The organism is Shinella sp. 1A1, assembly GCF_055379515.1.
The window spans coordinates 2,159,711-2,215,524 of record NZ_AP039671.1 but is presented as its reverse complement, the minus strand read 5'-3'; the positions used below and the strand labels follow the sequence as shown (position 1 = coordinate 2,215,524).

Here is a 55,814-nt window from a genome sequence, read left to right as displayed (position 1 = left end):
TCGATCTGCCTCTATCAGGGGGAAGAACTGGGCCTCACGGAAGCCGAGCTCGCCTTCGAGGACCTGCGCGATCCCTATGGCATCCGCTTCTGGCCGGCCTTCAAGGGCCGCGACGGATGCCGCACCCCGATGCCCTGGCAGCGCGGCGAGGCCCATGCCGGCTTCAGCACAGCCAAGCCCTGGCTGCCGGTGCCGGAGGACCATGCCCGCCTTGCCGTCGATACGCAGGAGAAGATCGCCGGCTCCGTGCTCAACCACTACCGCGCGACGCTCGCCTTCCGCAAGGAGCACGAGACGTTGCACGACGGCGACATGTCCTTCCTCCATTCCAACCACGACATCCTCGCCTTCACCCGCGAGAAGGCCGGCGAGAAGCTGCTTTTCGTCTTCAACCTGACGCGCGAGAAGGCGGAATTCGTGCCGGCGAAATCGCTGAAGCTCGGCGAGCCGCTGCCGGTCCCCGGCTTCGGCGCGAAGCTGAAGGACGGGACGATCGAGCTGGACGCGCTGGATATGGCCTGCGTGCGGCTGTGAGCTTGCAGGCGGCCGGCGCCGATAGTATCATAAAGTGATACTTCGGAGTTTCGCCATGGCCTCCAGCTATACGCTCGGCAATCACTACGAGACGTTCGTCCGCGAGCTTCTGGCCAGCGGCCGTTATGCCAGCGCCAGCGAGGTGCTGCGGGACGGCCTGCGCCTTCTGGAGGACCGCGAACGGCAACGGGAGGCGAAGATCGCCGCGTTGCGGGACGCCGTCCGCGAAGGGTTGGAAAGCGGCCCGGCTGCCCCGCTCGACATCGATGCCATCAAGGCGCGGGCGCGAGCTGGCCGTGCTTGAGATCATGCATCTTCCGCAAGCGGAAGAGGACCTGATCGCGATCTGGCGCTATATCGCAGACGACAACGAAGCGGCGGCCGACCGTCTCCTCGACCGCATCGCAGCGGTCGCGCGAAAGCTCTCGTCGCATCCCGAGGCCGGCCGTTCGCGGCCGGAGCTCGCGGCAGGTCTGCGCAGCTTCGTGATTGGAAACTACGTTCTTTTCTATAAGGCCGATCCTACCCATCTCGTGCTCGTGCGTGTGCTCAGCCGTTACCTGGATATCGACGAGGACGAGTTTCCCGCCTGATAGCCTCACCCGATCAGCGCGAACCGATCCACATCCACCATCCCCCTGTCCGAGATCTTCAGATGCGGGATGACCGGCAGCGGCAGGAAGGCGAGCTGGAGGAAGGGTTCTTCCAGCGTGGCGCCAAGGGCGAAGGCGGCCTGGCGCAGGTGGTGCAGGGTGTCGCGCACGGCCTCGTAGGGTTCGAGGCTCATCAGGCCGGCGACAGGAAGGGCGATCTCGCCGGTGACCTTGCCGTTCTCCACCACGACGAAGCCGCCCTTGATCTCGCCGAGGCGGTTCGCCGCGAGCGCCATGTCGTCCTCGTCGACGCCGACGACGCAGATATTGTGGCTGTCGTGGCCGACCGTCGAGGCGATGGCGCCCTTCTTCAGGCCGAAGCCCTGCACGAAGCCGTTGGCGTGGTTGCCGTTCTTGCCGTGGCGCTCGATGACGGCGACCTTGATGATGTCCTGCGCGAGATCGACGGCGGTCTGGTTGCCTTTTGCCGGCAGGCGGTAGCGGCGGTGCTCGGTGATGATCTTGCCGGGCAGCACGCCGATGACCGGGGTCTCGCCCTCCGTGACGGGAACGGTGAAATGGGCGGCGCTGACCGGGCGGGCCTTGACGCTGTCGAGGCCGACGGGCTCCACCGCCTTGCGGGTCGCGAAGAGCGCGTCGTCCACCTTGCGGCCGGCGCAGAAGACCATTCCGGCCTTGCAGTTCTCCAGCGTATCGACGACGACGAGGTCGGCTCGCCAGCCGGGGGCGACGAGGCCGCGGTCGCGCAGGCCGAAGGCCTTCGCCGCGGAGATGGAGGCGGCGCGGTAGACGGCGAGCGGGGCGCGGCCGTGGGCGATGGCCGTGCGGATCATGTAGTCGAGATGGCCCTGTTCGGCGATGTCGAGCGGATTGCGGTCGTCGGTGCAGAGCGCGAGGAAGGGCGAGAGCCGTTCGGTGAGGATCGACATCAGGGCGAGGAGATCCTTGGAGACGGAGCCCTCGCGGATGAGGATGTGCATGCCCTTGCGAATCTTCTCCAGCGCCTCTTCGGCCGTCGTGCATTCGTGCTCGGTGCGGATGCCGGCGGAAAGGTAGCCGTTGAGGTCATTGCCGCGAAGGAGCGGCGCGTGGCCGTCGATATGGCCGCCCTGGAAGGCTTCCAGCTTGGCGAGGCAGACGAGGTCCTTGTGGATGACGCCCGGGAAATTCATGAATTCCGCAAGGCCGATGACCTTGGGATGGTCGCGGAACGGCAGCAGGCGCTCGACCGGCAGGTCGGCGCCGGAGGTTTCCAGATGCGTCGCCGGCACGCAGCTCGAAAGCTGCACGCGGATATCCATGATCGTTTCCATCGCACTGTCGAGGAAGAACTGGATGCCCTCGGTGCCGAGCACGTTGGCGATCTCGTGCGGATCGCAGATGACGGTGGTGACGCCGTAGGGCAGCACGCAGCGGTCGAATTCGTGCGGCGTTACCAGCGAGGATTCGATGTGGAGATGCGTATCGATGAAGCCGGGCACGACGATGCGGCCGGTGATGTCGATTTCCCTGCGGCCCTTGTATTCGCCGCAGGTGCCGACGATACGCTCGCCGCAGATGGCGATGTCGGAGGCGACGAGCTCGCCCGTCACGAGGTCGAAGAACTGCCCGCCCTTCAGCACGATGTCGGCTGGCTCGCGGCCGGTTCCCTGGTCGATGAAGCGTTCCAAGTCGGTCATGGCTGGTCTCCGAATCCCTTTTCGCAGACTCTAGAGCATTTCCGCTTTTCTCCGAATCGCGAAAACGCTCCAACTCTTTGTTTGCCGCATTTCCCTACGCAAAACCGCTTCGCACTTTTGCTGGAAATGCTCTGGTCCCGCCGCGGCAGGAAGAAAGGGCCAGACGGCGAATCTTCAGTGTGGGAAAGTCACCGTGAAGGCGAAGCGTGTGTGCCCGCCTGCGGCAAGCAGGGTGGTGAAGGGCCGGCCCTTCAGTTCGCGCGCGCCGCTATATTCGGCGGCCGTGCCGTGCCACGGCTCGATGCAGAGGAAGGGTGCGCCGGGCTTGGTCCAGAGCGCGAGGTTCGGCAGGTTTTCGAAACGGAAGTTGAGGGCCGGGCCATCCTCGGCGGTGTAGGTGAGGCCGGTGCCGGCTCCCTGCGGGAAGACGAGGGCGTCGTTGTCAAAGAGCGCATGGGCGAGCGTCAGCCGGCCGCCGCTGAAAGGCGAGGGGAGCCGGTGGGGTGAGAGGAGGCCCTTTTCCAGCGGCTGGCGCTCGGGTTCTCCTCCATTGTCGAGCGTGACGGTGTGCGGCCGGCCGGTGGCGCCCGGCAGGGGCCAGACGAAGGCGGGATGGAAGCCGCAGCCGAAGGGCATGGGGACGGTGCCACGGTTCTCCACTTCGGCGGAGACGGTCAGCGACGGGCCATCCAGTCGGTGTTCGACGGTAAGCCGGAAATCGAAAGGATAGGCAGCGCGGGTTTCCTCCGATGCTTCCAGCACGTAACGGCAGGCGCTCTCCTCGGCCGCTTCGAGGGAGAATTCCCGCCGGCGGGCAAAGCCGTGCTGCGCCATCGGATAGGGCTTGCCGTCGATCAGCAGCGTATCGTCCGGCGCCTTGCCGACGATGGGGAACAGGACCGGCGAGCGGCCGGTCCAGAAGGCGGCGTCGCCGTTCCACAGCCAGTTCGCCCCGTCGCGCGTCGTCGCCGATTGCATCTCGGCGCCGAGGGCGGAGACCTCGATGGAGAGGAATTCGTTCGCTATGCGGGTCATGGTCGGCATCGGCTGGCCCTCGTCGTGGTGGCCGCACAATTGCGCCGAACGGGGCGGACTTGCAAGAGCGGTGGTCGATAGCGGCATGTGCCGCCTGCCCCTCATCCGGCCTGCCGGCCACCTTCTCCTTGGCTGCGGGGAGAGCGTTAGGGTGAGGGGCAAAAGCCATCTTGCGGCGGGAATCAAAAAATGGCGGCCGGAGCCGCCATTTCCGTCTGCCCGGCATGCCGGATCAGATATTGTTCTGCAGGACCTCGCGCAGCTTGCCGAACAGTTCGTCGATCTGCGGCTTCTCGATGATGAGCGGCGGGGAGAGGGCGATGATGTCGCCGGTCGTGCGGATAAGCAGGCCCTTCTCATAGGCCTTGAGGAAGGCGTTGAAGGCGCGCTTGGTCGGCTCGCCGGGGATGGAGGCGAGTTCGACGGCGCCGATCAGGCCGACATTACGGATGTCGATGACGTTCGGGCAATCCTTCAGCGAGTGCAGGCCCTCTTCCCAATAGGAGGCGAGCTCGCTGGCGCGGGTCAGAAGGCCCTCTTCCTTGTAGGTGTCGAGCGTGCCGAGGGCGGCGGCGCAGGCGATCGGGTTGCCGGAATAGGTATAGCCGTGGAAGAACTCGATCATGTGTTCCGGGCCGTTCATGAAGGCGTCGTGGATTTCCGACGTCACGAAGACCGCGCCCATCGGGATCACGCCGTTGGTGAGGCCCTTGGCGGTGGTGATGATATCCGGCTTCACGTCGAAATACTGCGCGGCGAAGGGCGCGCCGAGGCGGCCGAAGCCGGTGATGACCTCGTCGAAGATCAGAAGGATGCCGTGCTGCGTGCAGATCTCGCGCAGCTTCTGGAGGTAGCCCTTCGGCGGGATGAGCACGCCCGTCGAGCCGGCGACCGGTTCGACGATGACGGCTGCGATGGTCGAGGCGTCATGCAGGGTGATGATGCGCTGGAGTTCGCTGGCGATGTCGCCGCCATGCTCCGGCTCGCCGCGCGAGAAGGCGTTCTTGTCCGGGAAGTGGGTGTGCGGCATGTGGTCGACGCCGGTCAGCAGCGTGCCGAACATCTTGCGGTTGGAGACGATGCCGCCGACGGAGATGCCGCCGAAATTGACGCCGTGATAGCCGCGCTCGCGGCCGACCAGGCGGAAGCGCGAGCCGTCGCCCTTGGCGCGGTGATAGGCGAGCGCCACCTTCAGCGCGGTCTCGACCGATTCGGAGCCGGAATTGGTGTAGAGGACGTGGTCCATGCCTTCCGGGGCGATGTCGACGAGGCGGTTGGCGAGCTCGAAGGCCTTGGGATGGCCGAGCTGGAAGGCGGGGGCGTAGTCGAGCTCGCCGGCCTGCTCGCGGATCGCCTCGGTGATCTTCGGCCGGCAGTGGCCGGCATTTACGCACCACAGGCCTGCCGTACCGTCGAGTACCTGACGGCCGTCATGGGTGGTGTAGTACATGTCCTTGGCGCCGACGAAAAGGCGCGGCTCCTTCTTGAACTGCCGGTTCGCCGTGAAGGGCATCCAGAAGGCGCGCAGATCGTTGGGGGTGTTGAGGCGGTTGGACATGCGATCTCTCCCACGGCCATTGAATGCGGGGGCCGTCCCGGCTGGTATTTTTACCCGATGGTCAAATTAGCAAGGCAGTGGGGGGCGTCAAGCAGCCCTTTGACGGCAAAACGCCCCGAATGGGCATTCGGGGCGTCGCGAATCACCGGCCGGGAAGAGATCAGGCGATGCGGAGCTTCTTTTCCGCGGCGGCGCCGGCCTTCTTGTAGATGCGGTCCAGCGAGTCGAGGATGGTCATCACCGCATCCGACTTGCTGGAATAATAGATGGTCTGGGCGTCGCGACGCGTGGTCACGAGATTCTGCGCGCGCAGCTTCGACAGGTGCTGCGAAAGGGCGGACTGGCTGAGTCCGACCTGGTTTGCCAGTGCACCGACGGCGATCTCGCCTTCCACCAGAACCTTGAGGATGAGCAGGCGCTTGGGATTCGCCATGGCGGAAAGGAAATCGGATGCGACCTCGGCCTGTGCGTGCTCTGCGTCTGAAATCTTGTCCATTTGAAACTCCTTTGGGCGTTTCCGCTTCAAAACTTGTGCTTTTATGTGAATCCGCTTGTTAGCATATAAGCAAAACCCTTCCCATCAAGTGGCAAGAAATCAGGGGTCGGGGTGCACGCAATGCTATAAGTTTCTTCTCCAAAAACGATAGACGCGAACAGTGGATTCATGCGCTCTGCGGATCAGCCCGTTGCTCTTGCCTCGCGGAGCAAACGTGCCAACTCGCTGCGAAGTTCCTTCGCGTCTTCAAGTTCATGTGCATATTCGAAACGTCTTAACTTGTCACTGCTCGCGAGATCGATTCCCGCTGCATCGAGGCCGACGATGATCCATTCGCCGTCGCTGGCGCCGCAATAGTGGCGCGCATAAACATTCGCGGCTTCCGCATGGTCGCTGTTCATGTGCTCGACGGCGCCGGTTTCCATCGCCGCGAGGGCCGCGCGGGCGGGGGAGCGAATCAGGAGGTCTTCGGCCGTCAGCAGGAAGGCCTTGCCGAAACCGCCATTGAGGAAGGCGCGCTGCGGCACGAGGCGGAAGAAGGTGAAGTCGGGGAAATCGACATAGAGCTTCGCCTTGGGATGACGGCGGATGAAACGTTCGCGCAGCGCCGCGCGCGCCTCGCTTTCGCGCGGGATTTCCTCGGCCTCGCAGATGACGGTGAGGCGCGGATGGGCGAGGGGATCACCCTTGCCGGGCTCGCCGGCCAGCAGCGAGGCCCGCCTGTCGGCCCTCAGCGCCTGGGTGTGAACCGAAAGGGCGGAGACGAGGATGACGGGCGTTCCGTCGGTGTCGGTCCCCGTCAGGGTGCGGCTTGCGAAGGGCGTTCCGGTTTCCGGCTCCAGCACGGCGAGCGCGCAGCTTCGCGCCGAGCGCAGCAGGGTGCGGGCGAGGCGGCGGGCGTCGTCGTCCGTTTCGCGCAGAACGCTGGGCTTGTCCTTCTCGGTCATGGTCTTCGGCTCCCGCTTGCGGTAATGAAAAAGGCAGCGCCCGTCAAGGGGCGCCGCCCTGTCTAGCCTTATCGGCGGCCGCTGTCAGCCGCGCCGGCGGTGCCGCGTCAATCCGTTCACGATATCCTGTGCATTGATCGTGCCGATCACCGTGCCGTTGTCGACGACGCCGACATGGCCGGGCGTGCGGGCCATGGCGTCGAGCACGTCGACGAGCGGGGTCTGCGGCGTGGCGGTCGCCGTCACGCCGCCATTGTCGCCGGAGGCGCCGGGCTGCATCACGTCGCCGGCCGTCAGCATGTTGATCGGGTTCATGTTCTGCACGAAGTCCGCGACATACTGGTTGGCCGGGCTCCTGACGATCTCCTGCGGCGTGCCGCACTGGATGATCCGCCCGCCTTCCATGATGGCGATGCGGTTGCCGATGCGGAAGGCCTCGTCGAGGTCGTGGCTGACGAAGATGATGGTCTTCTTCAGCCGGCGCTGGAATTCCAGCAGCTCGTCCTGCAGGCGCGTGCGGATCAGCGGGTCGAGCGCGGAGAACGGCTCGTCCATGAGCAGGATCGGCGCGCCGGTGGCAAAGGCGCGGGCAAGGCCGACGCGCTGCTGCATGCCGCCCGACAGCTCGTTCACCTTGCGGTCCGCCCATTTGGCGAGGTTGACCAGCTCGAGCTGCTCGGCGACGCGCGCCTTGCGCTCGCTGTCCGGCACGCCGGCAAGTTCCAGGCCGAAGCCGACATTGTCCGCGACGGTGCGCCAGGGCAGCAGCGCGAACTGCTGGAACACCATGGAGACGGTGTGCATTCGGAAGTCGCGCAGCGCCTTCTGCGTCGCCCCGTAGGGATCGACGCTGCTGCTGCCGGCCTTGACCTCCACCTCGCCGCGCACCACCGGGGCGAGCCCGTTGACGGCGCGCAGCAGCGTCGACTTGCCGGAGCCGGAAAGGCCCATCAGCACGAGGATCTCGCCCTCGGTGATCGACAGCGTCGCGTCGGCGACGCCGAGCACCAGCCCGGTTTCCGCCCCGATCTCGTCGCGCGATTTGCCGGCGTCGGCCAGTGCAAGCGCTCTTTGCGGATTGTCGCCGAAGATGATGGAGACGTTCTTGAAGACGACGGCGTCGGTCATTTTGCGTCTCCTTCGTCGGAGGAGCGGAACAGGCGGTCGAGGATGATCGCGAGGATCACGATACAGAGGCCGGCCTCGAAGCCCATGGAGATGTTCACGGTGTTGAGCGCGCGCACCACCGGAACGCCGAGGCCTTTGGCGCCGACCAGCGCGGCGATGACCACCATCGACAGCGAGAGCATGATGGTCTGCGTCAGGCCCGCCATGATCTGCGGCATGGCGAAGGGCAGCTCCACCTTGCGCAGCACCTGGCCGGGCGTCGCGCCGAAGGCCTGGGCGGCCTCCACCAGCGAGGGCGGCGTCGAGATGATGCCGAGGCGGGTGAGGCGGATCGGCGCGGGGATGGCGAAGATCACGGTGGCGATCAGGCCCGGCACCATGCCGAGGCCGAAGAGGATGAGCGCCGGGATCAGGTAGACGAAGGTCGGGATCGTCTGCATGAGATCGAGGATCGGCCGCAGGATCGAGTAGAACCACGGCCGGCGCGCGGCGGCGATGCCGAGCGGCACGCCGACGACCATGCTGACGCCGGTCGCCGCCAGCACGAGCGCCAGCGTTTCCGTCGTCTCCTTCCAGTAGCCCTGGTTCACGATGAGCAGCAGGCCGAGGAAGGTGAAGACGGCGACGCCGAGCGAGCGGCGGAAATACCAGCTCACCCCCGTGACGAGGACGATGAGGAACAGCGCATAGGCGAGCTTGCCGCCGGGGCTGGTGATGAACGGTCCCTGCAGGAGGACGAGCAGGGCGTCGATGCCGGCCTGCAGGAAGACCTTCAGGAAATCGAACAGGCCCTTGCCGTTCGTCGTCAGCCAGCTGACGACGTCCTTGGCGATCGGGCCGATCGGAATTTTTGAGACGGTGAGCCAATCCACGGCAGCAAGCCCCTGGCTGAAAGTTGACGATACGCAGCGGGTTCCGAAAAATCCGGATTCAAGTCTCTTCGAAACGTCTGCGGGAAGGGCAGTATCCGGAGAGAAGAAGGGCGGGAAAGTTTCCTCCCCGCCCTATTCTTGCCTATTAGAGACCCAGCGCGGCCTTCGCGGCGGGCAGGGCCTCGCCGCTGCCGTCCTTGGTCGTCACGCCGGCGAGCCACGGCTCGATGGCTGCCGGATTGGCCTTCAGCCATTCCGTCGCTGCGGCTTCCGGATCCTGGCCGTCGTTCAGGATCTTGCCCATGATCTGGTTTTCCATTTCCAGCGAGAACTTGAGGTTCTGCAGGAACTTTCCGACGTTCGGGCATTCGGTGGTGTAGCCCTGGCGCACGTTGGTGTAGATCGTCGCGCCGCCGAAGTTCGGCCCGAAGATGTCGTCGCCGCCGGTAAGGTAGGTCAGCTTGAAGTTGGCGTTCATCGGGTGGGGTTCCCAGCCGAGGAAGACGATCGGCGCGCCTTCCTGCTCGGCGCGGGCGACTTCCGCCAGCATGCCCTGCTCGGAGGATTCGACGACCTCGAAGCCCGAGAGGTCGAACTTGCCGGCCGAGACCATGTCGATGATCAGGCGGTTGCCGTCATTGCCGGGCTCGATGCCGTAGATCTTGGAGCCGAGCGCGTCCTTCTGCTTGGCGATGTCGCCGAAGTCCTTGATGCCGAGCTCGGCGCCCTTGGCATTGGTCGCGAGCGTGTACTTCGCGCCCTCGAGGTTCTCGCGCACGGTCTCGACCGTGCCGTTGTCGCGGAACGGCTTGATGTCGGCTTCCATGGTCGGCATCCAGTTGCCGAGGAAGACGTCGATGTCCTTGTTGCCGAGCGAGGTATAGGTGACCGGAACCGAAAGCACGGTGACTTCCGTCTCGTAGCCGAGGCTCTTGAGGATGGTGGTCGCGGTCGCGGTGGTGGCGGTGATGTCGGTCCAGCCCACGTCCGAGAACCGGACCTTGCCACAGCTTTCCGCTTCGGCGGCCGAAACGTTGGCGACGCCGAGGGCGAGGACGGATGCGGCAGCGGCAAGGAGTATCTTCAATGGTGATGCAGTCTTCATGTTTTTGCTCCCCTTATGACTATGTTTTAGCCAATCATCAAAACGACATGCTTTCAAGCGCCTTGGCGTAGCCCGAAGCCTCTGAAAGGTCCAATAAATTTCGGCCCTGTTCGCAATTTTGCACATGGATGTCGCAACGGATGGGCCCCTTTGTTTTCTGTGGTTTTCAGGCCTTTGCGGCTGGAAAAACGCGTCCTGCCGGGCCATGACGCGGGAACGGAGAAAATCATGGCCAAGCTCTATTTCAGTTACGCGACGATGAACGCGGGCAAGTCGACGCTGCTCCTGCAGGCGTCCTACAACTATCGCGAACGCGGCATGCGCACGGCGATCTTCATCGCCTCCTTCGACGACCGCGCCGGGCAGGGCCGCATCTCCTCGCGCATCGGCCTGTCCTCGGACGCCATCGCCTTCGACCGCAGCGACGACCTCTATCGCCATATCGAGACCCTCAACGGCGACGGCGGGGAGGAGATCGCCTGCATCTTCGTCGACGAGGCGCAGTTCCTTACCGAGGCGCAGGTCTGGCAGCTCGCCCGCGTCGCCGACCGGCTGCATATCCCCGTCATGGCCTATGGCCTGCGCACGGATTTCCAGGGCAAGCTCTTTCCGGGCTCGCAGGCCCTGCTCGCCCTTGCCGACGAACTGCGCGAGGTGCGCACCATCTGCCATTGCGGCCGCAAGGCGACGATGGTCGTGCGCCTCGGCGCCGACGGCAAGGTGGTGAAGGAGGGTGCGCAGGTGGAGATCGGCGGCAACGACAAATACGTTTCCTATTGCCGCCGACACTGGGACGACATCATGCAGGCCGATTGAGGCGGGTACGGCCGTTCGGGCCGTGCGGCGAAAAAAATCCCCGGCCATCTTGCGGTGCGTCGGCCGTGTCCCACATGTTCTGCGGGAAAACCCTCGGGCGGGTTCCTGTCCGTCCGAAATCGTATAGTGTCGCCGCGATGGAATAAATCGGGCGGCGCGGACGTCTGCCGTTGAGAGTGCAAGGGGACAAGAATGGCCACACTTCAGAATTTCGATGCGGAGATCGACAAGACCCGCAGTGTCGTCAACGAGATGCGCGGCAAGCTTGAACAGTCCGGCATCGTGCTGGAACAGTTCGCCAAGGCGGACACCAAGCTCGGCGACGTCAATTTCGACATCGAGAATGCGCGCATCCAGGATGTCATCGCCCAGCAGAAGGTGATGGAGGGCAATATCGCCGACCTCATCATCGGGCTGGAGGATGCGACGAATATCTTCGGCACCGAATTCGAGAGCATGAAGAGCTATTCGGGCTACGAGAAGTTCATCGGCATCTTCTCCAAGCAGAAGATGCAGCGCATGCGCACCGACCGCGTGCGCAACATGTCGCTCGCCGGCAACCTGCAGGAGTTGCTCTCCAAGTCCGACACGATCGTCGGCATCCTCAAGGAGCAGAAGTCGATCCTCGACCAGCGCTACAAGACCTCCGAGACGAGCCTCGTGCAGGTGATCGAGCGCCGCAAGGGCACGATGTCGAACCTGGAGGCGACGCAGAAGCGCATCGAAGAGCTGAACCCGCTCCTCATGGACCTCGAGAACCGCATCGCCGCCTCGACGGACCAGAAGACCCGCACGGACCTGGAAGGCGAGCGTTCGGCGCTGGCGACCGAATACAACCAGATGCAGGCGAAGGAGCAGGAGCTTCTGGCCGAGAGCCAGACGCTGGAGCGCTACAGCTCGATGTTCCAGACTTTCGTCGATTCGCTCAACAACCAGATCGCCGCGCAGAACACGCTGATCAACAAGCTGACCATCGATACCGAGCAGCGCATCGTGCTCTACAAGGCGCTGGAGGATTCGCTGAAGACGGCGGCGCAGCAGGACGTCGCCCACAAGATCAACACGCTCGGCTCGCAGGTCGATACCGCCGCGGAAGAGACCATGGCCGGCATCGGCTCGGCCGCCCAGCGCCATATCGGCGACCTTCTGGAGATGCACGAGAAGAACATGCTGGCGACGCAGGATATCCAGCGCCGCAAGAAGCTCGCGGACGACGCCTTCGCCCGCCGCTTCCAGACCGTCATGGACAAGCACAATACCGCGAACTACGTGAAGTCGTGATGGTGCCTGTGACGAGTTTGCTGGCTGTGCGGCCGAGAGGAGGTTTTACCCCCCTCTGCCCTGCCGGGCATCTCCCCCACAAGGGGGGAGATCGAATCGTGGCACCGCCTTGCCCCCAGCCGATCTCCCCCCTTGTGGGGGAGATGCCCGGCAGGGCAGAGGGGGGTGTTTATGAGGCGCCTCATCGATGAGCATCCCCGCCGACAGCGCCGTCGCGCAATATTTCTCCACCATCCGTTCCGCCCTCGGCGGGCTCGAAATCTTCCTCGGCGACCGGAATTCCCCGCTCTACCGCAACAGCGTGGTGGGCGAGGTGGTCATGCCCTATCTCGCCCGGCTGCGGGCGTCATTCGCCTGCTGGGAGAACCGCATCGGCTTCGTCCAGCAGTTCCGCGTGTCGCGCGCCGAGAGCGGCTTTCCCGTCTTCCAGAACGTGATGGAGCTGGAGAACGACCGGCAGGGGGCGGAAAAGCGCCTTGCCGCCATGCCGAATGCCGACCAGCTTCGCTCCGAGATGGCCGATTTCATCCTGCGGCAGAAGGCGTTTCCGACGGATCTCCAGACGCGCATGGCCGAACGGCTCTATCTGGAGCAGATCGGCAAGGGCGACATCTTCTCGCCCTTCGTGCTGCCAGAGACGATCCGGGTCGCGGTCAACCCGAAGACCATGCGGCCTTATTACGTCGTCTGCTGGGGCGCCTTCGACGGCACCGCGACGCTGCCGATGGTCTATATGGCGACTATCGAGGATTCGAGCGAGAGTGTCGTCGACATGCTCGTCACCAAGGACGGCAAGCTCAATCAGGACGTCGATATCCCGCTGCCCGTCGGGGGCCTGCTCAATCCCGATCTTGCCAGCCGCTTCGACGATTTCGCGCTGAACAACAGCGCCTATTCGCTGACGCCGGTGACGATCGCCACCAATCTCGACAGGGATTTCCCGGCGCTGCATCCCAAGCAGCTCCGCCGCATCGTGCTCGGGCCGTTTTATTCGGCGGGCATCACCGAGAACAATGCGAAGGTCAACGAGATCCTCTCCAAGGTGCGCAAGCCGGAAAATGCCTGGCTCCTGACCTGGACGGTGCAGGAAGTGTTCTCCAAGGCCGAGCGCCCGGCGCAGAAGGGCTTCTGGAGCTCGACGCCCGCGCAGGAGGAGTTCCACATCGAGACCGACGATCTCGAAGCCGCCCGCATGGGCGTCAGCGCCTACGAGAAACATGCGCTCGTGCCGCACGATGCCTATCAGGCGCTCTATGCCGCAGGCGAGACGCAGGGCATCTTCGGCAGCTACAAGGTGCATGTGATTTCAGGAAACCAGGTAATCACCGAGGGATGAGATGAGCCTCAATGCCGGACTGACGACGATCCACGAGGACGACATCGCCAAGCACCAGGCGATGGCGCAGAGCCTGGTTTCGAAGCTCGTCATCCTCGAAAGCGACGACGGCAGGAACGGCACGGCGCTCGCCGGCACCGGTCGACGCTTCGTCTCCACCGTCTCGACCGCAGGCGCACGCCGCACGCGCGAGGTGGAGCTGGCAAGGACGATCCAGTCGGTGCGCGCCGCCGATCCGCTCCTTTCGCCGCAGCAGCATGCCGTGCTGTTCCGCGCCCGGCGCGGGCTTCAGGTGGCGCTGGCGGTGACGGACGCCTTTTCCCGCCAGACCGATCTGGAGGGGCTTCAGGCACGCAATCTCGCCGCGCCGCTGGCCGGCGCCGAGGCCGATCATTTCCGGGCGCTGCTGGCGGCCTCCGCCTATATCGCCGCCTTCACCTTCGCCGCCTATCTCGGCGCGACGCTGCCGGGCGAGGGCGAGCCGGTGGAGGACGGCGGCGAGCCGGATTATCTCTTCGACACGCCGCAGGATGCGCTGAAAAGCATGGTCGCCGGCCTCGACCGCACCCTTGCCGGCGCGCCGGACGACGGCGCGCTCGTCAGCCGGGCGCGCGCCTTCTCGCGCGTCGCCATCGAGGGGCTGATCGGCCGCCGCGCCCGCTTCACCGGCCTTGCCGGCTTCGAGAACGCGCATATCCGCATCGAGCAGGACGACTTCACGCTGTCCGGCTTCGACGTCGCGCCGGGCCAGAAGCGCAAGCCGCTGGTCATGACCTTCAAGAAGCCGAACGAGATCATCGGCAACCATATCGCCAAGTACCAGGCGATGAAGCTCGCCAAGATGCTGATGGCCTACGATTTCGAGCGGCAGATGAACCCGTTCGTCGAGCTCGGCGGCTTCCTCTTCACCTTCATCGGCGACGGCATGCCCGGCACGGGCAAGACCATCCTCATCCAGATGCTCGCCGGCCTCGTCAACGATTACTGCCAGATCGCCGGCTACGCCTTCCACTACGAGAATTTCGGCGTCGACCAGATCTCGTCCTACCAGGGCAAGTCCGGCCAGAACTGCAAGGAATTCGTCAACAACGTCATGAACCCGAAGGCGATCGGCTTCGGCACCATCGACGACGTCGACCAGGTCGCCGCCAAGCGCTCCGACGACCGCGCCTCTGCCGGCCAGCACGAGGTGACGGCGGTGCTGATGGAAAGCTTCGCCGGCGCCTCGACCGTGGTGCGGGGCAACTGCACCTTCGGCATGTTCTCCAACTATCCCGAGAATGTCGACGATGCCCTGCGCCAGCGCGCCGGCGCCCGCTGGCTGGTCGACGGGCCGCAGACCGAGGACGACTATATCGACATCTTCGCGCTGCTCGTCGGCCGGAACCATTCGATCCCGCTCGGCGGGCACACGCTGTTCGAAGGACAGGAGATCCAGCGCGCCGTCTCCAATTCCTACGGCCAGCATGCGCGTCCGCAGGAAGAGGGGCTTCTCGCCGTCTGGGAGCGCCACGAGAAGGAGCACGGCGCGATCCGCACGCTGGAGGATATCGGCGGCTACCTGCACGCCATCAAGGTCGCCGAGCCGCGCTTCACCGGCCGCGCCATCAAGAACATCACTGATGCGATCAAGATGCGCGCCATGGACGTGGAGCTGCCGGACGACTGGTTCGCCACGGCCGACGCCTTCATGCACAGGAGCTACGACGAGAAGAAGGCGATGATCGAGGAGCTGCGCGGGCCGATCACCATGGAAATGGTGCTCCAGGAGATCAACCGCTACGCCGATTCGGAATTCCGCTACACCGACAAATCCGACGACGCCGCCGTCTCCGACATCATCCGCCGCGAACGCCAGCGCGAGAAGGCGGTCCGCGAGATCGAGACGATGAAGGCGGAGGGGCGGTGGTAGGCGTGCCGGGTTCGCTCCTTATCGGTCTGCCGGATTTGCCCCTCATCCGGCCTGCCGGCCACCTTCTCCCCGCAAGCGGGGCGAAGGGGATATGCCGCGCCGGTTTCCTCAATCATCAATGTCGCGTGGGGCACGTTCCCTCTCCCCGCTTGCGGGGAGAGGGTTAGGGTGAGGGGCCAGTGCGTGGCGCGAACGGCAAGAGGACCGGAAGAGCAAGGCAATTGCGCCAGATCGATAACGACGCGGAGGCATCCCTCTGGTCGGAGCTGCGAGGCCGGCGGTTGAACGGCTTCAAGTTTGTCCGCCAGGTGGCAATCGGCCCCTACTTTGCCGACTTCGCCTGTCGAGAGAAAATGCTGGTCGTTGAGGTTGACGGCAGCCAGCACGCAGGTAGTGAATATGACCGGAAACGAAATGAATTCATGGCTATGAATGGGTGGTCCATCGCTCGCTTCTGGAATGTGGATATCCTGATGGAAAGCAGAGCCGTGCTCGAGACGATCGTGGCGATTTGCGAAGGTCGTCTGTCGGAGCGTGTATCCGGGACCGATTTTCTGTTTCTGCCCGCAGGGGAGCGCACATGAAACGCCTCCTCGAAGCCGAATTGATCTACGGGCGGCTGCTGCCGGTCGATGAGCCGCATCTGGTCGAGCGCTACAACAAGGCGCTGGATGGTTTCGGGATGCGGCGTACCGGGCTTCCGAGCTTCCGCATCGACATGACCGGCTTTTCGCCGGAAATTGCCGACGAGCTCGGCGACCGGGACTATCTCGATCCCAACCGGGTCAACCGACGCTTCGTCATCATGACGCCCGACCAGGTGAACCTGCCGGTGGTGCATACGAGCTTTTCCAACACGGCCGCGCTGATGCACGAGTTCTTCTCGGCCAATGCAAGGGCGATCAACGCGATCACCATCCGCGACGCGCTCTATGGCGAGATCGAGGATTCCGTCTCCGTCGTCAACGATATCGACGACCTGCTCTCGATCAACGAGGTGCGCTTCAGGGTGCTCTCGGCCGAGGACATGCTCGGCAAGGCGGCCGAGCTGCGCGGGCTCGTCGACCGGCTGAAGACCGTGCCGAACGCCTGGGCGGACGATGCGATGCTGAACCGCATGGTGGAGCTTGCCAGGCAGACCGGCGACATCCGCCAGAACGCGCTGGTGCCGGACCAGCTCGTCTTCCGCCACGAGGCCTATTGGGCGAACCATTTCGGCGGGGTCTTCGTCTTCCTCGACGACCGGACGACGACGGTGATCTGCGACCCCAGCGTGCCCGGCTTCCGCCGCTCGCGGCCGTGGCAGGTGAGCTACATCGCGCTCGACGATCACCGGCGCATCTTCGATTTCCTCGCCTCGACCAAGCGGCTGGAGCTGCCGCGGGCCTCGTGGGTGGAGCCGTCGGGCCTCTTCCAGCACAGGGCGGACATGACCGTCGCCGGCCTCGTCAACCGGAGCGACCCGACCGCCGACCTCGAAAAGGCCGACCGCATCTGGCTGCAGACCTGGATGCATCGCAACGCCGCGCTGGTGGCCGAGGAGGGCACCTATCCCTTCCTGCATGAGGCGATGCGGACGGTCGCGACGACCGGCGAGATCAAGATCGACGAGGTCGCGCCCGAAAGGCGCTTCCTCCTCGTGCGCGCCGCGCCCGACCACCCGGACCAATGGCTGGTCAACCGGCTGATTTCGCAGATGGTTCCCCATGACTTCGTGTCGCGCTTCGTCTTCGACAAGCAGGGCTTCTATTCCGCCTACGAGCACTACAGCGAAAAGTTCCGCGAATACGTTGTTGCGACGTTGACGCGAACCTATCTGCAAGACAAGGCTGCATTCCGCAGGAAACTCTTCGGCATCAGAGAGGACGACCCCAATGCTTGACCCGATCGTCGCCTTCTTCCAGCGCATCTTCGCGGCCATCGGTCGGGGCATCGGCATGGTGATCGCCTGGATCCTCTGGCCCTTCATGACGGTGGCGAACTGGTATCGCGCCCGCGGCTGGATCATCAAGGGGCCGATCGGCATCGCACTCGTCGTGCTTGTCGCCTTCTATGCCTATTTCATCTGGCAGACCCAGGTGTGGAGCGGCTTCAACCCGGACTATGTGAACACCTACAATCTCGGCCAGCGCAAGCAGGATGCGGGCACCGCTACCGGCGGCACCGCCTCCGCCACGCCGCCGGCGGGCGATCTTGCCGAGCCGGAGCCGAAGACCTGCGTGCGCTCGGCGATCGTCGACGTGACGGCCGACCTCATCGACTTCAACGTCAACCAGAACGCCTGGATCTCCTCCATGCTGCTCTACAAGCTTGGGCTCTTCGGGCTCGACTGGGACAAGACGCCGTGGTTCGACAACAAGGCGTCCTTCCAGCGCGGCGTCAACCAGGCCGTCCGGCGCACGGCGGTGGAACTGGTCGATGCGCTCGGCCGCGTGCGCGGCACCTCCGGCATCAACGCCGACCTCCAGCGCGCCCGCGGCAACCTGCAGTTCGACGAGGAGACCTGGTATTTCGGCTCGGATTCGCTGCTGCCCAAGACGCCGACGCCGAACTACTACCGCACGGCGATGGCGGACCTGCGCAAGTTCAACGCCTCGCTCGAAGCCTGCGACGCCATCTTCGACGGCCGCTCCGACAACCTGATCGAGTTCCTCGACCGCATCACCAACGACATCGGCTCGACTTCCGACATTATTCGGAAGCAGTCGGAATTCCAAAATGGCGGCTGGTTCGACACGCGGGCGGACGACCGCTTCTGGTTCGCCTATGGCCAGCTCTACGGCTATTACGGCATCCTCTCGGCCTCCGGCGCCGACTTCGAGGCGGTCATCAAGGCGCGCGGCATCGAGCCGCTCTGGAAGGCGACGATCTCGCAGCTTCGCTCGGCGCTGAAGATCCAGCCGGCCATCATCTCGAACGGCAAGGAAGACGGCTGGATCATGCCGACGCATCTTGCCACTATGGGCTTCTATATCCTGCGCGTGCGCTCGAACCTTGTGGAAATGCGCGACGTGCTGGCACGCTGACAGCAGTGATTTCGCGGGGATTGCGAGCAGCATTCCCCGCCGCCTTTGCGTATTGACCGAATGCCGCCTCCGGGAGAGGAGACCCGGTTGCGGCAGCGATGCTGAGGGGAGCACACCGCATGGCCGACGTGAAATCCGACATCGAAATCGCCCGCGCCGCGAAGAAGCAGCCTATCCTGGAGATCGGCGCGAAGCTTGGCATCCCGCCGGAAGCGCTGCTGCCCTATGGTCACGACAAGGCGAAGATCACCGCCGGCTTTATTGCCGCGCAGAAGGGCAAGCCCGACGGCAGGCTGATCCTCGTCACTGCCATCAACCCGACGCCGGCCGGCGAGGGCAAGACGACGACCACGGTCGGCCTCGGCGACGGGCTCAACCGCATCGGTAGGAAGGCCATCACCTGCATTCGCGAGGCTTCGCTCGGCCCCTGCTTCGGCGTGAAGGGCGGGGCGGCCGGCGGCGGCTATGCGCAGGTGGTGCCCATGGAGGACATGAACCTCCATTTCACCGGCGATTTCCACGCCATCACCTCGGCGCACAACCTGCTCGCCGCGCTGATCGACAACCACATCTACTGGGGCAACGAGCAGAACATCGATACCCGTCGCATCGCCTGGCGGCGCGTGATGGACATGAACGACCGCGCGCTGCGCCAGATCGTCTGCTCGCTCGGCGGCGTCGCCAACGGCTATCCGCGCGAGGCGGGTTTCGACATCACCGTCGCCTCGGAGGTGATGGCGATCCTCTGTCTGTCGATGGACCTCAGGGACCTCGAAAGGCGGCTCGGCAACATCATCATCGGCTACCGGCGCGACAAGTCGCCGGTCTTTGCCCGCGACATCAAGGCGGACGGGGCGATGACGGTGCTGCTCAAGGACGCCATGCAGCCGAACCTCGTGCAGACGCTGGAGAACAACCCGGCCTTCGTGCATGGCGGCCCCTTCGCCAACATCGCCCATGGCTGCAATTCCGTTATCGCCACCACGACGGCGCTGAAGCTTGCCGACTATGTGGTGACGGAGGCCGGTTTCGGCGCCGATCTCGGGGCGGAAAAATTCTTCGACATCAAGTGCCGCAAGGCCGGGCTCAAGCCCGACGCCGCCGTCATCGTCGCGACCGTGCGCGCCATGAAGATGAACGGCGGGGTTAAGAAGGACGATCTCGGCCGGGAGGATGTCGAGGCGGTACGCAAGGGCTGCGCCAATCTCGGCCGGCATGTGCAGAACGTGAAGAAGTTCGGCGTGCCCGTCGTGGTCGCCATCAACCATTTCACCTCCGATACCGAGGCGGAAATCCGCGCGGTGCAGGCCTATGTGGAAACGCTCGGCGCCGAGGCGATCGTCTGCCGGCACTGGGCGCTCGGCTCGGCCGGCATCGAGGAATTGGCGCGCAAGGTGGTGGAGCTTGCCGAATCCGGCCATTCGCAATTCTCGCCGCTCTACCCGGACGAGATGCCGCTTTTCGAGAAGATCGAGACGATCGCCAAGGACATCTACCATGCCGACGCGGTAATCGCCGACAAGACCGTGCGGGCTCAGCTCCATATGTGGGAGCAGCAGGGCTACGGCCGGCTGCCGGTCTGCATGGCCAAGACGCAATATTCCTTCTCGACCGACCCGAACCTGCGCGGCGCGCCCACCGGCCATACCGTGCCGGTGCGCGAGGTGCGCCTGTCCGCCGGCGCCGGCTTCGTCGTGGTCGTCACCGGCGAGATCATGACCATGCCGGGCCTGCCGAAAGTGCCGTCGTCGGAGAGGATCTTCCTCAACGAAGAGGGCCATATCGAAGGCCTCTTCTGAAAGCGGAAGGGGCGCCTCGGGCGCCCCTCGTCGCGGTCACGTGCGGCCGAGATAGTCCAGCTTGCCGACGGGAACGCCGTTGTGGCGCAGGATCGCGTAGGCGGTCGTCAGGTGGAAGTAGAAATTCGGAAGCACGAAGGTGAGGAGGTAGTCCTTGCCGGAGGAGCTGAGTTCCCCGCCGCGCGTCTTCAGGACGACGGTGCGCTCGGCCGCGCCCTCGAAGGCGGCTTCCGGCACGGAGGCGAGATAGGCCGTGGTCTTCTCGATGCGGGCGCGCAGGTCGGATAGCGTCGTTTCGTCGTCCGCAAAGCCCGGCGCGTCGGTGCCGGTGAGGCGCGCGGCGGCGCCCTTGGCCGTATCGCTTATGCGCTGGACCTGGCCTGCGAGCGAGAGCATGTCGGGCGCAAGGCGCGCGTTCACGAGGACTTCCGGCTTGATGTTCTTCTCCTGCGCAAAGGCTTCGGCCTTGTCGAGCAGTTTGGACAGGACGGCGAAACCGCGCTGGAACGCGGGGATGGAGAGTTCATAGGGTGTGATCGACATGGGGGAACCTCTGCGTGGCGTGATATCGGGCTCTGGGCCTCACTACAGATAGGAGCGACGCGCGCCTCTTTTCAGGAGCCGCCGAAAATATCGCCGGGGTTCATTACCAGCAATAGCGGTAGCCGCCGCGCCGTTCCTTCACGTCGAGATGCAGGTGGTTCTGGTGCGCCGCGTCGCTGCCGGGGTCGAGCACCGTCGTGAAATAGAGGCAGGCCGCCTCGGTGATCGCGCGCTGGAAGGCGCCTTCCAGCGTGGAATCCTTGTCCGCCGGGCGGATGGTGAAGGTCTTGCCGCTCTTGAAGGTGAAACCGGCGATATCGATGGCATTGCCGAAGGCATGTTCGGAAATCCTGCCTTCCGTCGCGCCGTTGCGGTTGCGGCAGACATAGGCGGAGGCCTGGGAGAGGCTGGTGATCGTTTCCTGCGGCATGGCGGCCTGCAGCGAAGGCTTCACCGAGCCCTCCAGCCAGCGGGCAAGCTGCAGCGCCGCCTCGCAGCGCACCGTCGCCTGCGGCTCGACCTCGATGCCGCCCGGCAGCCGCTTGAGAAGGACGGGCTTGTCGATGCCGCAGGCCTTGCCGTCCTCGACCGCCGGCGCTTCCTCGAAGCCCACGCCGATCTCCGTCAACGCCTTCCGGCAGGCCGCCTCTTCGCTTGCATCCTCGTGCGGACGCTCGCTGGCCTTCTCCGCTTCCTCGGCGGCCTTGCGCCCCGCCTCCGTTTTTACATCGACCGCCGGGGTCTCCTTCTTTTCTTCCACGGGCGCCTGCTCGGGACGTGAAGCGGGTAGCGGACCCTTTTCCGGCAGGTCGGCGGCGCTGGCGAGCATGAGGGGCAGGGCGATGAGGGCGAGGGGGCGAAGGGTGAGAATGGGCTGTCTCCCGCTGAAAAGATCAGCGGGGAAACGCCCGGCAGCGGATTTGGTTGCCGAAACCCTGTGGACGATGACGACACGCATGCGCTTCGGGCGCGGCAATCCGGCAACGAAGTGAATAGTGGATTGATAAAGTCATCTTTTTTATGTTGACAAGTTTTATCATGTTTCATAGCGATAGGCCGGGCTCGACCCGAACACGTTTTTGCCATTTTTCCGCATGGCTCGCAGCCGGCGCATCCTCGTGCGCCGGGACGATGCCGCGCGTGCCGAATTAGTAGAGGATAGACATGCAGGCCCGGCGTTCCCGTTCCGCACTTCTGGCTTGCACGGCGCTCGCCGTGCTTTCCCTTTCCGCCCCCGCACTCGCGCAGGATGCCTCCGGCACGGCCGACGCCAATGGGAACACAACCCTGCAGCCTATCGTGGTGAAGGGGAAGCGGGTGGTGAAGCCGACGGGCAGCGTCGAGGACACGCCCCTTGCAACACAGACGACCGCGGAGCAATTGCGCCGTGAGGAGATCAACTCGCCCTCCGACGTGTCGCGCCTGGACCCGAGCGTTCAATATTCCTCCGCCGACAAGGGCTTCGTCATTCGCGGGATGGGCGGCAACCGCGTGACGACGCTGGTCGACGACATTCCGCTTCCCTATCTCTCCAACGCCGCCCGTTCGGGTGGTCCCTCGACGACGACCAACGCGAATGGCGGCGCCAATGCGTTCTCGTTCAATGCCATTTCCACGATGGATATCGTCAAGGGAGCGGACTCGAGCCGCGCCGGCTCCGGCGCGCTGGGCGGGGCCGTCGTCTTGCGCACGCTGGAACCGGAAGACCTGATCCGGGAAGGCCGGGACTGGGGCGGCATCGCCAAGGCGACCTATGACAGCTCCATTCGGGGCATCGGTGGAAACTTCGCGGTCGCCAAGCGTTTTGACGACACCAGCGTGCTCTTCCAGGGTTCCTATCTGCGTGGCCATGAGACGGACAATGCGGGCACGATCGGGGGCATCGGCTTCGGCCGTGACAAGGCCAACCCCGCGGACCTCACGGAATACAACCTGCTCTTCAAGGCGCGTCGCGAACTGGAGGGCGGCCACAGGATCGGCATCACGGCCGAGCACTATGACCGCGACCTCGACACGGAACTGCTGACGCTGCAGGGCGGTACCAATTCCAGCCGCGGCTACAAGGACTTCTTCGGCTTCGAGGACAATACGCGCGACCGGGTATCGCTGGACTACCAGCTCGACGAACCGGGCGGGTTCTTCGATTCCATCCGCTCCTCCGTTTACTGGCAGAACGTCAAGCGGACTGCGGGCAATGAAGGCATCCGCATTCCGGCTCCGGCCGGGGACTGGTACCGTTCGAACCAGCTGGAAGAGCAGTCCGTCGGCATCGTCAGTACGTTCAACAAGGCATTCGACACCGGCAATTTCAGCCATGAGTTGAACATCCGCACCAATTTCTCCTATTTCTGGGCCCAGTCCTTCACCGCCGGCCGCGACGGCTGCATCGACGGATCCTATGTCGGTCCCGCATGCGGCTCGCTCCATGCGGATCAGTCGGAAATGCCCGACGTCAACGGTGCAAGGCTCGGCATCACGCTGGACGACAAGATCCGCTACGGCGATTCCGCCTGGTCCGTGACACCCGGCCTCGGCTTCGACTGGTTCGACTACCAACCGCAGGAAACTGCCGGTTTCACCGGAAATCCCGGCTATACCGGCCTGCCGGATTCGCGCCACGGCGCCCGGATCTCGCCGAAGCTTCTCGTCGGATACGACGTCACGCCAGATTTCGAGCTTTTCGGCCAGTGGTCGATGGCATACCGCGCACCGACGGTGGACGAACTCTATCTGCTCTACACGGGGCAGGGCGGTCCCATTCAATACGCCGTCGTCGGCAATCCGGACCTCAAGCCCGAAACCGGCATGGGGCTGGAGCTTGGCGGCGATTATGACGTCGGCGACACGAAGATGCGGGTGGTCGGTTTCTATAACCAGTACAGGAACTTCATCGACAGGCGCGATATCGGGCCGGTCCCGCCCTATACGAGCTACGAGCAATACTACAACAGGGCGCGTGTTCGTGTGGCCGGGATCGAGATCAGCGGCTACCACGCTTTCGCCAATGGCATTCATCTCAACGGCTCGCTGACCTATACGAACGCGAAGGACAAGGATACGGACGAGTCGCTGCGCACCGTGATTCCGCTGCGGGCGATTGCGGGCATCGGCTATAGCCAGGACGATTGGGGTGTCGACCTCACGGGCATTTTCGGAAGTGCGATACGTAAATCCACCACCGCCAACAGGTTCAACGCCCCCGGTTACGGGATTGCGAACCTGACGGCGTGGTGGGAGCCGGAAGGTTCCGAAGGCCTCAGAATTCAGGCTGGCGTCTACAACATCTTCAACAAGGAATATTGGGACGGCGTGGCGCTGCGTTCTCTGGATACCGCTACCCCTTCGAACAGCAATACGAACCAGCCGAGCGCTTTCTATGCCGAGCCGGGACGGAGCTTCAAGGTTTCCATCACCAAGACGTTCTGATCTGCGCAGCATGCAGATGGAGAAGGGCGGCAAATCCTGCCGCCCTTTTCTTTGAGCCGCGACAGGAGGCTCTTGCGCAAGCATCCATCTGTCGCTAACAATTCCGCCCATGACAAACGCACGCATCATTTCTGGCTGGTGGTGGGCTCGCTGAGGCGGCCTTGACCAGTCATGCGTGATTGAGACGACAAGCCGCCCGGAAAATTCGAGGCGGCTTTTTTGTGTTCGGCCGCCTCGCAGGACCGGGCCGAAACGGAGTTGGGAATGGCGACGAAAATTCTGGAAGACGGCGGCGAAGCCTATGAGACGCGCGGCGGGGTGACCGTCACGCGGCGGCGCCGTGCGGCGGATTATGCCAATGCGATCTCCGCCTATATCGACAAGCTCGACGAGCGGCGCGGCGCGGTCTTCTCCTCGAACTACGAATATCCGGGCCGCTATACGCGCTGGGATACGGCCGTGGTCGATCCGCCGCTCGGCATTTCCTCCTTCGGCCGCTCCGTCTGGATCGAGGCCTACAATGCGCGCGGCGAGGTGCTGCTGTCGCTGATCGCCGACCGCCTGGCGAACGTGCCGGAACTGGCGCTCGGCGCGCGCACGGCAAGCCGGCTCGATCTCGACGTGAAGCTGCCCGACCGGGTGTTCACCGAGGAAGAGCGCTCGAAGATGCCGACGGTCTTCACCGTGCTGCGCGCCGTCACCGACCTCTTCCATTCGGCGGAGGATGCGAGCCTCGGCCTCTACGGCGCCTTCGGCTACGACCTCGCCTTCCAGTTCGACGCCATCGACCTCAAGCTCACGCGGCCGGACGACCAGCGCGACATGGTGCTCTTCCTGCCGGACGAAATCCTCGTCGTCGACCACTATGCCGCCAAGGCCTGGATCGACCGCTACGATTTCGCCAGGGGCGGCCTTTCCACCGAGGGCAAAGGCGAGGCGATCGCCGCCGAGCCGTTCCGGACCTCCGACGTCATCCCGCCGCAGGGCGATCACCGGCCGGGCGAATATGCCGAGCTCGTCGTCAAGGCGAAGGAAAGCTTCAAGCGCGGCGATCTCTTCGAGGTCGTGCCGGGCCAGAAGTTCTTCGAGCGCTGCGAGAGCAGGCCCTCGGAAATCTCCCGCCGCCTCAAGGCGATCAACCCGTCGCCCTATTCCTTCTTCATCAATCTCGGCAACCAGGAATATCTCGTCGGCGCCTCGCCGGAAATGTTCGTGCGCGTGTCGGGCCGCCGCATCGAGACCTGCCCGATCTCCGGCACGATCAAGCGCGGCGACGACCCGATTGCCGATAGCGAACAGATCCTGAAGCTGCTCAACTCGAAGAAGGACGAATCCGAGCTGACCATGTGCTCGGACGTTGACCGCAACGACAAGAGCCGCGTGTGCGAGCCCGGCTCCGTCAAGGTCATCGGCCGCCGGCAGATCGAGATGTATTCGCGCCTCATCCACACGGTCGACCATATCGAGGGGCGCCTTCGCGACGACATGGACGCCTTCGACGGCTTCCTCTCGCATGCCTGGGCCGTCACGGTGACGGGTGCGCCGAAGCTTTGGGCGATGCGCTTCATCGAAGCGCATGAGAAGAGCCCGCGGGCATGGTATGGTGGGGCGATCGGCATGGTCGGCTTCAACGGCGACATGAATACGGGCCTGACGCTGCGCACCATCCGCATCAAGGACGGCATTGCCGAAGTGCGCGCCGGCGCGACGCTGCTCTACGATTCCAACCCGGAAGAAGAAGAAGCCGAAACCGAACTGAAGGCCTCCGCCATGATCGCAGCCATCCGCGACGCCAAGTCCGGCAATTCCGCCAAGGTCCAGCGCGACGTCGCATCCGTCGGGGCAGGGGTGAAGATCCTGCTGGTCGACCACGAGGACAGCTTCGTGCACACGCTCGCCAACTATTTCCGCCAGACCGGCGCGGAGGTGACGACCGTGCGCACGCCGGTTGCCGAAGAGGTGTTCGATCGCGTGAAGCCGGACCTCGTCGTGCTCTCGCCGGGCCCGGGCAACCCGAAGGACTTCGACTGCAAGGCGACGATCAGGAAGGCGCGCGCGCGCAGCCTGCCGATCTTCGGCGTCTGCCTCGGGCTCCAGGCGCTGGCCGAGGCCTATGGCGGGGAACTGCGCCAGCTCGCCGTCCCCATGCACGGCAAGCCCTCGCGCATCCGCGTGCTGGAGCCGGGCATCGTCTTCTCCGGCCTCGGCAAGGAGGTGACGGTCGGTCGCTACCACTCGATCTTCGCCGATCCGGCGACGCTGCCGCGTGATTTCATCATCACGGCGGAGAGCGAGGACGGCACGATCATGGGCATCGAACATGCCAGCGAGCCGGTGGCGGCGGTACAGTTCCATCCGGAATCGATCATGACGCTCGGCCAGGATGCCGGCATGCGCATGATCGAGAACGTGGTGGCGCATCTGTCGAAGAAGGCGAGGGTGAAGGCGGCTTAGTTTGGCGGCTTGCCGGCTTGCCCCTCATCCCCCTGCCGGGACCTTCTCCCCGCAGGCGGGGAGAAGGGGCAGAACGGCGCGCCCAGCGCTCCTCGCCCCGTTTACGGGGAGAGGATGCCGGCAGGCAGGTGAGGGACAGCCTTAACCTGTGCGCCCAGCCGCGCGGGCTTTGACAAAGCCGCCGTCCTGGTCCATAGCGAACCCCGAGAGAAAAACCGCGTGCACGTCCCCGTGCGCGCGGTTTTGCGTTGATGGGCCAGGCTTTTTGCAACTCGGTTGCATGCGCATGGAGAGCGGCATGGGAAACACGGACGGCAACACGGTCAAGCGGCTGGCGCTTTGGGGCATCCCGCTGGCCTTCGGCGTAATGGGGCTGAAGCTCGTCGCCTGGTGGGTGACGGGCTCGGTGGCGCTGCTTTCGGACGGGCTGGAATCGAGCGTCAACGTGGTGGCGGCCATCGTCGCCTTCGCGGCCATCACCTATGCGGCCAAGCCGGCGGACAAGACGCATCCCTTCGGCCACCACAAGGCGGAATATCTTTCGGCGGTCCTCGAGGGCGTGCTGATCGTCGTGGCGGCGCTGCTGATCGTCATGGAGGCGGTGCCGGCGGTAATGGCGCCGGCGTCGATGGAAGCGCCGGTCATGGGCCTTGCCATCAACTTCGCGGCGGGGGTGATCAATGCCGTCTGGGCCTACGTGCTCATCCGCGCGGGCCGGCGCTACCGCTCGCCGGCGCTGGCCGCGGACGGGCAGCATATCCTGTCGGACGTCGTCACCTCGATCGGGGTGCTGATCGGCCTCGTCCTTGCCATCGTGACGGGCTATGCCGTGCTCGATCCGCTGCTGGCGATCCTCGTCGCGCTCAACATCCTCTACCAGGGCTGGAAGGTCATCGCCCATTCGGTCGACGGCCTGATGGACCATGCGGTGGAGCCGGGGGAGGCCGAGGCGATCCAGACGGCCATCGCGGCGCACGGGGCCGGCTCGCTCGGCGTGCACGACCTGAAGACGCGCCGGGCCGGCTCGGCGACCTTCGTCGATTTCCACCTCGTCGTGCCGGCGGCCATGCCCGTCGGGCAGGCGCATGATATCTGCGACCGGCTGGAGGACGCCATCCGCGCCGTGCAGCCGGGCGCCCAGATCGCCATCCATGTGGAGCCCGAGACGGAAAAGGCGCATGGTGTAAGGGTCAGGATCGAAAGGGTCGGATCATGAGCAGGACGGACGTATCGGGATTGTCGCAACTCGGGCAGAAGGTGGATCTTCCTGCCGATCCCGATGCCGCGCTTCTGGAAAAGGTGCCGAGCAGCCATGCCGGCACCGATTTCGTGGTGCGCTTCACCGCGCCGGAATTCACCTCGCTCTGCCCGATGACCGGCCAGCCGGACTTCGCGCATATCGTCATCGACTACATTCCGGACGGCTGGCTCGTCGAATCGAAGTCGCTGAAGCTCTACCTGCATTCCTTCCGCAACCACGGCGCCTTCCATGAGGATTGCACCGTCGATATCGCCAGGCGGCTCGTCGGGCTGCTGGAGCCGAAATGGCTGAGGATCGGCGCCTACTGGTATCCGCGCGGCGGCATTCCGATCGATGTGTTCTGGCAGACCGGTGAAGCGCCCAAGGGCGTCTGGCTGCCGGACCAGGGCGTGCAGCCGTATCGCGGGCGAGGATGAGGCGGCGGGCTTCCGCCGTCCCGCGAGGAAGGCGGGTCATGAGCCGTCGCCCGGCATTTACCGTGTTTTGCGGTGGCGCGGGTGCGCTCTATCGCCGGGTATCGGTTTTGTTGCATTGTCTTGGCCGGTGAGTCGCATTATCTGACAGCGACAGGACTATTGACGAGCAATCCGGAGACTTTGGATGAGCGACGAAGACGACAAGAAGACGGAACTGCCCCTGGGCAAGGAAACGGAAGCGAACCTTTTCAAGTCGCGTTCGATCTTCATCTACGGGCCGATCAACCAGGAACTGGCGCAGAAGGTCTGCTCGCAGCTCGTGGCGCTTGCCGCCGCCAGCGACGAGGATATCCGCATCTACGTCAACTCGCCGGGCGGCCATGTGGAATCGGGCGATTCGATCCACGACATGATCAAGTTCATCAAGCCGAAGGTCTGGATGATCGGCACGGGCTGGGTCGCCTCGGCCGGCGCGCTGATCTATGTCGCCGCGCCGAAGGAACGGCGCCTTTGCCTGCCAAACACCCGCTTCCTGCTGCACCAACCGTCGGGCGGCACCCGCGGCATGGCATCGGATATCGAGATCCAGGCCCGCGAGATCATCAAGATGAACGAGCGCCTGAACAAGATCTTCGCCGACGCCACCGGCCAGCCGATCGAGAAGATCGCCAAGGACACGGACCGCGACTACTGGCTCTCCGCCGAGGAAGCCAAGGGCTACGGCCTCGTCTCGCGCATCGTGATCTCGCAGGGCGATATCTGAGGCTTTTCGGCCACTTGAATAGAGGAAGCCCTCCCATTGCGGAGGGCTTTTTCGTCTGGTGGGTTGCGCAGCGGCCTTCCCGCCGCTATAAGCGCCCCATCATGTTGAAGACCGGCGCACAGATCATCGAACGAGTTTCCCGCGGCAGCGCTGCTGTTCGCGAGCGTTCGCGCGGCTTCTCCTCGCTTCTTCTTCTCGGCCTTACGCGCGGTTGCCGGGTTCGCTGAGGAGCGCCCGGCGGCCGAAAAGCCCGTCCGGCAATAGCTCCTCGTTTCACCCCATGCATTAATTCCGGTTCTGGCCGCCCATGGCCAGCATTCGCCGTCGCCAAGCGCCGACCGTTGCGCTAAGACGCTTTCGCGAATGCCGGGACGACGAAGAGAAGACGCGATGATTGTGAAGACCCACACGCCCAAGCAGGGCATGCCCGATGCAGCAACCAAGTATCAGGCCTATCCGACGATCAGCATCCCGGACCGCACCTGGCCCGGCAAGACGATCACCGAGGCGCCGATCTGGTGTTCGGTGGACCTGCGCGACGGCAACCAGTCGCTGGTCAACCCGATGGGCCACGACCGCAAGGCCCGCATGTTCCAGCTCCTGCTCGACATGGGCTTCAAGGAAATCGAGATCGGCTTCCCCTCGGCTTCGCAGACCGACTTCGATTTCGCCCGCTGGTGCGTCGAGGAGGGCAACGTGTCCGACGACGTCTCGCTGCAGGTGCTGGTCCAGTGCCGGCCGGAGCTGATCACCCGCACCTTCGAGGCGCTGGAAGGCGCGCATAGGCCGATCATCCACTTCTACAACTCGACCAGCGAGTTGCAGCGCCGCGTGGTGTTCGCCAAGGACGTGGCCGGCATCAAGCAGATCGCGACCGACGCGGCCAAGATGATCACCGACATGGCGGCCAGGGCCGGCGGCGGCTACCGGTTCGAATATTCGCCGGAGAGCTTCACCGGCACCGAGCTGGAAGTGGCGCTGGAGATCTGCAACGCCGTCGTCGAGATCGTGAAGCCGACCGCCGACAACAAGCTGATCCTCAACCTGCCCTCCACCGTCGAGATGGCGACGCCGAACATCTATGCCGACCAGATCGAGTGGATGTGCCGCAACATCGACAACCGCGAGAACGTCATCATCTCGCTGCATCCGCACAACGACCGCGGCACCGGCATCGCCGCGACGGAGCTCGCCCTGATGGCCGGCGCGGACCGCGTCGAAGGCACGCTCTTCGGCAATGGCGAGCGCACGGGCAATGTCGACGTCGTCACGCTGGCGCTCAACATGTACACGCAGGGCATCGATCCCAAGCTCGACTGCTCCGACATCGAGCGCATCAAGGCCGTCTACGAATATTCCAACGAGATGGTCATCCCCGAGCGTCACCCCTATGTCGGCGAACTGGTCTACACGGCCTTCTCCGGCTCGCACCAGGACGCCATCAACAAGGGCATGAAGGCCATCAAGAAGGCCAACAAGCCGCTCTGGGAAGTGCCCTACCTGCCGATCGACCCGCAGGATGTCGGCCGCTCCTACGAGGCGATCATCCGCATCAACTCGCAGTCCGGCAAGGGCGGCATCGCCTATATCCTGCAGGAAGACTACGGTATCAACCTGCCGCGCAACCTGCAGGTGGAGTTCCGCGAGGAGATCCAGCGCATCACCGACGAGGAAGGCGTGGAGCTTCCCTCCAAGCGCATCCATGAGCAGTTCATGCAGCGCTATGTCACGCAGCCGGGCACGCGCCTGCGTTTCGTCGACCATCATACCTATCCCGACGGCGAGCAGAAGGGCACGCGCATCGTCGCGGCCGAGATCACCGACGGCGGCGAGGTGAAGCGCATCGAGGGCAGGGGCACCGGCCCGATCGACGGCTTCATCAACGCGCTGTCGATCTATCTCGGCATCCCCATGTCCGTCGCCGACTATTCCGAGCACTCGCTCCAGCACGGCTCGAACGCTGCGGCCATCGCCTATGTCGAGGTCGAGCATCCGGGCGGCAAGCTCTTCGGCGTCGGCATCAACACGAATATCGTGACCGCCTCGCTGGAAGCCATCGTCTCCGCCGCCAACCGGGTGCTGGCGACGCGCGGCTGATCGGCCGGTACACATGAAATGACGAGAGCCCGGTAGCGTTGCTGCCGGGCTCTTTTTGTCGGCTTACGATTGTCGTGAGGGCGGCGGCCCCAAAGGCGACCCACCTAGAGCATTTCCGCTTCTCTTCGAATCGCGAAAACGCTCTAACTCTTTATTTCTACGCAATCCCGGACGCAAAACCGCTTCGCACTTTTGCTGGAATTGCTCTAGATGGTCGTGGAAACCGCCTCGGCGATGCGTTCCAGGTTCGGGTCGGCCGAGGGGCCGACGACGACATAGGAAGCGTTGCCCTTCTGCCAGGAGACGAGGCCGATGTCGTTGCGCATGCTCTCGGCAAGCGACGTCTTGCCGTCGATTGGCTCGCTTTGCAGGAAACAGATGGCGAAGACTTCGTTGTCGGTGTCCCGATAGAGGAGCTGCGCGGTCGGCTTGCCGCCGGCGACGAGCAGGCGGGCGCCCTCGAAGGTCAGCTTTTCCGCCGAAAGGTCGGGAAGCTGGAACTTCACGCCCGTGCTGGCCGAGAGCCATTCCACGATATGCGCCGCGTCGTTGGCCGGCACTTCCACCAGATGGCGCGCCTGGCGCGAATAGATGCGGTGGTAGTCGGCGATGTCGTCGAGCCAGGTGCGGGCCGGGGCGAACTGGTTGCTGGCGGCCTGGAAGGCGGTCTGCTTCTGTTCGGAGATCAAATAGCCGACGGCGCCGCCGGACAGGAAGATCACCAGCGATGCGGCGAGCGCCTGCGGCCAGAAGGCGCTGCGGCGGCCTGCCGGCACGGCGGCGACGGGCGCGCCGACAAAACCGAGCTTCGGCGCTTCCTCCTCGTTCCGGCCGGCTTCCTTGATGTTGCGCACGAGGTCGAGCGGGATAGGCTCCTGCAGCATCCTGTCGAAGGCGCGCGCGCCGAATTCGCTGCCGAGCTTGAGCTTTTCATAGACGGCGCGGGCCTCGTCGTCGGCGGCGAGGAGGACGTTGATCTCCTCGACTTCCTCCTCCGGCAACTGGCCATCGAGATAGGCGGACAACCGAACCTCGAGCGGGAGACCCCGTGTGCTTTCCACGATCAGGCCCTCCTTTCTGCCTGTTCGGAGATCATGGCCGCGAGCCTGATGCGGGCCGCCGAGAGCCGGCTCATCACCGTGCCGATCGGTATCCCGAGGATATCCGCCGCGTCCCGGTAGCTGTGCCCTTCGACATTCACCAGCAGGAAGACACTCGAAAGGCCCTCCGGCATCGTCATGATCAATTTGTGCAACTGTTTGGCATAGACCGCCTTGTCGGCCGATGCGTCGACATGCAGGCTGTCCTGCTCGGCAACATCTACAGTGCCGGACCCTGTGCGGACCTTTCGCTTGCGGATCTCGTCCACCCAGAGATTGCGCGTCATGGCATAAACCCAGCTTTCCAGCCGGCCTTCCCCGTTCCAGAGATGGCTTCGCGTGATGGCCCTCTCACATGCTTCCTGCACGAGGTCGTCGGCATCGCTGCCATTGCGCGTCAGCGTCATGGCGAAACGGCGCAGCTTCGGCAGCAAATTGACCAATTCTCGCCGGAACTCTTTCGATTCTGCCGTCGGACGCATTGCTTTTCCAAGGGAACGTTCGGGATCAAAACTCTATTCGCCCCCCGGCCGGGCAGCGACCGCCTGATATGAAACATTCTTCCCTTGGTCCGCAAGCATGAACGGCAATCCGGAACGCAGTTTCCCCGCGTTCCGCAACGTTTATTCCCGAGTTGGACGCGCGGTCAGTAGCTGGCGCGCTCGCCGCCCAGCGACTGGAGCAGGGCGCGGTAGGCCCAGGTGTTCTCGCCGCCGCGGTCGCGGATCTCGACGAGCTGGACGCGGGCGCCCTCGATATCACCCTGTTCGATCAGGGCCTGGCCCATATAGGAACGGGCGAGAATGTAGTTCTCGTCCTTCTGCAGCGCCCGCCTGTAGTAGCTCATGCCGAGCTGCATGTTGCCGAGCTTGCGGGTGTTGTAGCCGAGATAGTTGAGGATGCGCGGATCCTCCTGGTCATGGGCGGCGCGCAGCGCGCGCAGGGCATTTTCGTATTGGCCGGCATAGGCGAATTCGCGCGCGGCTTCATAGAGCTTGTCGTCGATCCGGCGCTCGCTCTTCTTCTGTTCCTCCGGCGTCTTTTCGTCCGTGCCCTCGGCCGGCTTCAGGTCTTCCGGCGCGATGCATTCCTTCTTCTCGTCGCTCCAGATCTTGCCGTCCGTGCAGGTCGTCGTGGTCTCGGTGGCGGCCGGCGGCGTGGTCGTGTCGGAATCGGCGGCGCGGGCGGCCGAAAGTGCCGTCAGCGAGACGGCGGCGCAGAATGAAAGCAGTATCGTGTGGCGGAGCATGTCTCGGTTCCCTCCTGATCGGCCTTTTGCCGGACGCTGGCCGTGCCGGAGCGGCCGTTCATGCCGCCTTTTCGGGCGGGCCGCTCTGAAAAGAGAGTACGGATGACGGAAGAGATTTATTCGCGGCTTTTCAAAAGCGCGTCGTCTCGGCAAGCGACAGGGCCAGCCCGTCCGGCGTCAGGGCATAACGCTCGCGCTCGATGGTCCAGTCGCCCGGCGCGCCCGAGATCGAGAAGAGGTTGTAGCCGGCCGGCGGCTTGTGGCCGCCCGGCCCCTGCGAGGCCGAGGCGATGCCGACGACCGGAACCGGCTTCGTCTGGCCGGGCAGCCAGTTCACCGTGTTGAGATGGGTATGGCCGTGCAGCACGAGTTCCGCCCCGCCGGTCGAGATGGTTGCGGCGAAGCGGCGGATGCCGATCATGCGCTTGTGGAAGGCCGTCGCGCCGCGGATCGGCGGGTGGTGGATGAGCACGACACGGAAGAGGCCGGCCTCGCCCGCCGCGCGCAGCATGTTCACCGTCTCGCGCGCTTGCCGGCTGCCGAAATAGCCCGACGCGGAGAAGGGCGGGGTGGCGACCGCCGTCGAACAGCCGATGATCGCCACCTGGCCGCGCACGCGGAGGTAAGGGAAGACGTGCGTGTCCTCCTGCCATTCGGCGGGGGCGGCGTCGCCGCGCATGTAGGGATACCAGGCGCGTGTCGATTTCTCGTAGGCGCCGCGCACATAGGCATCGTGGTTGCCGGGCACGACCGAGACGTTTTCCGGCGCGCCGGCCTCCGGCAGCCAGTGCTTGACGGCGGCGATCTCCAGCGAAGAGGCGAGATTGACGAGGTCGCCGGTGATGGCGAGATGATCGGGGGCCTGCCGCTCGATATCCTCGAGCACGATGTCCAGCGTGTTGGTGAAGAGGTGCCGGCGGCGGTTGCGATGCCAGTTCACGAAGCCGGTGATGCGCTTGGAGAACAGTTCCAGGAAGGTGAGGGCCGGCAGCGGCCCGAGATGGACGTCCGATATATGGGCAAGTCTGAACATACCCTTCCTTAGAGCATAAGCCGGCCTAGGGAAACGCAAGGCGTGGATATTCCTCGTCATTCGCGGCGATGAGCCTTGATTTGGCCGAAGGGTTGCGGCGAAGTGCGACGATGAATGACGACGCCCCGCCGACCAGAAGCCCGTTCGTGAAGCTCGTGACGCGCGTGCTGCATGTCTATTTCGCGCTGTCGCGCGGTATGACCATGGGCGTGCGCGCGGCCTGCTTCGACGAGGCCGGCCGCATCTTCCTCGTGCGCCACAGCTATGTGCCCGGCTGGCACCTGCCGGGCGGCGGCATCGAGCGGGGGGAGACGGCGCTGGAGGCGCTGGCCAAGGAGATGCGCGAGGAGGGGAACCTCGTCATCGGCGCGTCGCCGCAGCTCCTGCACATCTATTTCAACCGGCAGACCAGCAAGCGCGATCACGTCCTGCTCTACCGCTGCGACCGCGTCACGCAGACGGGCCCGCGCCTCAAGGACCGGGAGATCGTCGAGGCCGGCTTCTTCGCGCTCGACGCCCTGCCGGCCGCGACGACCGCGGCCACCCGCCGGCGGCTCGCGGAAATCGCCGGCAAGGCGCCCTTCGCGGATTTCTGGTAGGTCAGGCCGCCTTCAGCCGCTCGCGGCCATGCGGGGAGGCGAGGTCGATCTGTGGGCCGACCGGCACCACGCCCGTCGGGTTGATCGTGACGTGGCTGCGGTAATAGTGCTCCTTGATGTGGCGCATGTTCACCGTGTCGGCGACGCCGGGCACCTGGTAGAGCTCGCGAAGATACCCGTAGAGGTTCGGATAATCGGCGATGCGGCGGATGTTGCACTTGAAATGGCCGACATAGACCGGGTCGAAGCGCACCAGCGTCGTGAAGAGCCGCCAGTCGGCCTCGGTGATGCGCTCGCCGGTGAGGTAACGCCGGGTCGAAAGCCGTTCTTCCAGGCTGTCCAGCATGGCGAAGAGCTTCGTGACATTGCCTTCGTAGGCCTCCTGCGTCGTCGCGAAGCCGGCCTTGTAGACGCCGTTGTTGACCGTGTCGTAGATGCTGTCGTTGAGGGCATCGATCTCGGCGCGCAGGGGTTCCGGATAGAAGTCCTCGCGCGAGCCGGTGATCCGGTCGAAGGCGGAGTTGAACATGCGGATGATCTCGGCCGATTCGTTCGAGACCATGCGGTTCTGCTTCTTGTCCCACAGGACCGGTACGGTGACGCGGCCGGAATAGTGCGGATCGGCCTTGAGGTAGACTTCGTAGAGCGCGGACGCGCCGAACAGCGGATCGAGCGTGCCGCCGTTCTCGCCCTTGAATTCCCACCCCTTCGACAGCATCAGCGGATCGACGACGGACACGGTGATCAGGTCTTCCAGCTTCTTCAGCTTGCGGAAGATCAGCGTGCGGTGCGCCCAGGGACAGGCAAGCGAGACATAGAGATGGTAGCGGCCGGCTTCCGCCGCAAAGCCGCCTTCGCCCGTCGGGCCGGGGGCGCCGTCCGGCGTGATCCAGTTGCGGAACTGCGAGACGGAGCGCTGGAAATGGCCCTTCGTCGATTTCGTATCGTACCAGACGTCATGCCAGACGCCGTCAACGAGCATGCCCATGATTGTCTCCTTTTGCCGCCCGATGCGGCCTGAACTTGCGTTCATAGATAGCGTATGGGGCCGGGCTGGATAGGTGCCTTTTGGTGAACGGTGCGTTTTGCTCTTTGACAGAGCGAAAATTTCTGCTATTCGCGCAGACCAGTACCGGCACTTCGGCCGGCGAGGAAGACGAGACGCATGTTCTATACGGGAACCCCACGACGACGCTGATGCTCACGCTGCGCCCCCTTCGGCGGCGGCGCGATCACCCGCATCCACAGCTTCGTATCCGGTTCCCCGATCCATGAACATGCTCAAGCACGATATCGTCTACCTGACGGAAGATGCCTCCCACGACGCCGCCATCGAACTGATCAACGAGGAAGCCTTCGGCCCTGGCCGGCATGTCCGCGCCGCCGCGCGCATCCGCGAGCAGGGGCCGCACGACCTTTCGCTCTCCTTCGTCTGCACGGATGACGGCGAGACGATCGCCTCTGTGCGCATGACACCCGTCATGGCCGGCGGGGTGAAGGCGCATCTTCTCGGCCCGCTCGCCGTCAGGCCCTCGCACAAGAACCGCGGCATCGGCCGGGAGCTGCTGCGCATCGCCTGCGCCGCCGCGAAGCGGAAGGGCTCGGAGGCCGTGGTCCTCGTCGGCGATCCGCCCTATTACGGCCCGCTCGGCTTCGAGAAGGTGGCGTGGAACGCGCTGGCCTTCCCCGGTCCGGTCGATCCGGCACGGGTGCTCGTCATGCCCTTTGCGGCGGATACGCATGAGCGGCTGAAGGGTGTCATCGCCTGGCGGGACGATGGGGAAGAGCGGTAAGGCTTTCCCTCGGATAATTTGCCCCTCACCCTAACCCTCTCCCCGCAAGCGGGGAGAGGGGACTTGCCCCACTCAACGTTGGGGATGGGGGAAGCCGGTGCGGCATATTTCCTTCTCCCCGCAGCCAAGGAGAAGGTGGCCCGCAGGCCGGATGAGGGGCAACTTCCCATAAAGAAAAACCTGCCCGGTGCGATGGAAGCTCACCCCTTCAACTCCATGAAGCGGATGCGGTTCTGGAAGGGGTCGGTCACCGTCACCTCCAGCCGTGAGCCCTCGTCCTCCAGCCCCGGCTTCATGTAGCGGTAGTCCTTGCCGATCAGTTCCTTCTGGAAGGCGCGGATGCCCGCCATGTAGACGACCATGTTGCCGCCGGGCGTGGCGTCGCCGGCATGTTCGGAAAGATGCAGCCGCAGCCCGCCGCGCGAGACCTGCGTGTAGAGCGGGAAGTTTTCGCCGTAGCGGTGCTCCCAGTCGACGGAAAAGCCGAGGAAGCCGAGGTAGAATTCATGCGCCTTCGCCACGTCGAAGATGCGCACGATGGGTACCGCCTGCTCGAAGGCGATGCCGCCTTCCTGCGGCTTCGCCTCTATCTTCGAAGAGAGGATGTTCCAGGTCTCCACGCCGAACTGGCGGGCGACGATTTCGAGGGCTTCGCTGTGGCTGATCTCGATATTGCGGGCAGCCAGCGTTTCCCGCATGGCTTTCGCCATGGCCTTGGCATCGCGAAAATCGCGCATGTCCGTTCCTTCCGTTCCGGCGAAGTCCCCGTCAGTGCCCGCATTGCCGACGCCTTCGCCCAACGATGAACGGTGGAGAAAGGTTGTTGAGGAGGCGTTCGCCATGCCTTCGGAAAAGGCGCGGATCTGCCGGCCGCCTCCGGCCGTGCGGGGAGATTAGCGCAAACGCAGGCGTGGTCAACGCCCTTCGCGATACCACATGGCCGAGAAGGCGAGCAGCAGCAGGCCGACGCCGGCAAAGCCGGCGAAGAGCGGCAGCGAGTTGATGCCCTTCAGCACCGTCTCGTCCGTCATGTGCAGCGACAGGCGGTTCTCGTCGATGCTGCGCACCTGTCCGGAAACCGGCAGGAGCGGCGGCAGGGAGACGGCCTCGCCGTTCTCGGCGACGAGCCGGCGGACCGTGCCCTTCGTGGCATCGGCGAGCGGCTTCAGCGTCTTGGTCGTCGAGATCGTCGCCTTGAATTCCGGGGCGTCGACCGCGCCGACATGGACGAGGGCATTGAGGTCGCCGTTGGTGATCTCGTAGAGGCCCGTCTCGGCGGTCTGCACCTCGGCGCGGTAGAGGCCGGGCTCGGCCTCGGTGAGCGCCACGCGCTGCGTCTTGCCGGAGGGCAGCTTCAGCGTCGCCTCGCCCGGCGCGTCGCCAATGGTCTGGCGGTTGATCTGCAGCGTGCGGCCGAAGGTGCGCGCGGTCAGCGCCTCTTCCTCCAGCGCCGGCTCCTGCATCAGCCAGTGCGCGGTGCGCCGGTAAAGCGAGGCATGCGGGCCGCCGCCCTCGAAACCGCGCGCCCAGAGCCAGCCCTGGTCGGAAAGCAGCATCGCGACGCGGCCCTTGCCGGCGCGGTTCAGCACCAGCAGCGGCTTGCCGTCATTGGCCTCCATCACGACATTGCCTTCCGGGCGCTCGACATCGACGGTGCGGAACCAGCGGCCCCAATGGGGCGGCTCGTCGTTGGCGCCTTCGAGGCCGCGCGTGACGGGATGCTTCTTGCCCTGTTCGGAAAGGCGCGGATAGAAGGGCGCCTCGTTCATCGCGCCGGTCGGCGTTGCCGGCAGCACGGCCGAGAGCGGCGTGCCGGCGATGGAATCGTTGCCCGCATGTTCCGGCCCCGCCGCGATCAGCAGCGCGCCGCCATTCTCCACATATTGCGCGATGTTGTCGTAATAGAGGATCGGCAGCACGCCGCGGTGCTGGTAGCGGTCGAAGATGATGAGGTCGAATTCCTTGATCTTGTCGACGAAGAGCTCGCGCGTCGGGAAGGCGATCAGCGACAGTTCGTTGATCGGCGTGCCGTCCTGCTTTTCCGGCGGGCGCAGGATGGTGAAGTGCACGAGATCGATGGCCGTATCGGACTTCAGGAGGTTGCGCCAGGCGCGCTCGCCGGCATGCGGCTCGCCCGAGACGAGCAGCACGCGCAGGTTCTCGCGGATGCCCTCGATGACGTGGACGGCGCGGTTGTTGGCGGTGGTGATCTCGCCCTCGACTGGCTCCACCTCGAATTCGAGGATGTTGTTGCCGCCGCGCGGCACGGTGAAGCCGAGCGGCTGCTCGGTGCCGGGCTGGGCGATCTCCGAGGCGATCTGGTTGCCGTTGAGGCGGACGGTCACGCGGGCCGGCGTGTCCGGTCCCTTGCCGTCGTCCACCACGCGGAATTTCAGCTCCTGCTCCTCGCCGACGATGCCGAAGCGCGGGGCGCTGACCACCTCGATGCGGCGGTCGAACTCGTCCGGCCGGCCGGTGACGAGGGCATGGACCGGGGCGTCGAAGCTGGAGAAGGCGGAGGCCTCGGGAATGTCGTGCACCTGGCCGTCGGTGATGAGGATCGCGCCGCCGACGCGCGAGCGCGGCACATCGGCGATGGCGGCGTTCAGCGCGTCGAAGAGGCGGGTGGAGGGCGTGTCCGACTTGCCGTCGTCGCCGGCTTCCACGATGCGCGGCTCGATGCGCGGATAGCGGGCGAAGCGCTCCTTGAGGCCTTCCAGCGCGGCATTGGTCTGAGCCGTGCGGTCCTCGTTGTCCTGGCTCTGGCTGCGGTCGACGATGACCGGCACGACGGTCGAGAGCGCCTCGCGATCCTCCTGCAGGAAGACCGGATTGGCGAGGGCGAGCACCAGGAGGGCGAGCGCCAGCGCGCGCAGTACGGCGCCGCGCAGGCCGCGCCAGAAGCCGAGCGCGGCGAGCGCGAGGCCCGCGGCGCCGATGAGGGCGATGGCGAGCCAGGGCAGGAAGGGGGAGAACTGAAAGGTCATGTCACTGCCCCAGCCGTTCGAGCAGGGCGGGAACGTGCACCTGGTCCGCCTTGTAGTTGCCGGTGAGCATGTACATCATGATGTTGACGCCGGCGCGGAAGGCGTGGTCGCGCTGCACATCGTCGGGCGGAACGGTCGGCAGGAGCGGCATGCCATTGGCGTCGATCGCCCAGGCGCCGGCGAAATCGTTGCCGGTGATCATGATCGGCGATACGCCGTCGCCCGCGCGGGCTGGGCGTGACGGGTCCTCCTTGCGGTCGAGCTCCGCCTCGATCCACAGCGGGCCGCCGGCATAGCGGCCGGGGAAATTGGAGAGCAGGTAGAAGGCCTTGGTCAGGACGTGATCGGCCGGGACGGGCTCCAGCGGCGGAATGTCGAGATTGGCGAGGATCGCCTGCAGGCGTTCGGTGTTCGGGCTCGTCGCATTGCCGTCGAGCGAGGTGAACTGGTCGCGTGTGTCGAACAGCACGGTGCCGCCGTTGCGCATATAGGCGTCGATGCGGCTGATCGCGGTGCTGGAGGGCATTTCGGCCGAAGCGCTCACCGGCCAGTAGATGATCGGGTAGAGCGCCAGCTCGTCGCGCGAAATGTCGACGCCGACCGGCTCGCCGGGCTCGAGCGTGGTGCGGTAGGTGAGGAATTCCGTGAGGCCGGCAAGGCCGCGCTCGGAAATGCGGTCCACATCGCTCTCGCCGGTGACGACATAGGCGAGATGTGTCGTATCGAGCCGCGACATCAGCACCTCGTCTCCCGGCCTGGCATCGTTCGCCCGGCTTTCGGAGGGCAGGCCCGCGAGCGTTCCGGCGGCGAGCGCCAGCAGCATGGCGGCGGTCGCGCCGCGCTTCGGCACGCTGCGGGCGGCGGCGGCGAAGGCGCCGCCCATGAGGAGCACGATGGCGCAGTCCGCCAGAAGCAGGAGGGCGGCGAGGGTGAAGAGATAGGGTTTCAGCGACCAGGTCTCCTTGCCGGCGAGCGGTTCGCGCTGGATGAAAGCGCCTTCGGGAAGCGTGAGCGGGCGGATTTCATGGCCGGGCGGGAAGAGGTTGTGCGCGACATAGCCGTCCTCCGTACCGTAGAGGCCGGGCGGGTTGTCGAAGCTGGCGATCTTCTTCGCGCCGTCCGCGACGAGCGGCCTTGCCTCGCCGGTCGCCGCGGCAAGCGTGCCGCCCGCGGTCATCAGGCGGTAGGGCGGCAGGCCCTTCGCCTGTTCGCCGCCCTTCGCCGCGGCGCCGCTGCTGCGCGAGAGCTGCACGGTGCGGCGGAGCATTTCCACGAAATCGCCCGAGAGCGGCAGGTTGGACCAGCCGGTCTCCGCGCTGACATGGAAGAGCACGATGCTGCCCGCGCCGAGCGGGCCGGTCGTCACCAGCGGCGTGCCGTCGGCAAGGCTCGCCCAGGTGCGGTCGGCAAGGTCCGGCGTCGGCTCGGCGAGCACCTGGCGCTTGACGAGGATGTTTTCCGGCGCGCGCATGCCGAAGAAGGGGCTGTTCGCGGGATAGGCCGATAGCGGCTGCGGCTCGGACCAGGAGAGCGCGCCGCCGAGCGCGCGCTCGCCCTTGCGCAGCATGACGGGCACCAGCGGGTCGTCGGCGGGCGCGGCGGCAAGGCGCGGGCCGGCGAAGCGGATCAGCATGCCGCCGCCTTCGATCCAGCGCTTCACCTTGTCCTGCACGTCGCCCGGCAGGCGGCCGATATCGGCCATAATGAGCACGGAGGGGTTCTGCTCGAGCAGCTCGGGGATCGCAACCGAGAGGTCGGCGATGCTCGGCTCGATCAGGTCGGCATAGGGCGCGAGGGCGCGGTTGATATAGTGCAGCGGCGAAAGCAGCGGCTGGGTATTGTCCACCACCTCGCCGGAAAGGAAGGCGACACGGCGGCGGCGGAAGCCGTCGTCCAGGAGATAGGCGCCACCGGCATTGGCGAGCCCGTCGACGGTGATGCGGGCGAAATCGTTGCGCAGCTCGAAGGGCGCGGTGATCGTGCCGGTCGTGGTCGTCGCGCCCGCGGCGAAATCGGCGGTGCCGGCGGCGATCGGCCGGCCGTGGCCGTCATGCGCCGTCAGCGGCAGGCTGCGCGCCGCGCCGCCGTCGAGGCGGGTGAGGGTGACGGAAAGCGCATCCGCCCCGTTGGCCGCCGCGGTGACGGCGACGGCGGGTGCGCCATCGCCTGCGATCAGGCGGAAGTCGGCCGGGGAGAGGGCCTGCAGGGCCGCGACCGTGTCGTCGGTCGCCTCGCCCGCCATGCCGTCGGTGATGAAGGCGATGGTGCCGGGGCTTGCACCGTCGAGCGCAGTGCGCAGCGCGGCGACGGCCGCCTTGCGGTCGGCCGGCAGCGGGCGCGGCTCGGCGGCGGCGAGGCGGTTGCGGGCCGTCACGGCATCGACCGGCACGGCATCCTGCTGGCGGTCGGCGGTCAGCACCAGCGAGACCGGCAGGTCGCGGCCTTCGGCATCGTCGATCAGCATGGAGGCGGTCTCGACGCGCTGCTTCCAGTCGGTGGCGGCGGCCCAGCTATTGTCCACGACGAGGACGAGCGGGCCGCCGGTCGCCAGCGTGCTGGTGCGCGGGTTGAAGACCGGGTCGGCGATGGCGAGGATGACGGCGGCGGCCATCAGCATGCGCAGCAGCGTCAGCCACCAGGGGCTCTGCGCCGGCGTCTCCTCGCGCTTGAGGATCGAGGCAAGGATGGCGAAGGGCGGGAAGACCTCGGTGACGGGCTTGGGCGGCGTCAGGCGCAGCAGCCACCAGATGACGGGCAAAAGCACCAGCGCGGTCAGCACGGCGGGAAAGGCGAAGGCGAAAGCGCTCATCGGCCAATGCCCTCCGTCTTCATCGCCGGCAGGCCGGAAAGATAGGCGTGCACGGCGACCAGCGCCTCGGAGGCGAGGCGGTCTGTGCGGTGGGTGATGAAGCTCCAGCCGAGATGGCGGAGGTTGTCGGCAAGGCTCTCGCGCCGCGCGGCATAGGCGCGGGCATAGTCGTCCTTCAGCGTCTCGGCGCGGCCGGCCGTCAGCTTCATGCCGCTTTCGGGATCGGTGAATTCGGTGCGGCCGGCATAGGGGAAGAGCTCTTCCGCCGGATCCGCGACCTCGACGACATGGCCGCGCAGGCCGCGCCGGGCGAGGGGGCCGAGGCGGTCCATCACGTCCGCGACGGGATCGAGGAAATCGCCGATCAGCACGATATCGCTGTTGCCGCGGATCATGGCGGTGTCCGGCAGGCCATCGGCCGCGGGGTTGTGCATCAGGGCGGTCGCGAGGCGCTCGGCGGCGTTGCGCGCGGCGATCGGCTCCATGATGCCGGGGCAGCCGATGCGCTCGCCGGAGCGGGCGAGGATTTCGGCGAGCGCCAGCATGAGGACGAGCGCGCGGCTTTCCTTCGAGACGGTGCCGAAGGTGGATTTGTACATCATCGAGGGCGAGAGGTCGGCCCAGATCCAGACGGTGTGGGCGGCCTCCCATTCGCGGTCGCGCACATAGGTATGGTCGTCGCGGGCCGAGCGCCGCCAGTCGATGCGCGACAGGCTCTCGCCGTCGACATAGGGGCGGAACTGCCAGAAATTCTCGCCGATGCCGCGCTTGCGGCGGCCGTGCCAGCCGGCGATCACCGTGTTGGCGAGGCGCTGGGCCTCCACCATGCAGTCGGGAACGAGGGCGGCACGCGCCTGCGCCCGCGAGAGCACGTCGCGGGTCGGGGTCGGTTGGACGATCTGGCCGACGGATGCCATGCTTCTATCCTGTTCAGCCGCCCGCCTGCCGGACGAGATCGGCGATGACGTCGCGCACCGACATGCCCTCGGCGCGCGCGCCGAAGGTCAGCGCCATGCGGTGCTGGAGGACCGGCTCGGCAAGCGCCAGCACGTCGTCGACGGAGGGCGCGAGGCGGCCGTCATAGAGCGCGCGGGCTCTCGCGCAGAGCATCATTGCCTGGCCGGCGCGCGGGCCGGGGCCCCAGGCGACGTGCCTGTCGGTGGAGGCGACGCCGTTGCCGGGGCGCGCCGAGCGCACCAGCGAGAGGATCGCGTCGAGCACCTTCTCGCTGACGGGCATCTGGCGGATGAGGGTCTGGATCTCGATGAGACGGTCGGCGGAGATCGCGGCCCCCGCCTGCGCCTCGCTGACGCCGGTGGTTTCGAGGAGAATCTGCCGTTCGGCGGCAAGTTCCGGATAGTGCACGTCGACCTGCAGCAGGAAGCGGTCGAGCTGGGCCTCGGGCAGCGGGTAGGTGCCTTCCTGCTCCAGCGGGTTCTGCGTCGCCAGCACATGGAAGGGTTTCGGCAGGTCGTTGCGCGCGCCGGCGACCGTCACATGGTATTCCTGCATGGCCTGCAAGAGGGCGGACTGGGTGCGCGGCGAGGCGCGGTTGATCTCGTCGGCCATCAGGAGCTGGGTGAAGATCGGGCCAGGCACGAAGCGGAAAGAGCGCTTGCCGTTGTCGTCCTGATCCATCACCTCGGAGCCGAGGATATCAGACGGCATGAGGTCCGGCGTGAACTGGATGCGGCTTGCGGAAAGGCCGAGCACGGTGCCGAGCGTGGCGACCAGCTTGGTCTTGGCGAGGCCCGGCACGCCGACCAGCAGCGCATGGCCGCCGGAGAGCACGGCGAGCATGGTCTGCTCCACGACGCTTTCCTGGCCGAAGATGACCTTGGCGACTTCCTGGCGGACGCGGGCGATATCGGAGAGCGCGCGTTCGGCGGCGGCGACCACCGCCTTCTCGTCGAGGCTCGCCTCGGAGGAATTCTGAACGCCCATGGTCGTCTCCAGTGCCGTTTGAAACCTTGGACGAATCGTGGCCCCGCCGCGTGCGTCCCGTTCTTGAGAGCTTATTAGCCCAGCCGTGGCTGACAAGCGGCCACGAAATGACTATCTCGTGTGTGTATCCACCTTTTCCTCTCGCGGAGATAGGGATGAACCGGGACGGAACAATGGCAACAGGTGAAATTGGCGACAGCATGGATGCCGCGGGACTGGCCGCCCTGATCTCGCGCGCGAGCGCCGAGACCGGCGGGCGCGGGCTGCCGCCCGTCGAGCGCTGGAACCCGCCGTTCTGCGGCGATATCGACATGGAGATCCGCGCCGACGGCACATGGTTCTACCTCGGCACCCCCATCGGCCGCGCGCCGCTGGTGCGGCTTTTTTCCACGGTGCTGCGCAAGGACGAGGACGGGAAGACCTATCTGGTGACGCCGGTCGAGAAGGTCGGCATCCGCGTCGTGGACGCGCCCTTCCTCGCCGTCGAGATGAATGCAAGCGGGGAGGGCGCAGCGCAGGTACTGACCTTCCGCACCAATGTCGGCGACGTGGTGGAGGCGGGAGCGGAGCATCCCCTGCGCTTCGTGATCGCCGGCGAAAACAGCGAGCTGAAGCCCTATCTTCTCGTGCGCGGCCGGCTGGAGGCGCTGGTTTCGCGAGCGGTGATGTACGATCTGGTGGAGCTTGGCGAGACCGTGGAGATCGATGGCGTCGATATGTTCGCGATACGCTCCGGCGGTGTGGTCTTCCCGGTCATGCCGGCCGCCGAGCTGGATGCGCTGTCGCGATGAGTTTTGCGCCCTACAGCGCCGCGGAGTTCCGCCGCCGGGCCATCGAGCAGAGCCTGACGCTCGGCGAGGAGAGCTGGCGCGATCATGGCGACAGCCTGCTCAATCCCGGCGTCATTCCCCATCTGGAGGATATGAAGCTGCGCGATGCAGCCGTGCTGATCCCCGTCGTCGACGACGGGGAGGAGGCGCGCGTCATCTTCACCCAGCGCACGGCGACGATGCGCAAGCATTCCGGCCAGGTCGCCTTTCCGGGAGGGGCGGTGGATGCGGAGGACGAGGATGCCGAGGCGGCAGCGATGCGCGAGGCGGAGGAGGAGATCAGCCTCGACCGCCGCTTCGTCGAGCCGGTCGGACGGCTGCCGCAGTACAAGGCGCTTTCCGGCTTCTCGATCACGCCGGTGCTGGCGGTCGTGCGGCCGGGTTTCGAACTGGTCCCAAACCCGGCGGAGGTGGAGACGGTCTTCGACGTGCCGCTCTCCTTCCTCATGGATCCGCGCAACCACGAGCAGGGCAGCGGCATCTGGCTCGGCGGCGAGCGGCATTATTATCGCATGCCCTATGAAGGGCATAATATCTGGGGCATCACCGCCGGCATCGTGCGGGTGATCTATGAAAGGCTTTATGCATGACGTCTGTTGCGGGCGAGGCATGGTTTTCCGATCCGGCGCTCGTGCGCGTGCTGGCGCTGCTGAACAGCGACGGCGGCGAGGGGCGCGTGGCGGGCGGGGCCGTGCGCAACAGCCTGATGGGCCTTCCGGTCGCCGATGTCGATATCGCGACGACGCTGCGGCCGGACGCGGTGGTCGAGCGCGCGAAGGCGGCGGGCATCAAGGCGGTGCCGACGGGCATCGAGCACGGGACGGTGACGCTGGTCATCGACGGCACGCCCTTCGAGGTGACGACGCTGCGCCGGGACGTTTCGACCAACGGCCGCCACGCGGACGTCGCCTTCGGCACGGACTGGCAGACGGACGCCGAGCGGCGCGACCTCACCATCAACGCGCTCTATGCGAAGCAGGACGGGACGGTGGTCGACTTGGTGAACGGCCTGCCGGATATCGAGAGCCGCACGGTCCGTTTCATCGGCGATGCGGCGACGCGCATCGCGGAGGATCACCTGCGCATCCTGCGCTTCTTCCGTTTCTTCGCGCTCTACGGCAGCGGCCGGCCGGATGCCGAGGGCCTGAAGGCCTGCGCGCGGGCGAAGGCAAGCCTTGCGAGGCTTTCCGCCGAGCGGGTCTGGTCCGAGACGAAGAAGCTGCTCGGCGCGCCCGATCCCGGCCGCGCGCTGCTGTGGATGCGGCAGGCGGGCGTGCTGACGGAAATCCTGCCGGAGACGGAAAAGTGGGGCATCGACGCGATCCCCGGCCTGATCGAGGCGGAAAAGGCTTTCGGCTGGAAGCCGGACGCCATGCTGCGCCTTGCCGCCATGGTGCCGGCCGACCGGGAACGGTTGAAGACGCTCGCCGGGCGCCTGCGCTTTTCGAAGGCGGAGGCCGCGATGCTCGACTATTGGGCGGCTGCCCCCGAGATCGCGCCGAAACTGGCCGAGACGGCCTTCGACCGGCTGCTCTATCGCAATGGGCCTTCGGGGCTGACCATGCGCCTCAAGCTGGCGCTCGCCGGTGCGCGGGCGCGCGGGCTCGGCGATCCCGAGGCGCTTGCCTTCTCCGGCCTCTGCCAGCGTCTTCTGGCGCGCGCGGAGAAATGGCGCAAGCCGTCCTTCCCGCTGACGGGCGCGGATGTGCTGGCCGCAGGCGTTCCCGCCGGGCCGACGGTCGGCGCGGCGCTCTCGGCCATCGAGGACGAGTGGGTGGCCGGGAACTTTCATGAGGATCGGGCCAGGCTGCTTTCGCGGCTGGATGCCTTTGTGAAGGCTAATTGACGCCCAAAGGCCCCCTCTGCCTGCCGGCATCTCCCCCACAAGGGGGAGAAAGATAGAAGCTTGCTCGCCGTTCTATAATGAATGCCAACGGGGCGGCACGTTAAGCCCCTCCCCTTGTGGGGAGGGGGTGGGGTGGGGCCTTGCCTCGCCAAGGGCAACCGGCTAGCGAGCGCCCTCCCTCCGTCAGGCGGCATCCGCCGCCTTTTCGTCGACGATGCGTTCCTTGATGTGCTCGACCATGCTTTCCCGGATGGTGGTTTCGCCATGGGCCGTGCGCATGTGCTCCACCGCGCGGCGGACGACTTCGGCGTCGTCATGGGCGCGCGTATGCCAGTCGCATCCGGGGACGAGTGAACCGCATTCAAAAAGTCTCATGACTATCTCCTGTCGTTTCAACGGGACGAGTATAGCAGATGAGGCCGTTCCGGCCAAACCGCGACGGGTCCGCGACCGTGTCGGCCGTCTTCGGAAACGGCAAAGCTTGCGTCCGGTTCCACGCCGTCAGGCGGCGTCCTCGTCCCTGGCCCAGCAGTCGAAGCAGGCGGACGAGCCGAGCGGCTCGGGCCTTGCCCTGCGCCCGGCGATGGTGTGGACGTTTTCACGGGAAAGCCGCAGCCGGGCCTCCTCGACGAAATAGGCATGCGGCAGGTCCATGCCGCTCTCGGCGCGGATGGTTTCGGCGTAACGGTCGAGAAAATCGGCGGATTGCGGGTCGAGGCCCGAATGCACTGCGTCTTGCATCTTATTGATCATGACTGCCTCCTCCGTGGAATCATGCTGGAAGCATCGTACCACCGAGGAAAGGCAAACCGTAATCACAAGCGCGCTAGCGGCTCACGGCCAGCGCACCACCGGGGGCATGGAGGAGAGGATGGAATCGACGTTTCCGCCCGTCTTCAGGCCGAAGATCGTTCCCCGGTCGTAGAGCAGGTTGAACTCGACATAGCGCCCGCGCCGCACGAGCTGCTCGTCGCGGTCCTCCTCCGTCCAGCCCTTGTTGAAGTTGGAGCGAACGATCTTCGGATAGACCATGGCGAAGGCGCGGCCGACATCCTGCGTGAAGGCGAAGTCGGCATTCCAGCCGCCGAGCTCTTCCGGCGAGTGCAGCCAGTCGTAGAAGATGCCGCCGGTGCCGCGCGGCTCGTTCCGGTGCTTGAGGAAGAAATACTCGTCGCACCAGTCCTTGAACTTCGCATGGTCGGCGACGGGGTGGCGGTTGCAGGCAATCTCCATCGCCTTGTGGAAGAGGGCGGTGTCCGGGTCGCTCATCACGCGGCGGCGGTCGAGCACCGGCGTCAGGTCCGCGCCGCCGCCGAACCAGCGGCTGGTGGTGACGACCATGCGGGTGTTCATGTGCACGGCCGGCACGTTGGGGTTCACCGGATGGGCGATCAGCGAGATGCCGGATGCCCAGAAGCGCGGGTCTTCGCTCGCGCCGGGAATCTGGCTGCGGAATTCCGGCGAGAACTCGCCATGGACCGTCGATGTATGGACGCCGACCTTTTCGAAGACGCGGCCTTCCATCATCGACATGCGCCCGCCGCCGCCTTCGCCGCCCTCGCGCAGCCAGTCCTTGCCGACGAAACGGCCGGGCGGCAGGTCGGAGAGGGGGCCTTCCAGCTCGTCCTCGAGGGCCTCGAAGCTGGCGCAGATGGCGTTGCGCAACTGCTCGAACCAGGCGCGCGCCATGGCCTTCTTGTCTTCGATGTCCTCGGGCAGGCCCTTCGGCAGGTCTGGTCGTTCCATGATATTTCCCGCTGGGATGTTTCCCGCTGGCGGCCGCGCCGCCGAATCGCATTTCGGCCACAGTCGTTAACTTTGCCCTTTTTTGCAACCGCGGGGGCGAAATGAGCGCCCGGCGCAGGACTCGCAAAAGGGCAGGCGCTGGCCTATCTTCCTTTATTGAAAGTGCAGCAAGACGTTTCACGCGGCTTCGGATGCAAGCGCCGGATCCGCCCTGGAGGAAACCTGCATGGCGCGCATTCCGGGACCGCCCCTCGAAGGTCTGAGGTGCCAGATCGAGCGCCGCCGCCGCGAAAAGCCCTTTCGCGGCGAGGGGCATTTCGTGCGCGAGACCTTCTGCCTCGAGCGGCAGGCGGCGCGGGATAAGGCGCGCGAATGGTTCGATCTCTGGCCGAAGGCCGCCTACTGGACGGAGGTGGAAAGCTGGCGGATGCTGGAGGGCGACCGCATCGAATTCACCATGCGCCGGCTGCCGAGCGCCGATTGAGGCGGACCTGACGACAGCGTGATCGGCAAGCTCGATTGACGGCGAACCCGCGCGCCCCTATCTTGCGGCCATCGTCATCAACAGAAAGGCGCCGTTGCGGTTCTCAAGCACGGCTCATAGTCCTTGTTCGAACTCGCGATCGCTGTCTTCCTCATTCTCCTGAACGGGGTTTTTGCCCTTTCCGAACTTTCCATCGTTTCCTCGCGCAAGCCGCGCCTCAAGACCATGGCCGCCCAGGGCTCGCGCGGCGCCGCGTCGGCGCTGAAGCTTGCGGAAAACCCCGGGAAATTCCTCTCCACCGTCCAGATCGGCATCACACTCATCGGCATCCTGGCCGGCGCCTTCTCCGGTGCCGCGCTCGGCGGGCGTCTGCGTGACATCCTCTTTGCCGAGGGCGTGCCGGACTGGCTCGCCGACCCGCTCGGCTACGGTATCGTCATCTTCGTCATCACCTTCCTGTCGGTCGTCATCGGCGAGCTGGTGCCCAAGCAAATCGCGCTGAAGAACCCCGAGCGCTTCGCGACGCTGGTCGCGCCGGCCATGTCGCTGATGTCCAAGATCGGCGCGCCGGCCGTCTGGGTGCTGGACGCCTCGACACGGGTGATCTTCCGCCTGCTCGGCCAGCACGAGGTCTCCGAAAGCGTCGTCACCGACGAGGAGATCAAGACCATCGTCGCCGAAGCCGAGGCCGCCGGCGTCATCGAGGGCGGCGAGAAGCTGATGATCGCCGGCGTCATGCGCTTTTCCGACCGCGAGGCGCGCGGCCTCATGACGCCGCGCAACGACGTCGACTGGATCGATCTCGGCGATACGATGGAAGAGATCCGCCAGCAGCTCACCGAAAGCCCGCATTCGCGCATGCCGGTCGCCGATGGCGGGCCGGAGACCATCGTCGGCATCGTGCAAAAGCGCGAGATGCTCTCCGCCATGCTGACCGGCCAGCCGCTCGACATCCGCTCCTTCGTCCGCCCGGCGCCCATCGTGCCCGACACGATGGATGCGATGCGCGTGCTGGAGGCGCTGCGCAATTCGGAAATGCCGATCCTGCTCGTCCACGACGAATACGGTCACTTCGAGGGGATCATCACCCCCGCCGACGTGCTGGAGGCGATTGCCGGCGTGTTCCGCGCCGATATCGAGGAAGGCGACGACGAATATGCGGTGCAGCGCGAGGACGGCTCCTGGCTCATCGCGGGCTCCATGCCCATCGATGAGATGGCCGACCGCCTCGGCCTGACCCTGCCGGCCCGCCGCAGCTACCAGACGGCCGCCGGCCTCGTCATCGAGTCGCTCCAGAAGCTGCCGAAGACCGGCGAGATCACCGAAACCCAGGGCTGGCGCTTCGAGGTGGTCGACATGGACGGCCGGCGCGTCGACAAGCTTCTCGCCTCGCGGCTCGATTAAGCCGGATCGGGCTCGAGCAGTCTCGGGCCCGGGCCTTCCGCCGCCAGCGTATCCAGCGGATTGCGCAGCGGGCATTCGCGCATCGAAAGGCAGCCGCAGCCGATGCAGCCGTCGAGCTGGTTGCGCAGCTTCGTTAGCCGCGCGATGCGGTCGTCCAGAAATGTGCGCCAGGTCTGCGAGAGCTTTCGCCAGTCCTGCGCGGTAAGCGGCCGGTCGTGCGGCAGCACGGAGAGCGCATCGGCGATCTCGGCCAGCGGAATGCCGGTGCGCTGGGCAACCTTGATCACCGCGACGCGGCGCAGGATGCTGCGCGGATAGCGCCGCTGGTTGCCGCGGTTGCGCTGGCTGCGGATCAGCCCCTTCGTCTCGTAGAAATGCAATGTGGAAACCGCGACACCGCTGCGTTCGGCGACTTCGCCGACGCTGAGCTCGCGCGGCATGGCATCGTTCGGACATTTTTCCGTCATGGCTGTTGACCTCAACTTTACTTGAGGTTTTATACCAGCCGCTCCCTGATTTTCCAACACGGAGCGAAACCGCATGACAGACAGACTGACCATCGCCCTCATCTATGGCAGCGGCCGGCAAGGGCGCTTTGCCGATACGATCGCGGGGTGGCTCGAGCCGGAGCTTGCCGGGTTCGGCCAATACGACGTCATCCGCATCGACCCGGCAGAACTGGCCTTCACGCCCGGAGGCCTCGACGAGCCCTCGGCGGAGCGGGTCGAAAGCCTGATCCTGCAGGCGGACGCCTTCCTGATCGTCACGCCGGAATACAATCACGCCTATCCGGCGGCGTTGAAGGCGATCATCGATTGCTGCTTCCGGCCCTGGCACGCCAAGCCCATCGCCTTCGTTTCCTATGGCGGCGTCTCGGGCGGGCTCAGGGCAGTGGAGCAGTTGCGGCTGGTCTTCGCCGAGCTTCATGCCGTGGCGATCCGCGACACGGTGAGCCTTCCCCATGCCTGGACGCAGTTCGATCCCGCCGGCAACCCGTTCCGCCCCGGCCAGCTCAACGGCCAGCTCGCCATGCTGATGAAGCGGCTGACCTGGTGGGCCAACGCGCTGAAGGCGGCGCGCATCGCGACGCGCTACGACGAGGTTGCGGCATGAGGCCCGATCATTACGCGACGGCCGAGGTCGCCCGCTCGCCGGAGGAATACCGGCGCAACGCGACGCTGCTTTTCGTCAGCACGCTCACCATCATGTCCGGCGCGACGATCTCCGCCTCGCTGCCGGGCATCGCGGCGCGGTTCGCCGAGGTGGAGAACGTCGCGCTGCTCAGCCGGCTCGTGCTGACGCTGCCGGCGGTGTTCATCGCGCTGTTCTCGCCGGCCGCGGGCTTTCTCGTCGACCGCTTCGGACGCAAGCCCCTGCTGCTCGCCTCCCTCGCGCTCTTTTCCGTCGCGGGCGCCTCCGGGCTGGTGCTCGATACGCTGCCCGGCCTTCTTGCCGGCCGGGCGGTGCTCGGCATTGCCGTCGGCGGCATCATGACGGCGACGACGGCGCTGGTCGGCGACTTCTTCCAGGGGCTGGCGCGCGACCGCTATATGGGCCTGCAACAGGCCTTCGTCGGCATCGGCGGGACGATCTTCCTGACGGGTGGCGGCTTCCTTGCGGAAATCCACTGGCGCGGGCCGTTCCTCATCTATACGGCGGCGATCCTGCTCTTGCCGGCGGCGCTGGCCTTCCTGCCGGAGCCGCAGCGCGTGCGCCGGGCAGGGGCGACGGCGGGGGAGGCGAGGCTCGGCGGGCGAAGGGCGGCGCTGCTCGGCCTCCTCTTCCTTGCGGCTGCGGTCAACATGATCGCCTTCTACATGATCCCCACGCAACTGCCCTTCCATCTGGAGCGCCTCGGCTTTGCCGCGCCGAGCCTTGCGGGCACGGCCATCGGCGCGGGGCAGCTCGTCGGCGTGGCGAGCGCGCTCGCCTTCGCGCCCTTCAGGCGCCGGCTGGGAATCATGGGTGTCTTCGGCCTCGGCTTCGCATCCGCCGGGCTTTCCTTCCTCCTGTTGTCGATGGTGGAGAGCTATGCCGGCGTGCTTATGGCCATGGCAGTCTCGGGCATCTGCATGGGCACGATCATGCCGAATTTCGCCGCGGCCGCGATGCTGTTGGCGCCGCCCGCCCTGCGCGGGCGCGTGTCGGGGCTGCTCGTCTCCAGCATCTTCGCCGGCCAGTTCCTCTCGCCCATCGTCTCGCAGCCGCTGATCGGCCGCTTCGGATACGGAGGCGCCTATGGGCTCGTCGGAGCAGTGGTGCTGGCAATCGGCCTCGTCGCCTTCGCCGCGCGGCCGGCGCGGTCGGGCGATGGCTAGGTCAGGCAAAGCCCGTCTGGCGCAGCGCCTCGCCGCAGATCATGGCGGCGGAGAGCGCGACGTTGATCGAGCGCTGGCCCTCGATCATGGGAATGAGCACCCGGCCGTCCGCCGTCTCGTGCACGCGGTCCGGCACGCCGGCGCTTTCGCGGCCGAAGAGCAGGACGTCGTCCGGCCGGTAGGCGAAAGCCGTATAGAGGCCCGCCGCCCTCGTCGAGGCGAGCACGAGCCGGCGGCCGCTCGCCGCCCGCCATTCCTCGAAGCGGTCCCAGCTGACATGCCGCGTCAGCGTCACAGCGGCGAGATAATCCATGCCGGCCCGCTTCAGGCTGCGGTCGGAAATGTCGAAGCCCGCCGGCTCGATGATGTCGACGGTGAGGCCGAGGCAGGCGGCGAAACGCAGGATCGTGCCGGTATTGCCGGCGATGTCGGGCTGGTAGAGGGCGATGCGCAGGTCGGACATGGCCTGTCGCCTAATGGAGATGTGGCGGCAAGGCAACAGAATTGGCCTCAGATGCGAATTTGCGACAAAGTGTCTGGAAAATTGCGTCATTCCGGGTTAACCAGAAGCCATCTGCAACGCGAGAAAGAAGGAGGATCATGATGAATAACAAGCATCGGCTACGCCTCCCGGCTGGAATCACGCCTCTTCTCGCTTAGGCATTTCGCCGCCCGGATTCCCAGATTGCCTTCAGTTCAAATCGCCGTGTGACGTTTTTCGTCACCGCGGCAAATTTACCGGAACCTCGTTCCCGACAGCGCCCGTTTTGCGCCGTCCGTGCCGGTTCCGCCTTTCTATTACGGAGAAAGCCATGTTCGGCTGGTTCGAAAGACGTTTGAATCCCTATCCCGCGGAGGCGCCCTCGCTTCCGCCCAAGGGGCTTTTCGCCTTCCTTTGGCACTATACGCGCCCCGCGGCGCCGTGGCTTTTCGTGCTCGGCTTCTGCTCGATGGTGCTCGGCATTGCCGAAGTCCTGCTCTTCCAGTTCCTCGGCAATATCGTCGACTGGCTGTCCGCGGGCGATCCGGGCACCTTCCTTGCCCGCGAGAGCGGCACGCTGGTCTGGATGGCCGTGCTTCTGCTCGTCCTCATCCCGGGCTTCGGCGCGCTGCATACCATGACAATGCACCAGGCGCTCGCGGGCAATTTCCCGATGATCGCCCGCTGGCAGATGCATCGCTACCTGATCCGCCAGAGCATGACCTTCTTCTCCAACGAGTTCGCTGGCCGCGTCTCGACGAAGGTGATGCAGACGGCGCTCGCCGTGCGCGAGACGGTGATGAAGATCATCGACGTCTTCATCTATGTGGTGAGCTATTTCATCTCGATGATCGCGATCATCGCCTCGGCGGACCTGCGGCTCGTCGTGCCGCTGGTCGTGTGGTTCGTCTTCTATGTGAGCATCCTGCGCTACTTCGTGCCGAAGCTGATGGTGGTTTCGCGCGAGCAGGCGGATGCGCGCTCGATGATGACGGGCCGCATCGTCGACAGCTACACCAACATCGCGACCGTCAAGCTGTTCTCGCATGCCGGCCGGGAGGAGACCTATGCCCGCGAGGGCATGGACGGCTTCCTGCAGACCGTGCACAGGCAGATGCGCCTCATCACGCGGTTCAACATCCTGATCGACCTCAACAATGTCGTCGCGATGTTCCTGACCGCCGCCGTCGGCATCCATTTCTGGATGGCGGGCGATGTGACGGTGGGTGCCGTCGCCGTTGCCGTCGGCCTTTCCATGCGCATCAACGGCATGTCGCAATGGGTGATGTGGGAAGTGACCGCGCTCTTCGAGAATATCGGCACGGTCTATGACGGCATGGGCATGATGACCAAGCCGCACGACATCGAGGACGAGCCGCAGGCTCCGGCACTGCCGGCCGCCAGGGGCGCCATCGGCTTCGACCGCATCCGCTTCCACTACGGCAAGAACAAGGGTGTGATCGAGGATCTGTCGCTCAATATCGGGGCGGGCGAGAAGGTCGGCCTCGTCGGCCGTTCCGGCGCCGGCAAGACGACGCTGATGAACGTGCTGCTGCGGTTCTACGATCTCGAATCCGGCAGGATCACCATCGACGGCAAGGATATCGCGACGGTGACGCAGGACAGCCTGCGCTCGCAGATCGGCGTGGTGACGCAGGATACCTCGCTGCTCCACCGCTCGATCCGCGACAACATCGCCTATGGCAAGCCGGATGCGAGCGACGCGGAGATCATCGAGGCGGCAAGGCGGGCCAATGCCTGGGACTTCATCGAGAGCCTCAGCGACCAGCAGGGTCGCTCCGGCCTCGACGCGCAGGTCGGCGAGCGCGGCGTGAAGCTCTCCGGCGGCCAGCGCCAGCGCATCGCGATCGCCCGTGTCTTCCTGAAGGACGCGCCGATCCTGGTGCTGGACGAGGCGACCTCGGCGCTCGATTCCGAGGTCGAGGCGGCGATCCAGGAAAACCTCTTCGCCCTCATGGAAGGCAAGACGGTCATCGCCATCGCCCACCGCCTCTCGACGCTGACCGAGATGGACCGCCTCGTCGTGCTCGACAAGGGCCGCATCCGCGAGATGGGCACCCATGCCGAGCTGG

General features: G+C 65.5%; 51 protein-coding genes and 1 pseudogene (2 of these 52 running past the window's edge). 27 read left to right on the top strand and 25 right to left on the bottom strand.

What is annotated here, in order from left to right; translation table 11 throughout:
- The 3 genes in view from bglA to ACZ48C_RS10960 are tightly spaced (at most 55 nt apart) and all read left to right on the top strand, a layout consistent with a single transcriptional unit that may run on beyond the window.
- A protein-coding gene (bglA, locus tag ACZ48C_RS10970) for a beta-galactosidase BglA (protein ID WP_119256953.1) crosses the window boundary here: on the top strand, positions 1-534 show its 3' portion. 1,110 nt of this gene lie to the left of the window's left edge; the window shows 534 of its 1,644 coding nt (coding positions 1,111-1,644); its start codon lies beyond the left edge, outside the window; its stop codon occupies positions 532-534.
- 55 nt (positions 535-589) lie between these two features.
- Complete coding sequence (locus ACZ48C_RS10965; protein WP_464781118.1) at positions 590-838, top strand: type II toxin-antitoxin system ParD family antitoxin; 249 nt, start codon at positions 590-592, stop codon at positions 836-838.
- Positions 831-1,127 carry a type II toxin-antitoxin system RelE/ParE family toxin gene (locus ACZ48C_RS10960; protein WP_464781117.1) on the top strand — a complete coding sequence of 99 codons (297 nt, stop codon included), beginning with the start codon at positions 831-833 and terminating at the stop codon, positions 1,125-1,127. Before ACZ48C_RS10965 ends, ACZ48C_RS10960 begins: the two co-directional genes overlap by 8 nt.
- Before the next feature lie 5 nt (positions 1,128-1,132).
- Here the strand turns inward: ACZ48C_RS10960 and ade are convergent, their stop codons facing one another.
- The 8 genes from ade to ACZ48C_RS10920 all read right to left on the bottom strand — a co-directional run bounded on the left by ade (position 1,133) and on the right by ACZ48C_RS10920 (position 9,968).
- The gene (gene ade / locus ACZ48C_RS10955; RefSeq protein ID WP_464781116.1) at positions 1,133-2,827 is read right to left on the bottom strand and encodes an adenine deaminase; all 1,695 of its coding nucleotides are present in this window, start codon (positions 2,825-2,827) and stop codon (positions 1,133-1,135) included.
- Positions 2,828-3,001: 174 nt separating this feature from the next.
- On the bottom strand, positions 3,002-3,871 hold the full coding sequence (locus ACZ48C_RS10950) for an aldose 1-epimerase family protein (RefSeq protein WP_464782806.1): 870 nt from the start codon (positions 3,869-3,871) through the stop codon (positions 3,002-3,004).
- A 223-nt stretch (positions 3,872-4,094) separates the two neighbouring features.
- Complete coding sequence (gene aptA / locus ACZ48C_RS10945) at positions 4,095-5,420, bottom strand: omega-aminotransferase AptA (protein WP_119256958.1); 1,326 nt, start codon at positions 5,418-5,420, stop codon at positions 4,095-4,097.
- Between the two features lie 160 nt (positions 5,421-5,580).
- Positions 5,581-5,916, bottom strand: coding sequence for an ArsR/SmtB family transcription factor (locus ACZ48C_RS10940; RefSeq protein ID WP_119256959.1), 336 nt, complete (start codon positions 5,914-5,916; stop codon positions 5,581-5,583).
- Between the two features lie 182 nt (positions 5,917-6,098).
- Positions 6,099-6,863 (bottom strand): HugZ family pyridoxamine 5'-phosphate oxidase, encoded by a 765-nt coding sequence (locus tag ACZ48C_RS10935; RefSeq protein WP_464781115.1) that lies wholly within the window; start codon positions 6,861-6,863, stop codon positions 6,099-6,101.
- Between the two features lie 84 nt (positions 6,864-6,947).
- Positions 6,948-7,991 (bottom strand): choline ABC transporter ATP-binding protein, encoded by a 1,044-nt coding sequence (choV, locus tag ACZ48C_RS10930; RefSeq protein ID WP_119256961.1) that lies wholly within the window; start codon positions 7,989-7,991, stop codon positions 6,948-6,950.
- Positions 7,988-8,863: a choline ABC transporter permease subunit gene (gene choW, locus ACZ48C_RS10925; RefSeq protein WP_119256962.1), complete on the bottom strand. Its 876-nt coding sequence runs from the start codon at positions 8,861-8,863 to the stop codon at positions 7,988-7,990. Before choW ends, choV begins: the two co-directional genes overlap by 4 nt.
- A gap of 145 nt (positions 8,864-9,008) precedes the next feature.
- The gene (locus ACZ48C_RS10920) at positions 9,009-9,968 is read right to left on the bottom strand and encodes a choline ABC transporter substrate-binding protein (protein WP_119256963.1); all 960 of its coding nucleotides are present in this window, start codon (positions 9,966-9,968) and stop codon (positions 9,009-9,011) included.
- 228 nt (positions 9,969-10,196) lie between these two features.
- On the opposite strand from ACZ48C_RS10920, the gene ACZ48C_RS10915 reads away from it, so the two are divergent.
- The 8 genes from ACZ48C_RS10915 (at position 10,197) to ACZ48C_RS10880 (ending at position 20,138) form a co-directional block, all read left to right on the top strand.
- A complete protein-coding gene (locus tag ACZ48C_RS10915; protein WP_318909672.1) occupies positions 10,197-10,784 on the top strand; it encodes a thymidine kinase in 588 nt (195 codons plus the stop codon).
- 192 nt (positions 10,785-10,976) lie between these two features.
- Complete coding sequence (locus ACZ48C_RS10910) at positions 10,977-12,065, top strand: hypothetical protein (protein WP_119256965.1); 1,089 nt, start codon at positions 10,977-10,979, stop codon at positions 12,063-12,065.
- Positions 12,066-12,252: 187 nt separating this feature from the next.
- A complete protein-coding gene (locus ACZ48C_RS10905; RefSeq protein ID WP_464781114.1) occupies positions 12,253-13,401 on the top strand; it encodes a hypothetical protein in 1,149 nt (382 codons plus the stop codon).
- 1 nt (position 13,402) lies between these two features.
- The gene (locus tag ACZ48C_RS10900; protein WP_464781113.1) at positions 13,403-15,313 is read left to right on the top strand and encodes an AAA family ATPase; all 1,911 of its coding nucleotides are present in this window, start codon (positions 13,403-13,405) and stop codon (positions 15,311-15,313) included.
- A gap of 179 nt (positions 15,314-15,492) precedes the next feature.
- Positions 15,493-15,897 carry an endonuclease domain-containing protein gene (locus tag ACZ48C_RS10895; protein ID WP_464781112.1) on the top strand — a complete coding sequence of 135 codons (405 nt, stop codon included), beginning with the start codon at positions 15,493-15,495 and terminating at the stop codon, positions 15,895-15,897.
- Complete coding sequence (locus tag ACZ48C_RS10890; RefSeq protein WP_464781111.1) at positions 15,894-17,195, top strand: DUF6638 family protein; 1,302 nt, start codon at positions 15,894-15,896, stop codon at positions 17,193-17,195. Before ACZ48C_RS10895 ends, ACZ48C_RS10890 begins: the two co-directional genes overlap by 4 nt.
- Entirely contained in the window at positions 17,188-18,339 is a 1,152-nt protein-coding gene (locus tag ACZ48C_RS10885) for a DUF2333 family protein (protein WP_464781110.1), read from the top strand. Before ACZ48C_RS10890 ends, ACZ48C_RS10885 begins: the two co-directional genes overlap by 8 nt.
- A 119-nt stretch (positions 18,340-18,458) precedes the next feature.
- Positions 18,459-20,138, top strand: a complete 1,680-nt coding sequence (locus ACZ48C_RS10880) for a formate--tetrahydrofolate ligase (RefSeq protein WP_464781109.1) — start codon at positions 18,459-18,461, stop codon at positions 20,136-20,138.
- Between the two features lie 36 nt (positions 20,139-20,174).
- Here the strand turns inward: ACZ48C_RS10880 and ACZ48C_RS10875 are convergent, their stop codons facing one another.
- Positions 20,175-20,681, bottom strand: a complete 507-nt coding sequence (locus tag ACZ48C_RS10875) for a DUF1993 domain-containing protein (protein WP_464781108.1) — start codon at positions 20,679-20,681, stop codon at positions 20,175-20,177.
- A gap of 103 nt (positions 20,682-20,784) precedes the next feature.
- Entirely contained in the window at positions 20,785-21,441 is a 657-nt protein-coding gene (locus tag ACZ48C_RS10870; RefSeq protein WP_464781107.1) for an extensin-like domain-containing protein, read from the bottom strand.
- A 404-nt stretch (positions 21,442-21,845) separates the two neighbouring features.
- Between ACZ48C_RS10870 and ACZ48C_RS10865 the strand changes: the two genes are divergently transcribed.
- The 6 genes from ACZ48C_RS10865 (at position 21,846) to leuA (ending at position 31,098) form a co-directional block, all read left to right on the top strand.
- Positions 21,846-24,107 (top strand): TonB-dependent hemoglobin/transferrin/lactoferrin family receptor, encoded by a 2,262-nt coding sequence (locus tag ACZ48C_RS10865; protein WP_464781106.1) that lies wholly within the window; start codon positions 21,846-21,848, stop codon positions 24,105-24,107.
- Positions 24,108-24,371: 264 nt separating this feature from the next.
- Positions 24,372-26,561 carry an anthranilate synthase gene (locus ACZ48C_RS10860; protein WP_464781105.1) on the top strand — a complete coding sequence of 730 codons (2,190 nt, stop codon included), beginning with the start codon at positions 24,372-24,374 and terminating at the stop codon, positions 26,559-26,561.
- Between the two features lie 298 nt (positions 26,562-26,859).
- Positions 26,860-27,777: a cation diffusion facilitator family transporter gene (locus ACZ48C_RS10855; RefSeq protein WP_464781104.1), complete on the top strand. Its 918-nt coding sequence runs from the start codon at positions 26,860-26,862 to the stop codon at positions 27,775-27,777.
- Positions 27,774-28,238 carry a preQ(1) synthase gene (queF, locus tag ACZ48C_RS10850; protein ID WP_464781103.1) on the top strand — a complete coding sequence of 155 codons (465 nt, stop codon included), beginning with the start codon at positions 27,774-27,776 and terminating at the stop codon, positions 28,236-28,238. Before ACZ48C_RS10855 ends, queF begins: the two co-directional genes overlap by 4 nt.
- A gap of 184 nt (positions 28,239-28,422) precedes the next feature.
- Positions 28,423-29,001, top strand: coding sequence for an ATP-dependent Clp protease proteolytic subunit (locus ACZ48C_RS10845; RefSeq protein WP_464781102.1), 579 nt, complete (start codon positions 28,423-28,425; stop codon positions 28,999-29,001).
- A gap of 390 nt (positions 29,002-29,391) precedes the next feature.
- Positions 29,392-31,098 carry a 2-isopropylmalate synthase gene (gene leuA, locus ACZ48C_RS10840; RefSeq protein ID WP_119256979.1) on the top strand — a complete coding sequence of 569 codons (1,707 nt, stop codon included), beginning with the start codon at positions 29,392-29,394 and terminating at the stop codon, positions 31,096-31,098.
- A 206-nt stretch (positions 31,099-31,304) separates the two neighbouring features.
- Here leuA and ACZ48C_RS10835 read toward each other — a convergent pair whose 3' ends face one another.
- From ACZ48C_RS10835 to ACZ48C_RS10820, 4 genes are all read right to left on the bottom strand, one after another.
- On the bottom strand, positions 31,305-32,159 hold the full coding sequence (locus ACZ48C_RS10835) for an anti-sigma factor family protein (protein WP_119256980.1): 855 nt from the start codon (positions 32,157-32,159) through the stop codon (positions 31,305-31,307).
- Positions 32,160-32,161: 2 nt separating this feature from the next.
- On the bottom strand, positions 32,162-32,680 hold the full coding sequence (locus ACZ48C_RS10830) for an RNA polymerase sigma factor (RefSeq protein WP_464781101.1): 519 nt from the start codon (positions 32,678-32,680) through the stop codon (positions 32,162-32,164).
- Positions 32,681-32,844: 164 nt separating this feature from the next.
- A complete protein-coding gene (locus ACZ48C_RS10825; RefSeq protein WP_424546616.1) occupies positions 32,845-33,447 on the bottom strand; it encodes a tetratricopeptide repeat protein in 603 nt (200 codons plus the stop codon).
- A gap of 130 nt (positions 33,448-33,577) precedes the next feature.
- On the bottom strand, positions 33,578-34,480 hold the full coding sequence (locus ACZ48C_RS10820; protein WP_318909654.1) for a metallophosphoesterase family protein: 903 nt from the start codon (positions 34,478-34,480) through the stop codon (positions 33,578-33,580).
- Between the two features lie 110 nt (positions 34,481-34,590).
- Here ACZ48C_RS10820 and ACZ48C_RS10815 point away from each other — a divergent pair, with 110 nt between their 5' ends.
- Positions 34,591-35,079, top strand: coding sequence for an NUDIX domain-containing protein (locus tag ACZ48C_RS10815; protein WP_464781100.1), 489 nt, complete (start codon positions 34,591-34,593; stop codon positions 35,077-35,079).
- Position 35,080: 1 nt separating this feature from the next.
- On the opposite strand, the gene ACZ48C_RS10810 is transcribed toward ACZ48C_RS10815, so the two are convergent.
- On the bottom strand, positions 35,081-36,067 hold the full coding sequence (locus ACZ48C_RS10810) for a glutathione S-transferase family protein (RefSeq protein ID WP_119256985.1): 987 nt from the start codon (positions 36,065-36,067) through the stop codon (positions 35,081-35,083).
- Positions 36,068-36,338: 271 nt separating this feature from the next.
- Between ACZ48C_RS10810 and ACZ48C_RS10805 the strand changes: the two are divergent.
- Positions 36,339-36,872, top strand: a pseudogene (locus ACZ48C_RS10805) (GNAT family N-acetyltransferase); the annotation flags it as partial.
- Positions 36,873-37,072: 200 nt separating this feature from the next.
- Here the strand turns inward: ACZ48C_RS10805 and ACZ48C_RS10800 are convergent.
- From ACZ48C_RS10800 to ACZ48C_RS10780, 5 genes are all read right to left on the bottom strand, one after another.
- Positions 37,073-37,609, bottom strand: coding sequence for a glyoxalase superfamily protein (locus ACZ48C_RS10800; RefSeq protein WP_464781099.1), 537 nt, complete (start codon positions 37,607-37,609; stop codon positions 37,073-37,075).
- Between the two features lie 177 nt (positions 37,610-37,786).
- Positions 37,787-39,859, bottom strand: a complete 2,073-nt coding sequence (locus tag ACZ48C_RS10795; protein ID WP_464781098.1) for a hypothetical protein — start codon at positions 39,857-39,859, stop codon at positions 37,787-37,789.
- A gap of 1 nt (position 39,860) precedes the next feature.
- Positions 39,861-42,668 (bottom strand): DUF4159 domain-containing protein, encoded by a 2,808-nt coding sequence (locus tag ACZ48C_RS10790; protein WP_464781097.1) that lies wholly within the window; start codon positions 42,666-42,668, stop codon positions 39,861-39,863.
- The gene (locus ACZ48C_RS10785) at positions 42,665-43,585 is read right to left on the bottom strand and encodes a DUF58 domain-containing protein (protein WP_464781096.1); all 921 of its coding nucleotides are present in this window, start codon (positions 43,583-43,585) and stop codon (positions 42,665-42,667) included. The genes ACZ48C_RS10790 and ACZ48C_RS10785 overlap by 4 nt, the downstream gene beginning before the upstream one ends.
- Before the next feature lie 13 nt (positions 43,586-43,598).
- On the bottom strand, positions 43,599-44,612 hold the full coding sequence (locus ACZ48C_RS10780; RefSeq protein WP_424549386.1) for an AAA family ATPase: 1,014 nt from the start codon (positions 44,610-44,612) through the stop codon (positions 43,599-43,601).
- A gap of 173 nt (positions 44,613-44,785) precedes the next feature.
- Here ACZ48C_RS10780 and ACZ48C_RS10775 point away from each other — a divergent pair, with 173 nt between their 5' ends.
- From ACZ48C_RS10775 to ACZ48C_RS10765, 3 genes are read left to right on the top strand one after another with little or no spacing between them, the layout of a single operon-like run.
- Positions 44,786-45,403 carry a DUF1285 domain-containing protein gene (locus ACZ48C_RS10775; RefSeq protein ID WP_464781095.1) on the top strand — a complete coding sequence of 206 codons (618 nt, stop codon included), beginning with the start codon at positions 44,786-44,788 and terminating at the stop codon, positions 45,401-45,403.
- A complete protein-coding gene (locus ACZ48C_RS10770; protein ID WP_119256991.1) occupies positions 45,400-46,032 on the top strand; it encodes a CoA pyrophosphatase in 633 nt (210 codons plus the stop codon). Before ACZ48C_RS10775 ends, ACZ48C_RS10770 begins: the two co-directional genes overlap by 4 nt.
- On the top strand, positions 46,029-47,288 hold the full coding sequence (locus ACZ48C_RS10765; RefSeq protein ID WP_464781094.1) for a CCA tRNA nucleotidyltransferase: 1,260 nt from the start codon (positions 46,029-46,031) through the stop codon (positions 47,286-47,288). The genes ACZ48C_RS10770 and ACZ48C_RS10765 overlap by 4 nt, the downstream gene beginning before the upstream one ends.
- Before the next feature lie 183 nt (positions 47,289-47,471).
- On the opposite strand, the gene ACZ48C_RS10760 is transcribed toward ACZ48C_RS10765, so the two are convergent.
- The 3 genes from ACZ48C_RS10760 to hemF all read right to left on the bottom strand — a co-directional run bounded on the left by ACZ48C_RS10760 (position 47,472) and on the right by hemF (position 49,034).
- Complete coding sequence (locus ACZ48C_RS10760; RefSeq protein WP_119256993.1) at positions 47,472-47,663, bottom strand: DUF1059 domain-containing protein; 192 nt, start codon at positions 47,661-47,663, stop codon at positions 47,472-47,474.
- Positions 47,664-47,789: 126 nt separating this feature from the next.
- Positions 47,790-48,041: a hypothetical protein gene (locus ACZ48C_RS10755; RefSeq protein ID WP_119256994.1), complete on the bottom strand. Its 252-nt coding sequence runs from the start codon at positions 48,039-48,041 to the stop codon at positions 47,790-47,792.
- An 81-nt stretch (positions 48,042-48,122) separates the two neighbouring features.
- A complete protein-coding gene (gene hemF, locus ACZ48C_RS10750) occupies positions 48,123-49,034 on the bottom strand; it encodes an oxygen-dependent coproporphyrinogen oxidase (RefSeq protein WP_119256995.1) in 912 nt (303 codons plus the stop codon).
- 226 nt (positions 49,035-49,260) lie between these two features.
- Between hemF and ACZ48C_RS10745 the strand changes: the two genes are divergently transcribed.
- Positions 49,261-49,518 carry a hypothetical protein gene (locus tag ACZ48C_RS10745; RefSeq protein WP_464781093.1) on the top strand — a complete coding sequence of 86 codons (258 nt, stop codon included), beginning with the start codon at positions 49,261-49,263 and terminating at the stop codon, positions 49,516-49,518.
- Between the two features lie 123 nt (positions 49,519-49,641).
- Entirely contained in the window at positions 49,642-50,922 is a 1,281-nt protein-coding gene (locus ACZ48C_RS10740) for a hemolysin family protein (protein ID WP_119256997.1), read from the top strand.
- Here ACZ48C_RS10740 and soxR read toward each other — a convergent pair.
- Entirely contained in the window at positions 50,919-51,389 is a 471-nt protein-coding gene (gene soxR, locus ACZ48C_RS10735; RefSeq protein ID WP_119256998.1) for a redox-sensitive transcriptional activator SoxR, read from the bottom strand. The two genes, ACZ48C_RS10740 and soxR, sit on opposite strands and share 4 nt — an antisense overlap.
- Before the next feature lie 73 nt (positions 51,390-51,462).
- Between soxR and ACZ48C_RS10730 the strand changes: the two genes are divergently transcribed.
- Positions 51,463-52,035, top strand: a complete 573-nt coding sequence (locus tag ACZ48C_RS10730) for an NADPH-dependent FMN reductase (RefSeq protein WP_464781092.1) — start codon at positions 51,463-51,465, stop codon at positions 52,033-52,035.
- Positions 52,032-53,240: an MFS transporter gene (locus ACZ48C_RS10725; protein ID WP_464781091.1), complete on the top strand. Its 1,209-nt coding sequence runs from the start codon at positions 52,032-52,034 to the stop codon at positions 53,238-53,240. The genes ACZ48C_RS10730 and ACZ48C_RS10725 overlap by 4 nt, the downstream gene beginning before the upstream one ends.
- A gap of 1 nt (position 53,241) precedes the next feature.
- Here the strand turns inward: ACZ48C_RS10725 and ACZ48C_RS10720 are convergent, their stop codons facing one another.
- Entirely contained in the window at positions 53,242-53,703 is a 462-nt protein-coding gene (locus ACZ48C_RS10720) for a tRNA (cytidine(34)-2'-O)-methyltransferase (protein WP_464781090.1), read from the bottom strand.
- Positions 53,704-54,052: 349 nt separating this feature from the next.
- Between ACZ48C_RS10720 and ACZ48C_RS10715 the strand changes: the two genes are divergently transcribed.
- A protein-coding gene (locus ACZ48C_RS10715; RefSeq protein ID WP_464781089.1) for an ABC transporter ATP-binding protein crosses the window boundary here: on the top strand, positions 54,053-55,814 show its 5' portion. The gene runs 95 nt beyond the window's last position; the window shows 1,762 of its 1,857 coding nt (coding positions 1-1,762); the start codon lies at positions 54,053-54,055; its stop codon lies off the right edge, out of view.

What these genes read in the sequence shown, in the direction of transcription:
- ACZ48C_RS10900 (WP_464781113.1), top strand. Translation starts at nt 13,403, where the DNA reads ATGAGCCTCAATGCCGGACTGACGACGATCCACGAGGACGACATCGCC.
- ACZ48C_RS10810 (WP_119256985.1), bottom strand. Translation starts at nt 36,067, where the DNA reads ATGGGCATGCTCGTTGACGGCGTCTGGCATGACGTCTGGTACGATACG.
- ade (WP_464781116.1), bottom strand. Translation starts at nt 2,827, where the DNA reads ATGACCGACTTGGAACGCTTCATCGACCAGGGAACCGGCCGCGAGCCA.
- leuA (WP_119256979.1), top strand. Translation starts at nt 29,392, where the DNA reads ATGATTGTGAAGACCCACACGCCCAAGCAGGGCATGCCCGATGCAGCA.
- ACZ48C_RS10765 (WP_464781094.1), top strand. Translation starts at nt 46,029, where the DNA reads ATGACGTCTGTTGCGGGCGAGGCATGGTTTTCCGATCCGGCGCTCGTG.
- ACZ48C_RS10920 (WP_119256963.1), bottom strand. Translation starts at nt 9,968, where the DNA reads ATGAAGACTGCATCACCATTGAAGATACTCCTTGCCGCTGCCGCATCC.
- ACZ48C_RS10875 (WP_464781108.1), bottom strand. Translation starts at nt 20,681, where the DNA reads ATGTCGATCACACCCTATGAACTCTCCATCCCCGCGTTCCAGCGCGGT.
- choV (WP_119256961.1), bottom strand. Translation starts at nt 7,991, where the DNA reads ATGACCGACGCCGTCGTCTTCAAGAACGTCTCCATCATCTTCGGCGAC.
- ACZ48C_RS10935 (WP_464781115.1), bottom strand. Translation starts at nt 6,863, where the DNA reads ATGACCGAGAAGGACAAGCCCAGCGTTCTGCGCGAAACGGACGACGAC.
- ACZ48C_RS10755 (WP_119256994.1), bottom strand. Translation starts at nt 48,041, where the DNA reads ATGATCAATAAGATGCAAGACGCAGTGCATTCGGGCCTCGACCCGCAA.
- ACZ48C_RS10775 (WP_464781095.1), top strand. Translation starts at nt 44,786, where the DNA reads ATGGCAACAGGTGAAATTGGCGACAGCATGGATGCCGCGGGACTGGCC.
- ACZ48C_RS10760 (WP_119256993.1), bottom strand. Translation starts at nt 47,663, where the DNA reads ATGAGACTTTTTGAATGCGGTTCACTCGTCCCCGGATGCGACTGGCAT.
- ACZ48C_RS10890 (WP_464781111.1), top strand. Translation starts at nt 15,894, where the DNA reads ATGAAACGCCTCCTCGAAGCCGAATTGATCTACGGGCGGCTGCTGCCG.
- aptA (WP_119256958.1), bottom strand. Translation starts at nt 5,420, where the DNA reads ATGTCCAACCGCCTCAACACCCCCAACGATCTGCGCGCCTTCTGGATG.
- ACZ48C_RS10820 (WP_318909654.1), bottom strand. Translation starts at nt 34,480, where the DNA reads ATGTTCAGACTTGCCCATATATCGGACGTCCATCTCGGGCCGCTGCCG.
- hemF (WP_119256995.1), bottom strand. Translation starts at nt 49,034, where the DNA reads ATGGAACGACCAGACCTGCCGAAGGGCCTGCCCGAGGACATCGAAGAC.
- ACZ48C_RS10885 (WP_464781110.1), top strand. Translation starts at nt 17,188, where the DNA reads ATGCTTGACCCGATCGTCGCCTTCTTCCAGCGCATCTTCGCGGCCATC.
- soxR (WP_119256998.1), bottom strand. Translation starts at nt 51,389, where the DNA reads ATGACGGAAAAATGTCCGAACGATGCCATGCCGCGCGAGCTCAGCGTC.
- ACZ48C_RS10865 (WP_464781106.1), top strand. Translation starts at nt 21,846, where the DNA reads ATGCAGGCCCGGCGTTCCCGTTCCGCACTTCTGGCTTGCACGGCGCTC.
- ACZ48C_RS10845 (WP_464781102.1), top strand. Translation starts at nt 28,423, where the DNA reads ATGAGCGACGAAGACGACAAGAAGACGGAACTGCCCCTGGGCAAGGAA.
- ACZ48C_RS10785 (WP_464781096.1), bottom strand. Translation starts at nt 43,585, where the DNA reads ATGGCATCCGTCGGCCAGATCGTCCAACCGACCCCGACCCGCGACGTG.
- ACZ48C_RS10940 (WP_119256959.1), bottom strand. Translation starts at nt 5,916, where the DNA reads ATGGACAAGATTTCAGACGCAGAGCACGCACAGGCCGAGGTCGCATCC.
- ACZ48C_RS10800 (WP_464781099.1), bottom strand. Translation starts at nt 37,609, where the DNA reads ATGCGCGATTTTCGCGATGCCAAGGCCATGGCGAAAGCCATGCGGGAA.
- ACZ48C_RS10855 (WP_464781104.1), top strand. Translation starts at nt 26,860, where the DNA reads ATGGGAAACACGGACGGCAACACGGTCAAGCGGCTGGCGCTTTGGGGC.
- ACZ48C_RS10745 (WP_464781093.1), top strand. Translation starts at nt 49,261, where the DNA reads ATGGCGCGCATTCCGGGACCGCCCCTCGAAGGTCTGAGGTGCCAGATC.
- ACZ48C_RS10860 (WP_464781105.1), top strand. Translation starts at nt 24,372, where the DNA reads ATGGCGACGAAAATTCTGGAAGACGGCGGCGAAGCCTATGAGACGCGC.
- ACZ48C_RS10830 (WP_464781101.1), bottom strand. Translation starts at nt 32,680, where the DNA reads ATGCGTCCGACGGCAGAATCGAAAGAGTTCCGGCGAGAATTGGTCAAT.
- ACZ48C_RS10720 (WP_464781090.1), bottom strand. Translation starts at nt 53,703, where the DNA reads ATGTCCGACCTGCGCATCGCCCTCTACCAGCCCGACATCGCCGGCAAT.
- ACZ48C_RS10905 (WP_464781114.1), top strand. Translation starts at nt 12,253, where the DNA reads ATGAGCATCCCCGCCGACAGCGCCGTCGCGCAATATTTCTCCACCATC.
- ACZ48C_RS10815 (WP_464781100.1), top strand. Translation starts at nt 34,591, where the DNA reads ATGAATGACGACGCCCCGCCGACCAGAAGCCCGTTCGTGAAGCTCGTG.
- ACZ48C_RS10950 (WP_464782806.1), bottom strand. Translation starts at nt 3,871, where the DNA reads ATGCCGACCATGACCCGCATAGCGAACGAATTCCTCTCCATCGAGGTC.
- queF (WP_464781103.1), top strand. Translation starts at nt 27,774, where the DNA reads ATGAGCAGGACGGACGTATCGGGATTGTCGCAACTCGGGCAGAAGGTG.
- ACZ48C_RS10770 (WP_119256991.1), top strand. Translation starts at nt 45,400, where the DNA reads ATGAGTTTTGCGCCCTACAGCGCCGCGGAGTTCCGCCGCCGGGCCATC.
- ACZ48C_RS10780 (WP_424549386.1), bottom strand. Translation starts at nt 44,612, where the DNA reads ATGGGCGTTCAGAATTCCTCCGAGGCGAGCCTCGACGAGAAGGCGGTG.
- ACZ48C_RS10790 (WP_464781097.1), bottom strand. Translation starts at nt 42,668, where the DNA reads ATGAGCGCTTTCGCCTTCGCCTTTCCCGCCGTGCTGACCGCGCTGGTG.
- ACZ48C_RS10965 (WP_464781118.1), top strand. Translation starts at nt 590, where the DNA reads ATGGCCTCCAGCTATACGCTCGGCAATCACTACGAGACGTTCGTCCGC.
- ACZ48C_RS10880 (WP_464781109.1), top strand. Translation starts at nt 18,459, where the DNA reads ATGGCCGACGTGAAATCCGACATCGAAATCGCCCGCGCCGCGAAGAAG.
- ACZ48C_RS10730 (WP_464781092.1), top strand. Translation starts at nt 51,463, where the DNA reads ATGACAGACAGACTGACCATCGCCCTCATCTATGGCAGCGGCCGGCAA.
- ACZ48C_RS10910 (WP_119256965.1), top strand. Translation starts at nt 10,977, where the DNA reads ATGGCCACACTTCAGAATTTCGATGCGGAGATCGACAAGACCCGCAGT.
- ACZ48C_RS10795 (WP_464781098.1), bottom strand. Translation starts at nt 39,859, where the DNA reads ATGACCTTTCAGTTCTCCCCCTTCCTGCCCTGGCTCGCCATCGCCCTC.
- ACZ48C_RS10725 (WP_464781091.1), top strand. Translation starts at nt 52,032, where the DNA reads ATGAGGCCCGATCATTACGCGACGGCCGAGGTCGCCCGCTCGCCGGAG.
- ACZ48C_RS10915 (WP_318909672.1), top strand. Translation starts at nt 10,197, where the DNA reads ATGGCCAAGCTCTATTTCAGTTACGCGACGATGAACGCGGGCAAGTCG.
- ACZ48C_RS10825 (WP_424546616.1), bottom strand. Translation starts at nt 33,447, where the DNA reads ATGCTCCGCCACACGATACTGCTTTCATTCTGCGCCGCCGTCTCGCTG.